Origin of the sequence: Streptomyces sp. NPDC006012, from assembly GCF_042871185.1 — a bacterium.
Lineage (GTDB): Bacteria > Actinomycetota > Actinomycetes > Streptomycetales > Streptomycetaceae > Streptomyces.
In genome coordinates, this window is sequence record NZ_JBIAIE010000012.1 from 1 (window position 1) to 57671 (window position 57671).

The 57671-nt window shown below is 69.8% G+C and carries 44 protein-coding genes, 1 tRNA gene and 7 pseudogenes (1 of these 52 running past the window's edge); 20 read left to right on the forward strand and 32 right to left on the reverse strand.

From position 1 onward, the window contains the following. Window positions 1-149: 149 nt before the first annotated feature. Window positions 150-599: pseudogene (locus ACFYPJ_RS21125) on the reverse strand (ATP-binding protein); the annotation flags it as partial. A 162-nt stretch (window positions 600-761) separates the two neighbouring features. Between ACFYPJ_RS21125 and ACFYPJ_RS21130 the strand changes: the two are divergent. Genes ACFYPJ_RS21130 through ACFYPJ_RS21140 form a run of 3 tightly spaced genes read left to right on the forward strand, consistent with a single transcriptional unit; the run spans window position 762 to window position 4490 of the window. After that, the gene (locus ACFYPJ_RS21130) at window positions 762-1898 is read left to right on the forward strand and encodes a tyrosine-type recombinase/integrase (protein ID WP_389019193.1); all 1137 of its coding nucleotides are present in this window, start codon (window positions 762-764) and stop codon (window positions 1896-1898) included. After that, window positions 1888-4044 (forward strand): tyrosine-type recombinase/integrase, encoded by a 2157-nt coding sequence (locus ACFYPJ_RS21135; RefSeq protein ID WP_389019196.1) that lies wholly within the window; start codon window positions 1888-1890, stop codon window positions 4042-4044. Before ACFYPJ_RS21130 ends, ACFYPJ_RS21135 begins: the two co-directional genes overlap by 11 nt. After that, window positions 4041-4490: a DUF6262 family protein gene (locus ACFYPJ_RS21140; protein ID WP_389019198.1), complete on the forward strand. Its 450-nt coding sequence runs from the start codon at window positions 4041-4043 to the stop codon at window positions 4488-4490. Before ACFYPJ_RS21135 ends, ACFYPJ_RS21140 begins: the two co-directional genes overlap by 4 nt. 76 nt (window positions 4491-4566) lie before the next feature. Here the strand turns inward: ACFYPJ_RS21140 and ACFYPJ_RS21145 are convergent. The 3 genes and pseudogenes from ACFYPJ_RS21145 to ACFYPJ_RS21155 all read right to left on the reverse strand — a co-directional run. After that, a pseudogene (locus tag ACFYPJ_RS21145) lies at window positions 4567-4896 on the reverse strand (ATP-binding protein); the annotation flags it as partial. Then, window positions 4893-6311 carry an IS21 family transposase gene (istA, locus tag ACFYPJ_RS21150; RefSeq protein WP_389019200.1) on the reverse strand — a complete coding sequence of 473 codons (1419 nt, stop codon included), beginning with the start codon at window positions 6309-6311 and terminating at the stop codon, window positions 4893-4895. The gene istA and the pseudogene ACFYPJ_RS21145, both read right to left, overlap by 4 nt. Window positions 6312-6581: 270 nt before the next feature. After that, window positions 6582-7064, reverse strand: a complete 483-nt coding sequence (locus ACFYPJ_RS21155; RefSeq protein WP_389019203.1) for a hypothetical protein — start codon at window positions 7062-7064, stop codon at window positions 6582-6584. A gap of 328 nt (window positions 7065-7392) precedes the next feature. Here ACFYPJ_RS21155 and ACFYPJ_RS21160 point away from each other — a divergent pair. After that, window positions 7393-7695, forward strand: a pseudogene (locus tag ACFYPJ_RS21160) (ISKra4 family transposase); the annotation flags it as partial. 94 nt (window positions 7696-7789) lie between these two features. Further along, a complete protein-coding gene (locus tag ACFYPJ_RS21165; protein ID WP_389019205.1) occupies window positions 7790-8323 on the forward strand; it encodes a putative immunity protein in 534 nt (177 codons plus the stop codon). Between the two features lie 256 nt (window positions 8324-8579). Here the strand turns inward: ACFYPJ_RS21165 and ACFYPJ_RS21170 are convergent. The 3 genes and pseudogenes from ACFYPJ_RS21170 to ACFYPJ_RS21180 form a co-directional block, all read right to left on the reverse strand. Then, window positions 8580-9124 (reverse strand): annotated as a pseudogene (locus tag ACFYPJ_RS21170) (transposase); the annotation flags it as partial. Window positions 9125-9473: 349 nt separating this feature from the next. Continuing rightward, entirely contained in the window at window positions 9474-9758 is a 285-nt protein-coding gene (locus ACFYPJ_RS21175) for a hypothetical protein (RefSeq protein ID WP_389019208.1), read from the reverse strand. Between the two features lie 83 nt (window positions 9759-9841). Then, the gene (locus ACFYPJ_RS21180; protein ID WP_389019211.1) at window positions 9842-11251 is read right to left on the reverse strand and encodes a tetratricopeptide repeat protein; all 1410 of its coding nucleotides are present in this window, start codon (window positions 11249-11251) and stop codon (window positions 9842-9844) included. On the opposite strand from ACFYPJ_RS21180, the gene ACFYPJ_RS21185 reads away from it, so the two are divergent. Further along, the gene (locus tag ACFYPJ_RS21185) at window positions 11250-11642 is read left to right on the forward strand and encodes a hypothetical protein (protein WP_389019213.1); all 393 of its coding nucleotides are present in this window, start codon (window positions 11250-11252) and stop codon (window positions 11640-11642) included. The genes ACFYPJ_RS21180 and ACFYPJ_RS21185 overlap by 2 nt on opposite strands. Here ACFYPJ_RS21185 and ACFYPJ_RS21190 read toward each other — a convergent pair whose 3' ends face one another. Together ACFYPJ_RS21190 and ACFYPJ_RS21195 are read right to left on the reverse strand one after the other, a co-directional pair. Further along, window positions 11643-11768 (reverse strand): hypothetical protein, encoded by a 126-nt coding sequence (locus ACFYPJ_RS21190; RefSeq protein ID WP_389019215.1) that lies wholly within the window; start codon window positions 11766-11768, stop codon window positions 11643-11645. Then, on the reverse strand, window positions 11765-12397 hold the full coding sequence (locus ACFYPJ_RS21195) for a hypothetical protein (RefSeq protein ID WP_389019217.1): 633 nt from the start codon (window positions 12395-12397) through the stop codon (window positions 11765-11767). The genes ACFYPJ_RS21190 and ACFYPJ_RS21195 overlap by 4 nt, the downstream gene beginning before the upstream one ends. Window positions 12398-12660: 263 nt before the next feature. Here ACFYPJ_RS21195 and ACFYPJ_RS21200 point away from each other — a divergent pair, with 263 nt between their 5' ends. From ACFYPJ_RS21200 to ACFYPJ_RS21235, 8 genes and pseudogenes are all read left to right on the forward strand, one after another. Beyond that, a complete protein-coding gene (locus ACFYPJ_RS21200) occupies window positions 12661-13116 on the forward strand; it encodes a hypothetical protein (RefSeq protein WP_389019220.1) in 456 nt (151 codons plus the stop codon). Window positions 13117-13441: 325 nt separating this feature from the next. Next, window positions 13442-14461 (forward strand): DUF2599 domain-containing protein, encoded by a 1020-nt coding sequence (locus ACFYPJ_RS21205; protein WP_389019223.1) that lies wholly within the window; start codon window positions 13442-13444, stop codon window positions 14459-14461. Window positions 14462-14825: 364 nt separating this feature from the next. Continuing rightward, a pseudogene (locus ACFYPJ_RS21210) lies at window positions 14826-15059 on the forward strand (transposase family protein); the annotation flags it as partial. A 36-nt stretch (window positions 15060-15095) separates the two neighbouring features. After that, a complete protein-coding gene (locus tag ACFYPJ_RS21215; protein WP_389019689.1) occupies window positions 15096-16556 on the forward strand; it encodes a site-specific integrase in 1461 nt (486 codons plus the stop codon). Between the two features lie 501 nt (window positions 16557-17057). After that, on the forward strand, window positions 17058-18815 hold the full coding sequence (locus tag ACFYPJ_RS21220) for a tyrosine-type recombinase/integrase (RefSeq protein ID WP_389019226.1): 1758 nt from the start codon (window positions 17058-17060) through the stop codon (window positions 18813-18815). Then, on the forward strand, window positions 18805-19248 hold the full coding sequence (locus ACFYPJ_RS21225; protein WP_389019229.1) for a DUF6262 family protein: 444 nt from the start codon (window positions 18805-18807) through the stop codon (window positions 19246-19248). The genes ACFYPJ_RS21220 and ACFYPJ_RS21225 overlap by 11 nt, the downstream gene beginning before the upstream one ends. Window positions 19249-19280: 32 nt before the next feature. After that, on the forward strand, window positions 19281-20090 hold the full coding sequence (locus tag ACFYPJ_RS21230) for a transposase (RefSeq protein ID WP_389019232.1): 810 nt from the start codon (window positions 19281-19283) through the stop codon (window positions 20088-20090). Beyond that, a pseudogene (locus ACFYPJ_RS21235) lies at window positions 20087-20383 on the forward strand (transposase); the annotation flags it as partial. The gene ACFYPJ_RS21230 and the pseudogene ACFYPJ_RS21235, both read left to right, overlap by 4 nt. A 26-nt stretch (window positions 20384-20409) precedes the next feature. Here the strand turns inward: ACFYPJ_RS21235 and ACFYPJ_RS21240 are convergent. The 3 genes and pseudogenes from ACFYPJ_RS21240 to ACFYPJ_RS21250 form a co-directional block, all read right to left on the reverse strand. Next, window positions 20410-22743, reverse strand: coding sequence for a tyrosine-type recombinase/integrase (locus ACFYPJ_RS21240; RefSeq protein ID WP_389019233.1), 2334 nt, complete (start codon window positions 22741-22743; stop codon window positions 20410-20412). Then, window positions 22740-23810 (reverse strand): tyrosine-type recombinase/integrase, encoded by a 1071-nt coding sequence (locus tag ACFYPJ_RS21245; protein ID WP_389019236.1) that lies wholly within the window; start codon window positions 23808-23810, stop codon window positions 22740-22742. Before ACFYPJ_RS21245 ends, ACFYPJ_RS21240 begins: the two co-directional genes overlap by 4 nt. A gap of 156 nt (window positions 23811-23966) precedes the next feature. Then, window positions 23967-24275, reverse strand: a pseudogene (locus tag ACFYPJ_RS21250) (GNAT family N-acetyltransferase); the annotation flags it as partial. 123 nt (window positions 24276-24398) lie between these two features. Here ACFYPJ_RS21250 and ACFYPJ_RS21255 point away from each other — a divergent pair. Beyond that, entirely contained in the window at window positions 24399-24524 is a 126-nt protein-coding gene (locus ACFYPJ_RS21255; RefSeq protein WP_389019730.1) for a hypothetical protein, read from the forward strand. Window positions 24525-24751: 227 nt separating this feature from the next. On the opposite strand, the gene ACFYPJ_RS21260 is transcribed toward ACFYPJ_RS21255, so the two are convergent. Then, window positions 24752-25360, reverse strand: a complete 609-nt coding sequence (locus ACFYPJ_RS21260) for a hypothetical protein (protein WP_389019237.1) — start codon at window positions 25358-25360, stop codon at window positions 24752-24754. Between the two features lie 1962 nt (window positions 25361-27322). On the opposite strand from ACFYPJ_RS21260, the gene ACFYPJ_RS21265 reads away from it, so the two are divergent. Further along, the gene (locus ACFYPJ_RS21265; protein ID WP_389019240.1) at window positions 27323-27583 is read left to right on the forward strand and encodes a hypothetical protein; all 261 of its coding nucleotides are present in this window, start codon (window positions 27323-27325) and stop codon (window positions 27581-27583) included. A gap of 336 nt (window positions 27584-27919) precedes the next feature. Further along, a complete protein-coding gene (locus ACFYPJ_RS21270) occupies window positions 27920-29143 on the forward strand; it encodes a recombinase family protein (protein WP_389019242.1) in 1224 nt (407 codons plus the stop codon). Here ACFYPJ_RS21270 and ACFYPJ_RS21275 read toward each other — a convergent pair. The 4 genes from ACFYPJ_RS21275 to sucC all read right to left on the reverse strand — a co-directional run bounded on the left by ACFYPJ_RS21275 (window position 29108) and on the right by sucC (window position 33171). Continuing rightward, window positions 29108-29192: transfer RNA gene (locus ACFYPJ_RS21275), tRNA-Leu, on the reverse strand. The two genes, ACFYPJ_RS21270 and ACFYPJ_RS21275, sit on opposite strands and share 36 nt — an antisense overlap. Before the next feature lie 194 nt (window positions 29193-29386). Continuing rightward, window positions 29387-30949, reverse strand: coding sequence for an aldehyde dehydrogenase family protein (locus tag ACFYPJ_RS21280; RefSeq protein WP_389019245.1), 1563 nt, complete (start codon window positions 30947-30949; stop codon window positions 29387-29389). 176 nt (window positions 30950-31125) lie between these two features. Beyond that, window positions 31126-32025: a succinate--CoA ligase subunit alpha gene (sucD, locus tag ACFYPJ_RS21285; RefSeq protein WP_389019248.1), complete on the reverse strand. Its 900-nt coding sequence runs from the start codon at window positions 32023-32025 to the stop codon at window positions 31126-31128. Between the two features lie 15 nt (window positions 32026-32040). Then, window positions 32041-33171: an ADP-forming succinate--CoA ligase subunit beta gene (sucC, locus tag ACFYPJ_RS21290; protein ID WP_389019251.1), complete on the reverse strand. Its 1131-nt coding sequence runs from the start codon at window positions 33169-33171 to the stop codon at window positions 32041-32043. Window positions 33172-33797: 626 nt separating this feature from the next. Between sucC and frc the strand changes: the two genes are divergently transcribed. The 3 genes from frc to ACFYPJ_RS21305 all read left to right on the forward strand — a co-directional run bounded on the left by frc (window position 33798) and on the right by ACFYPJ_RS21305 (window position 38683). Next, window positions 33798-35030 carry a formyl-CoA transferase gene (gene frc, locus ACFYPJ_RS21295; protein ID WP_389019253.1) on the forward strand — a complete coding sequence of 411 codons (1233 nt, stop codon included), beginning with the start codon at window positions 33798-33800 and terminating at the stop codon, window positions 35028-35030. A 4-nt stretch (window positions 35031-35034) separates the two neighbouring features. After that, entirely contained in the window at window positions 35035-37179 is a 2145-nt protein-coding gene (locus tag ACFYPJ_RS21300) for an acetate--CoA ligase family protein (RefSeq protein WP_389019255.1), read from the forward strand. 115 nt (window positions 37180-37294) lie between these two features. Next, the gene (locus tag ACFYPJ_RS21305) at window positions 37295-38683 is read left to right on the forward strand and encodes an OFA family MFS transporter (protein ID WP_389019257.1); all 1389 of its coding nucleotides are present in this window, start codon (window positions 37295-37297) and stop codon (window positions 38681-38683) included. A gap of 57 nt (window positions 38684-38740) precedes the next feature. Here ACFYPJ_RS21305 and ACFYPJ_RS21310 read toward each other — a convergent pair whose 3' ends face one another. The 15 genes from ACFYPJ_RS21310 to ACFYPJ_RS21380 form a co-directional block, all read right to left on the reverse strand. Beyond that, complete coding sequence (locus tag ACFYPJ_RS21310; protein ID WP_389019259.1) at window positions 38741-39910, reverse strand: sugar phosphate isomerase/epimerase family protein; 1170 nt, start codon at window positions 39908-39910, stop codon at window positions 38741-38743. Beyond that, window positions 39907-41331, reverse strand: coding sequence for an alkaline phosphatase family protein (locus tag ACFYPJ_RS21315; protein ID WP_389019261.1), 1425 nt, complete (start codon window positions 41329-41331; stop codon window positions 39907-39909). The genes ACFYPJ_RS21310 and ACFYPJ_RS21315 overlap by 4 nt, the downstream gene beginning before the upstream one ends. Next, window positions 41328-42497, reverse strand: coding sequence for a metabolite traffic protein EboE (eboE, locus tag ACFYPJ_RS21320; RefSeq protein WP_389019264.1), 1170 nt, complete (start codon window positions 42495-42497; stop codon window positions 41328-41330). The genes ACFYPJ_RS21315 and eboE overlap by 4 nt, the downstream gene beginning before the upstream one ends. A 3-nt stretch (window positions 42498-42500) precedes the next feature. Beyond that, window positions 42501-43349 (reverse strand): TatD family hydrolase, encoded by an 849-nt coding sequence (locus tag ACFYPJ_RS21325; RefSeq protein WP_389019267.1) that lies wholly within the window; start codon window positions 43347-43349, stop codon window positions 42501-42503. After that, complete coding sequence (locus tag ACFYPJ_RS21330) at window positions 43349-44047, reverse strand: EboA domain-containing protein (protein WP_389019270.1); 699 nt, start codon at window positions 44045-44047, stop codon at window positions 43349-43351. Before ACFYPJ_RS21330 ends, ACFYPJ_RS21325 begins: the two co-directional genes overlap by 1 nt. Further along, window positions 44044-45156: a sugar phosphate isomerase/epimerase family protein gene (locus ACFYPJ_RS21335; RefSeq protein ID WP_389019273.1), complete on the reverse strand. Its 1113-nt coding sequence runs from the start codon at window positions 45154-45156 to the stop codon at window positions 44044-44046. The genes ACFYPJ_RS21330 and ACFYPJ_RS21335 overlap by 4 nt, the downstream gene beginning before the upstream one ends. Further along, complete coding sequence (locus tag ACFYPJ_RS21340) at window positions 45153-46301, reverse strand: SCO3242 family prenyltransferase (RefSeq protein ID WP_389019692.1); 1149 nt, start codon at window positions 46299-46301, stop codon at window positions 45153-45155. The genes ACFYPJ_RS21335 and ACFYPJ_RS21340 overlap by 4 nt, the downstream gene beginning before the upstream one ends. A 251-nt stretch (window positions 46302-46552) precedes the next feature. Next, on the reverse strand, window positions 46553-47806 hold the full coding sequence (locus ACFYPJ_RS21345) for an inositol-3-phosphate synthase (RefSeq protein WP_389019276.1): 1254 nt from the start codon (window positions 47804-47806) through the stop codon (window positions 46553-46555). Between the two features lie 86 nt (window positions 47807-47892). Next, the gene (locus tag ACFYPJ_RS21350) at window positions 47893-49221 is read right to left on the reverse strand and encodes a ThuA domain-containing protein (RefSeq protein WP_389019279.1); all 1329 of its coding nucleotides are present in this window, start codon (window positions 49219-49221) and stop codon (window positions 47893-47895) included. Between the two features lie 12 nt (window positions 49222-49233). Continuing rightward, window positions 49234-51735, reverse strand: coding sequence for a PQQ-dependent sugar dehydrogenase (locus tag ACFYPJ_RS21355; RefSeq protein ID WP_389019282.1), 2502 nt, complete (start codon window positions 51733-51735; stop codon window positions 49234-49236). Between the two features lie 106 nt (window positions 51736-51841). Further along, window positions 51842-52840, reverse strand: a complete 999-nt coding sequence (locus tag ACFYPJ_RS21360; RefSeq protein WP_389019285.1) for a sugar phosphate isomerase/epimerase family protein — start codon at window positions 52838-52840, stop codon at window positions 51842-51844. Between the two features lie 13 nt (window positions 52841-52853). Continuing rightward, window positions 52854-54062, reverse strand: a complete 1209-nt coding sequence (locus ACFYPJ_RS21365) for a Gfo/Idh/MocA family protein (protein ID WP_389019288.1) — start codon at window positions 54060-54062, stop codon at window positions 52854-52856. 60 nt (window positions 54063-54122) lie between these two features. After that, complete coding sequence (locus ACFYPJ_RS21370; RefSeq protein WP_389019291.1) at window positions 54123-55163, reverse strand: substrate-binding domain-containing protein; 1041 nt, start codon at window positions 55161-55163, stop codon at window positions 54123-54125. A gap of 17 nt (window positions 55164-55180) precedes the next feature. Next, window positions 55181-56200, reverse strand: a complete 1020-nt coding sequence (locus ACFYPJ_RS21375; protein ID WP_389019294.1) for an ABC transporter permease — start codon at window positions 56198-56200, stop codon at window positions 55181-55183. Further along, window positions 56197-57671: the 3' portion of a sugar ABC transporter ATP-binding protein gene (locus ACFYPJ_RS21380; protein WP_389019297.1), read on the reverse strand. 43 nt of this gene lie beyond the right edge of the window; the window shows 1475 of its 1518 coding nt (coding positions 44-1518); its start codon lies beyond the right edge, outside the window; its stop codon occupies window positions 56197-56199. Before ACFYPJ_RS21380 ends, ACFYPJ_RS21375 begins: the two co-directional genes overlap by 4 nt.

The window sequence follows — 57671 nt, forward strand, 5'->3', positions numbered from 1 at the left end:
CTGGGCCGCCGAGAAACTCAAGCTCACCCTTGAGATCGTCAAACGCTCCGACGACACCACAGGGTTCGTGGTGCTCCCGAGACGCTGGGTGGTGGTTGTCGGCGTACGGACTTGATCCCCAGTCACGTACCTTTCTTTGTCCCCACCTGTCAGGCCACGTCCGTCTCGCGCTCGATGGCCTGGAGACGGTTCTTGAGTCGGTAGCTGGGGCCGTTGATCGGGACGACTTCGCAGTGGTGCAGGAGGCGGTCGAGGATCGCGGTGGCGAGGACTTCGTCGCCGAAGACCTGGCCCCATTCGCTGAAGGTCTTGTTCGAGGTCAGGATGATCGAGCCCTTTTCGTAGCGCTTCGAGATCACCTGGAAGACCAGGTTTGCCTCGGCGCGTTCGAGAGGCTGGTAGCCCACCTCGTCGACGACCAGGACGCTCGGCCGCAAGTAGGAGCCGAGTTTGCTGGTCAGACGCCCTGCCGCCTCGGCAGCTTTGAGGTTGCAGACCATGTCGTCGAGGCTGGTGAAGTAGATCGAGTAACCGGCTCGGCAAGCCGCGACCGCCAGCGAGATCGCGATGTGGGTCTTGCCGACTCCGGGCGTTATCAGCGGGGCGTGAGCCCCTCGATTCTCTGTCTTCAACGAGCGTCACCGTGAGCGTTCTGCGTCGTTGATGCATTGCTATCAACGGGAGTTCTTCGACGAGACGGAACGGCATCAGTGGCGCATAGCTTGGCGGTCCGGCCCGCGAACGGTCGGCGGACGTGGACCGTGATCGACGAGAAGTACCGAACCGTCGCACCGGTCGAGGACTGGCTGGAGGCCCATCGGCAGTTGTGGTCGCCGAACACGGTCCGCGGCTATGCGACCTCGCTGGCCCAGTGGTGGACATTCCTCGAACAGCGCGACGAGACCGGAAGGTGGGGCGATCTCGGGGTCCCGGCGGTCGCGGGGTTCCTGTCCTGGTTGCGCAATGGCCGCACCGTCGAGCACACCCTGGTCGAGCCCGAACAGGCCCCGGAGGCCGGGACGTTGGAGGCGAGACTGGCGGCGCTGATCTCCTTCTACCGCTGGCAGGAGGCGGTCTTCTCAGTGCCGGTCGCGGGCCGGCTCATGCGCGGGACGCCGCGACGGGCCCCGGCCCGGGGCCTGCTCGCGCACCTGGACGCCCGCACCTCTCCCGCGCCGTCCTCGCTAGTCAGGGTTCGGCGCCAGCGGCATCATGGGCGCCCTCCGCTGCTGCTGCCGACCGAGATCCAGGCGATCCTGGACGGCTGCGCGATGCCGGACGCCACGGTCAGCGACTGGAGAGGGAACCTGCGCGACCGGCTGCTGTTCGCCCTGCTCGCGGAGACCGGCATGCGCCTGGGAGAGGCCCTCGGCCTGCGGATCTGCGACTTCGTCATGGGCCGTGGCTCCACTCCCTATGTCGAGATCGTGCCTCGCGAGGACAACACGAACGGGGCCAGGGTGAAGATGATGCGCCCGCGACGCGTCTATGTCGGCAGCGACCTGGAGCGACTATTCGCCGACTACCTCACCCACCTCGCCTGCCGGGCCGCCGAGTTCGGCATCGAGATCGATACCGGATCGCCGCTGCTGGTGAACCTGGAGCGGCCGCCGCTGCTGGCCGCCCTGCGCGAGAGCACGGTGCGGGACAAGGTGTCCGCCCTGCGCAAGAAGGGCGTCGGCCCCGCATCCTGGACGCCGCACTGGTTCCGGCACAGCCACGCGACCGCGCTGTTGCTGGCCGGGACGCCGGAGTGGGTGGTCTCCCGCCGACTCGGTCACGCACACGTGCAGACCACGCTCGACCTTTATGGCTGGGTCCGCGAGGACGAGGCCCTGCGGGTCGCGGCGAACTGGAAGTCGTACATCTCCGCCTGGCAGGTCGACGATGGCCGGTGAACAGCGTCATCTCCATGCGGCCGGCGACGAGGATCCGTTCTGGCAGCTCTGGACCGAGCTGCCAGAGCCCTGGAAGGGGCCGGTGATCAGGGACGGCATCGACGACTGGGAGAAGATCACAGAGAACGGTGACCGGAGCATCGACCTGACCGGTCTGCCCAACCTGATCGCCGCCGAACTGGCCTGGATGGCGCACTGGCAGGCCATGGACGGGACCCGCTCCTCGGTGCTGGGCACCAACCAGTTCGCGAACATCCTGCGCCGCGCGATCCGCGACCAGCACCCTTTCCCGGCCTCGATCCGGGACATGGACTGGGAGACCGCGGCCGCGTTGCAGCGGTGGTTCTATGCAACCCGCTGGGGCCGCCTCATTCCCCGCGGCAGCGTCGCCCGGCTGCGGGTGATCTTCCGCTTCTCCCGTCTGGCCCTCCTCGCCCGCTGTTCGGACGGGCCCTGGTGGTCTCTGGACGAGTGGCATCCGCGCTGCGACCCGCGGATTCCGCTGGCCGAGCACGAACCCCAGGCCCACTACGGCTGTTCCCCCTCGAAGATCACTCAGCCGTGGCTGCGGGAGGCCGTGAAGTGGTGCCTGGGCACCCAGTTGGAGGCCGGCACGTTGCGCTGGTCGACCGTGAGCCAGGAAAGGATGCGGTGCTTCGCCCGCTTCGACCGGTGGCTGCAGACCTTCACCGACCCCCTCGACGTTCTGGGCGACCCGGCCCACGCGGTCCAGTTGGCCGCCGCCTTCCGCCGCTGGGACACCGATCCCGCCAACCGGCTCCTGCGACAGAATGAGCAACGGTTCGCCGGGCAGCCCGTCCATCCCCGCCTGGTCAACGACGACCTGCGGGCCGTCGCCGAACTCTTCGCGTTCGTCGCCGCAAACCCCATCGAGGCCCGCCAGGTCCTCGGGCCGAACCCGTGGTCGCGGGTCACCGACGCGCACGCGGCCGGCTGGTTCCGGCAGGTCTCCCGCATCCCTGACCGGCGCGAACTCAACGACGAGCACTACGTCGACGACCACGCGCTCGCGCAGATCCCCGCCGCACTGCCCCTGCTCGGGCTCGCCCGCCACGAAGAGATGGCCCTCACCCGCGGTGACGGACAGCAGGTCACCGCCCACGGCTTCGACGACCCGCAGGCCATGCGCATGATCCTGCTGCAGATCCTCACCGGGCGACGGGCCAGCGAGATCCGCACCAGCCGCTTCGACTGCCTCTCCCCGGTCCCCGACCGGGCCGTCGACGCCGCCGAAGGCGAACAGATCGCCCGCTTCCACTACGCACAGAGCAAGATCGACATCGCGCCGGACAACATCCTCGTCGACGCCGAGGTCGTCGCGGTCATCGAGGAACAACGACGGTGGGTCCGTGAGCACTTCCCCGGCATCACCCCGCGTCACCTGTTCCTGCAGCGGACCGGGAACCGGCAGGGCGACAAGCCCTACCCCTCGGGCACCTACAGCTGGATGCTCCGCGAGTTCAGCAAGATCGTGAAGATCACCGACAGCAAGGGCAAGTCCGTCGGGCTCAGCCACACCCACCGCTTCCGTCACACCAAGCTGACCCGGCTCGCCGAACTCGGCCTGCCCGTCCACGTGTTGATGCGCTATGCCGGACACGCGACCCCGTCGATGACGATGCACTACGTCGCCGCCCGCCAGGAACACGCCGAGCAGGCGTTCCTGGCCACCGCGAAACTCCGCGCAGACGGCACCCACGTCACCTTCTCCCACGACGACCACGACAGCCTCCACCTGTTCAACCGCGCCGACCGATTCCTGCCCCACGGCTGGTGCCTGCTGCCGCCCCTGCAGACCTGCGACAAGGGAAATGCCTGTCTGACCTGCTCGGTCTTCGTCACCGACGCCTCCCACCAAAGTGCTCTGGAACGGCAGTTGGACGAGACCGAGGCCCTGATCAACCGCAGCACCACCTCGTTCCAACAGCGGCACGGACGCCCGATGCCCGAGGACAACGTCTGGCTGCTGCAACGACGAGCCGAACACGCGGCCCTCACCAAGCTCCTGGACACCCTCCGCTCCAAGCCCGGACGCGCCATCCAGGGCGCCGGCTGCGGCGCCGCCCCCGCCGGCCCCGTCCCGCTCACCCTCGACTTCGACCGCCACCGAAGGACCCGGCCATGACCGACGACGCTCGCACCAAGCGCACCCAGACACTCGCCACCGCCGCGAAGGCCAAGTCACAGGCCAAGACCACCGCGGCAGAGAAGGCGATCCGCACCCTGGTCAAACGCGGTGAGCCGATCACCTTTCAGGCCGTCCAGAGGGAAGCGGGCGTCTCCCATGCGTTCCTCTATAACCACCCCGACCTGCGAGGACGCATCGAACGGCTCCGGGCCCAGGCCCGGCCCGTTCCCGCACCGACGCCTCCGGCGGACGAGCACAGCACCCTCGTCCTCGCACTAACCGGCCAGATCACCCGCCTGAAGAAGCAGCACCGAGAAGAAGTACAGGCCCTGCGGGACGCGCTCGAACGAGCCCACGGCGAGAACCTCGACCTTCGACGCGAACTCGCCCGCCGAGGCGGCGACACCTCCGTTCCGCGGACGCGAACCATCGGCCCCTGCTGACCACGTCACATCGATCGAAGAACCATCCTGAGCTGCAAAAACATGCTCAGATCGCGAACGAACCGGCGATAACGGACGGCCCGAGCAGGGCCACGTTGGCCTTGGCCTCGACGAAGGAGAGGGTAGCGAGGTCCTTGACCTTGCGCGGGTCGAGGTCGGGCTGGAAGGAAAAGTCATACTCGTCCAGCGTCTTGTGGTGCGGCAACCGCGAAAGCCGCAGGCCCTGGCGGAAGCGGCGGTCGTCCCGGACGGCGAGTTCCTCGGAGAGGACCAGGTCGAGGAAGTCCAGGTAGCCGAGCTTGCCCTCGTCCGCGCCTCGGTTGAACTCGTTGATGGTTTCCGCCAGATGGGGCAGGCCGAGCTTCGCGGCCGTGGTGCGGATGCGGTTGCCGGTCAGCTCGCTCAAGACGATTCCTTCGGGGTGCGGTGGGTGGTGAAGGGACGGGTGCCCGTCAGTTCGTCATAGACCGACAACGGCCGGCGGCCGACCTCGACCTGGGTAGCGGCGGCCCGGTTCAGCAGGGCCTGCAACGGTCCGGCTTCCTCGCCCAGGGGCTGGTGGTGACGGGGCTGGACGGGGACTTCGCCGGTGGTTGTCCGGCGTCCCTTGCCGGTGGGCAGGCCGTCCCAATGCGTTTCCTCGACCACGCGGACCCCACGACCGACCGCCCGAGGGTGCATGGCCAGCAGCGTCTCGCCGCCAGGGTAGGGGACCGTGGAATGCAGCATGACCTGGGATTTCGTGGCCCGGATCTCGACAAGCTGGCGAGGGCGGACCTTGCGGGCGGGCACCGAGTAGAGGTTGCCGCCGAACGCGATCAGACAGTCCTTGCCGACCGGCCGCAGATGCCGCTCGGCCACCAGATACGGGGCCGGAGGCAGTGTTTTGAGAGCCGCGTGGTCCCGAGCGGCACGATGCCCGATCACCTCGCGGTGGGTCTTGTGGATCTGTGCTCTCCGCCTGGGCACCCAGGTGGCGAACGCGGCGTCCATCTCCTCGATCGAGGAAAAGGCCCGCCCGGACAGCACATGGTCGCGGACGATCAGCACCTGGCGCTCGCCCCGGCCCTTGCCGGTGGGCCGGTAAGCCGCCAGCACGTCGATGTCGAAGTCGTAGTGCCCGGCGAACCCGACCGCTTCGGGATGCAGCGGAACCGCCTCACCAGGAGCGACGTGCCGTCGCACGACGGTCTTGGTGCGGTCGTAAACGATCGTCATCGGCACCCCACCGAAGTGCGCGAACGCCCGCCGGTGACAGTCGAAGAAGGTCTCCAGATCCTGGCTCGTGGTGAAGCAACAGAACGGATCACGGGAGTACGAGAGGGTCATGTGGAACGAATAGACCTTCCCGATGCCCATATGGGCGAGGACCTTCCCCTCGTCACCCCAGTCGACTTGCGCCTGGGCGCCGGGAATCACCTCGAACCGGCGGTGCAGGCCCGCCAGTTCCTTCGGCGTGATCCCGAGCTCCTCGGCGACCCTGGGGCGGGCTTCCTGAACGTAGAGCTTGACCCGCTGGTAATTGCCGGTGAACCCGTACTCCGCGACCAGCCGCTCATGGATGACCGCGGCCTTCATCAGGACCTCGGCCCGCAGCATCGCATCGACCAGCGGCGCGAACTCGTCGATCACCCGCGCCCGGGACCGCCCGTTCGGCGACCGCCGCGGCGGCGTCGCCGGACCCGGTGCCGACAGGTACTTCCGGACCGTCTTGCGGTCCAGCCCCGTCTCCCGGGCGATCTCCGACAGGCTCAGCTTCCCTGACTCCAACAGCCCCCGAAAACACCGCAGTTCCAACCAACGCTCCGCGTCCAAGAGCATGCCAGGCCCCTCTCAGCTGCCACACCGACAACCAGCAGAGTGCCGAGCACCACGCCTCACCGCATCAACAACTGTCCCTATTCATCCGTACGAAGCTGGGGACGTAACCGTGTACGCCGACAGTGGAGCGCACGCTGAGCTGGCTGGTCCGATCGCGTCGTCTGGTGCGCGACGTCGAGACGCTGCCCGAAATGCACGAGGCCATGGTGCTGTGGTCCATGACCACGCTGATGAACGCCCGTCTGGCCGGACGCCGCCGGGACGCCTTCCTCACGCGGCCGCCGGCACCGGCTCCTTGCAGAGGGTGAACAGTCCCGGCTCCACCTCGGTGGCCCAGCCCCGCGCGGCCAGCCGCTTCAGCCGCGAGCGCATCCCCTCTACCCGGGCCGGAACGGCCTTCCCACCCAGTGCCAGGGTGATCGGCTTTGCCCGCATGCCGCCGTCGGCCTCCGGCGCCGCCAGGACCGCCAGGATCCGCTGGTACTCCGGAGCAAGCACCTCCGCACCGACACCCTCGACGCGGTGCGGAACCGTCGAGCCCGTCACCGCAGAGGCTTCAACCTGTCCCGTCGTCCCGGCGTCCGGCTCGGCCAGCACTTCGGTGACGGTCTCGCGAGCCTGCCCGAGCCGTTCCAGCCGCACTTCCGCCTCGCGGAGCGCGACCGTGATCCGCTCGGCCTCCTCGCGCAGCCGGGCCACCTCCGCGCGGACCTTCTTCTCCCGGGCCTCCAGCAGACCAAGCACCGACGGCATCAGCCACCTCCGCGAACGTGACGCGAGCAGACGAACGCCCGAACTCTCCCACCACCAGCCGAAGATCATGCCCGACCAGCAAAAACCCACCGATCACATTCGGAATGCGGATGGCTTCTGAGTTCGGGGCACTGGTCGGGAGGCCGGGGCAGACGGTCGCTGATATGAGGGCTGCGGCGACCCGGGTGGGCGGATGCCGGTGCGAGCGATGAGCCTCGACAGCGACCTGCAGGCGCTCCTCGAACCGGCCGCCCCCGAGCAGAGCCACCCCGCCCAAGCCAAGCAAACACAGCTAGCCGCCCCCTGGGGCCCGCAGAACCTCTACGACGCCGTCGACGCCTGCCATCGCTACCTAACCGGCCACCTCGACCAACTCCACTACGACACCGCCCTCGACAAAGGCTGGCCGATCGCCACCGGCGCCGTCGAGGGCGCCTGCCGCCACCTGATCGCCGACCGCCTCGACATCACCGGCGCCCGCTGGGGCCTGCCCGGAGCCGAAGCCGTCCTCCGACTCCGCACCGTCGTCTCCAACGGCCATCCGGACCCCTACTGGCGCTACCACGCAGCTCGCGAGCACGAGCGCCTCTACCCCACCCCCGACCAGCATGCCTACAGGCTCACTGCTTGACCGACGCCCGGGATGCGGCCGGCGTTCGACGGTGACGGAGATGAGCGCGTGAGAAGTCTCCGGATCGATTGGCGACCTGCGGCAAGATTGAGCCGTGCCAACTGAGTCAGACAAGATCGAGCTGAGCGAACACGAGCTGCGTGAGATCGCGGGCTACGCGGCCGACTGCGCCCGCAGGGCGCTGTCGATCTTCGAACGGGATCTCCCTGCTGACACGCGCCCTCGCGACGCCATCAAGGCAGCACACGCTTTCGCCAGGGGCGGCCGACGCACGGCCACTCTGCGGCAGAGCGCGTGGGCGGCGTTCAAAGCGGCACAAGAAGCCACTTCACCCGCTGCGGTCGACGCGGCCCGGGCGGCAAGCCATGCGGCTGGCGCCGCTTACCTTCATCCCTTGGCCAATGCACATCAGGTGAAACACATCCTCGGCGCAGCCGCGCATGCGGCACGAGCAGAAGAGTTGGTATCCGGAGAAGACCCTCGTGTCAGTGCGGGCACCCTGGAATGGGCGCGTCATAACGCACCACCAGCGGTCACCGCGGTGCTCGACCGTTTGCCCGCCGCACCTCCCGGAGGCGGGCGCACGGGAGAGTTCATGCGCGATCTTGACGCCGCTCTCCGCGCCTGAGCACCAGACACCAGAGGCTCGCAAAGGGATCCGTCAGCGGGACCCACTGACTGTCAACGGCTGCCTCACCAAAACGGTCAGCTTCGCTTCCGAACCGGCCCGCACGCCAACTTCCGCGTGACTGCGACAGCGCGGCGGCCCGATGCCTCCCCTCGAAACAAACTGCACGCAACGCAGCATGAGGTCGAGTAAGGGCTGTCCCGTAAATGATCTCTGAGTGGCCTCGGGCATGGTGGGCTGCTGTTCGGCTGGTGGTCTATCCGGCGAGAGCGAGGTTGTGCATCCGAGCGATGCCGAGCATGGCGTGGTGGACGCCGTCGCCTCTGAGGCGGCAGTCGCGGAGGATCTTCCAGGTCTTCATGCGGGCGAAGACATGCTCGACGCGGGCACGGACCTGCTTGTGGGACCTGTTGTGTGCCTGTTTCCAGCCCGGCAACTCCTCGTCTTGCGGCGCCGGTGGGGCATCACCAGCCCTGTGCCCGGGTAGCCACCGTCGGCGATGGTCATGGTCGTGCCGACGGCGTCCTTGGCGCCGGATTCTTCCCATGCTTTGCAGTCGTTGCGGTTGCCAGGCAGGGGCCGGCCGACGACTACAACGAGGCGGGTGTCGGCGTCGATGACGACCTGGTGGTTGGTGGAGTATCGGTAGTTCTTCGACTGCTCGGCGACGGTGTGATCGCGGGTGGGCACCAGGGTGCCGTCCACGATGAGCACGGTGTCCTTGGCGAACCGTTTGCGGGGCTGGAGGGCGAGCATCGGCCCGAGGCCATCGATGATCCGGTCCGCCGCTGACTTGGAAATGGTCAACGACCGTTTCGATGCCCTTGAGACGAAGATGGACCACAACCAGGCGCAGATCGTCGAGCTGCTGACGGCGCTGGTGGGCAAGAACCCGGACGCAGGCTGATTCACCCGGGGTGGCGGTGACCGCTGCCCTGCACAGCACCACTGAAGGCCCAGATCCCCGTGATCCGGGCCTTCAACATCGGGCGTCGGGGCGTTCAGGCCCGGGCTTGGAGAAGGGCCGAGTCAGTGCCGCCGGTCGGCCGCGCCGCGGATCAGCCGTCCTCAATGTCCGAGATGAGTCTGGTGCTCAGGTCGCTCTGCACCGCCAGCACGGTGTGCCCCGCGTCAGGGCCGGTGCCCCAGGTCAGCGTGACCTTGGTGAACAGCCACCCGAGTCGTGGTACCTCACTTCCCAGTGGGTGGATACGTCCTGGGCGCGCAGAACGCCGTCGGCGTGGTTGATCTCCCCCCATGCGGCCAGCCGCTGCTGGAGGTCCTTGGTGAGGAAATGGGACCGAAGCTGCGAGCTCAGGTCGTCCGTACCGTCAAAGACAGCGTCGGTGTAGGCGCCGTAGAAGTCGGCCATCCGGTCGGCCGCGGAGTCCGGGCTTCCGCCGCGGACCGCGTCCTGCGTCTGTGTTTCCGTCACTCGGTTTCCTTCTGACCAGGTTTTTTGCCAGGAACGCTCCGATGTTCCCGCGGCAGGACTGTGACGTCAGGAACTCGTCTGCGTCACCCGGCCGTGGGCCCGTTCAGATGGTGCCGGCGCGCGGTGACGAGGGTGTGCCAGCGGGTCCGGACGGTGTGTGCGTCGTCGAGCCACTGTATGGCGGGGCTGGTGGGCTGGGGCAGGCCGCCCATGGCTGCTGCGATGTGGAGGAGGTAGGTGTAGTCGCCGTTCGCGGTTGCTTCGCGCAGGCGGTCGATGGCAGCGGTGAGGCCGTCGTGGTCGGTTTGCACGGCGTGGTGGAAGGCGAGGGCGGTCTCCAGCAGCGGGGTGAGCCAGGCGAGTCCTGCGACGTCGATGTGGGTGCGCAGGAGGGTGGCGCGGTCGGGGACGTCGCGGTTGGTGCCGGCGTCGCGTACGAGGCCGGCGACCTGGGCGAGCAGTGTGGTGGCGCGCTGGTCGAGCGGTTCCAGGAGCTGGCGGGCGAGAGCGAGTTCGTTGTCGGCGCGCTCGGGGTCGGCGAACGCGGTGGCGAGGGCGAGGCGGGTCTGAGCGATGGCCCGTTCACCTGCGGCATTGTGCTGTTCGGCTTCGGCCCGGGCGTGCTCGAAGGCGGTGATTGCGTTGTCGAAGTCGGCCTGGGGCCAGTGGACGTCGCCCAGGACGCGGTAGTGGCGGCCCCTCCAGCCCAGGCCAGGGACGGCGGCGAGGGCGGCTGGGAAGTCGCCGCGGATACGGGCGAGGTTGGCCATGCCGCGGCGAGCGCGGGGAGCGAGCCGGCCGTCCTTTTCGGCGACCTGGCGCATGCCGTCGAGGGCGTCGGCACTGCGGCCGAGGTCCTTGTGGGCTTTGGCCCGGTAGTACAGGGCGAGTCCGGTGAGCCGGCCGGACAGCAGGCCGGTCGCCAGGACGGTGGTGAGGCGCTCTGCGGTGCGTGCGCGGTGTTCGTGCTGGCGGCGGGCGATGGCGTCGAGGAGTTCGGCCAGGGCGTCGGCGGGCGTGTCCTGCTCCGGCTGCTGTCCGGCGCCGGGCGTGGCCGGCGGGGTGGGCGGGGCGAGGGGTTCCCAGACGGAGTCGTCGGTGTAGGCGAAGGCGGCGTCGGTGAGCCAGGCGAGGTCGTCGAGGTGGTGGTCGCGGGCCAGACTCAGGCCCTGGCGCAGGCACGCGACCAGCAGGGGCCGGGCGGGAACGGGAGCGCCGGCGTCCTGCCACTGCCGGCCGAGAGCGGCCAGGGCGCGTTTGGCGGCCTCGTTGCCAGTCGGCGGGTGTCCAGCGGTCCTCGGTGTGGTCGTCGTCGGTGCGCAGCGCGGTGCGGATGGCGCCGTGCAGGTGGTACGGCCAGATCGCGCCGGGATGCTCGGTGACCATGGGCCGTTCGACGAGCCGGCGGGCGGCCGCCTGGTGGGTGAGGCCGGCGGCGTGGGTGGCCAGGTCCAGGTCGAAGGCGTCCAGCAGGCTGGCGCTGCGCAGGACATGCCGTTCGTCGGCGGTGAGGTCGGACAGGATGCGGGCGATGAGAGCGGGAAAGGTGTGGTCGAAGTCGGCGGGCGCGGGTGTGCGGCCGGTGCGGCGGATCTCCAGGAAGCGGGCGACGGCCAGGTCCAGGTGCAGCGGCAGGCCGTGCGAGCGTTCGGTGATGACCGTACGGATCTCTGGGCCGATCAGCGGCCGGCCGTCCTGGGTGAGGCGGCGGGCGAGGTAGGCGTCGCAGTCCTGCTCGGAGAAGTCGCCGATCAAGTGCTGGCGGGCCCCGCCCTGCTGTGGCGCCAGGGCCGGCTGTTCGGCCTGGGCGGCGAGGCCAGGCCAGGCGGCTGGGCCGGTGTAGTCCAGCTGTCCCTGCAGAGCCTCATCGGCGCCTGTTATTGATCAGGAACTCATGGGGTTCTCGTCCAGGACGTAGCGGACGTGCGGGCCGCCGCCCCCTCGCCGGGTGACCGGGTGACCGACCGGAGCGATCGTCCACGGTTCGCCGCCCGTGCCCATGAGCGTCACCAGACGAATTCGTCCGGTTCGAAGCCCACGACGGCGGCGGCGAACCAGAGGAACATGATGAAGACCGCGCAGATGATCTGCCAGACGAGGTCGGCGACGTCTGTGCCGGGCCTCGGGCCGAGGGCAGGGCGCACTTTGCTCTGCGGGTCGATGGTCATCAGGTACTCCTTGCCGACCTCCAACTCCCTTGCCGTGACGGACAGATCACGCTGTCGGGGGTTTCCCGGGGAGGAGACGGCGTAGGTGTACACGCCGGGGCTGCCATCGCTCGGGTTGGGCATGGTGTAGCCGGTCTCCTTCTGTATGAGGCCGTAGACCTCCCGGCCCCGGTCGTGCAGGGCGTTGGAAGCGAGGTACTCCATGTGCATCGCGCAGAAGAACATGGCCGCGATCGCGGCCAGCAGTCCCCACGAGGCCCCGATCTCGGCGCCCCTGCGCGCGAACGCGACGGCACAGCCCACGACGATGCCAGCCCCCGCGATCAGGAGGAACCCCCACGCGCCGCTCCTGGTGTAGAGAGCGCGCCCGAGGAGCATGAGCAGCCACAGCGTCAGCAGCCCCACAGCGACTCCGACCACGACGCCCGCGCACAGCCGGCCACTCGGAATCCGTATGCGACGCCTGGACATGGACGGCCTCCTCCGCTTTCCCGACAAGCCGATCCGACCCGCGCGGATCCCATGGACTCATGGTTTCCCGCCACGAGTCCAGGCTTTATGAGCTGTGCCCGGACAGGACAAGAACCCCATGGGTTTCTGATCAATATAAAGCAATCCTGAGCCGAAGCACGGTACTTGTCACGAAGGCAGAGTTGTTGTTACTGGCTCCAACTGCGGGCGTGGTGCCGTGCATGATCGGGATAAATGAACGAAGTCTTGGCTTCAGGTAGAGCATGATCTACCGGGTGAAGAGGGAAGCGGATACGGGCGTCGAGGGTGCGGACGTGTGGCACAAGCGGCTGGGGTGGGCGTTCGGGCTGACAGCGAGCGATCCGGCTGAACCTGCTGCGGCGCTTGTTCGCCTGGCTGACGCCGAGAGGAACACCCAGGACGCTCGGGATCGGTACAACAAGACGTGGCGACGAAGGTATTCGCTGGGGCGGCAGGCGGCGCGCCGACCCTACCCGGAAGCTCGGAGGTGTTCGCTGCCCGGTGGGTTGTGGGACCGGCCGGCCTGTTCAGACATCGGCACGTGGCCGGGTCTCCCCTACGTGCTGCTCTTCCTCGAGTGGGAGGCGAGATATCCGCAGGAGTGGACACGGCACGCCAAGGCGTGGGGCACGAAGGAGCACCTCATTCGAGACGTGGCTGCCGCTCACCACGATGAGACGGTCAGAACCTGGAACTGATCGAGACCGTCGTCCAGCGGCCCTACCGCTGCAAGGACCGCGAGTACGTGCGCGTGGCCCGGGCCGTGGACAGTGACGACCTGCGCAGCAGGCTTGAGATAGCCTCCCGTTCGGACAATCCATGGGCGCGCCGCCATGCCGGATACGTTCTCTGGCTCCTGGACCGTCCCGAGGTACCGAATACGCGTCACGTCTGGCGAATCTGGCTGGCGGCGGCATCCGGTGAGTGAGCACCCCGGGAAGACGCGAGGAAAGAGGGAAATTCCGGTGCAGCCCGGCCGGATTTCCTCTCCTCGCGCACCTCTTTTCCCGGTACCTTTCCGGGGTGAAAACACTTCGGAAACTCGCCCTGTTCGCGACAGCCTGCCTGGCCGCCCCCTTCCTCACGTCGTCCCCGGCAGCCGCAGCCGACCGCGACTTCTGCGGGAAGACCGTCTCCGGCGCCATCCTCGACAAGTACATCGCGATGGGTGACGTGTCCTCGCCGCTGAAATGCCCGGTGACGGACGAGATGACCACTCCCGACGGGCGCGGCCGGTACACCCAATTCCAGGACGGCTCGATCTACTGGTCGGCGGCGACCGGTGCCCACCCGGTATGGGGGGCGGTGCGCGACAAGTGGCAGGCGATGGGCTGGGAGACGTCCGCGCTCGGCTACCCGAAGTCGGACGAGCTGAAGAACGCGGACGGCAAGGGGGTGCGCCAGGAGTTCGAGGGCGGCACCGTGTACTGGTCGGCGGCGACCGGCGCCCACCCGGTATGGGGGAAGATCGGCGCGACGTGGGGCGAGTACGGCTGGGAGAACAGCGCGTTCGGCTACCCGGCGTCCGACGAGACGGACGGTACCGGCTCGTGGACGGATGTCGACACCGGGCAGGTCCACACGTACCGGCTGGTGACGCAGAGGTTCGCCTCGGGTGCGACGCTGTTCTGGATTCCGGGCGGCGCGACGGAGGGCTGCGGCGGCGAGTGCACCGGCTACGAGGTGGAGGCACCGGGCAGCCTCGTCAAGCGGGTGCGAGTGAACCTGCCGACGGATTCGGACAAGTTCGTGCTGATGGTCTTCCCGACGGATGCCGGGTTCCGGGGCGGCATCGACAAGGCCGCCGACGGATGGCAGGAGGTGTGGACGAACACGCCGAATCCGCTGCGCCTGGACACGACCGACGAGGCGGAATCTCTGCGTGAGCAGTATGCGTGTCACGCCGCGTACGCGCGCCAGGAGTCCGACGGCAGCTGGAACACCGGCAATTCGTGGGATCTGGAGTCGGACAGGCCGAACGTGAGCTGGACGTACGCCACGGACGCCCTGTTTGTGGCGATCCACCACTGCAACTGGACTTGATCACGGGCTGAACGAAAACGCCCGGACAGGTGCAGGGAGGTCTGGTCGACGCGTGAGGCGAGGTGAACGGCACCCCTTCCGGCAGCCCGCTGGAGGGGGCCTTTTCGTGCCCCAGAAGGAGGCGAAGGGAGGCTTTTTATGGGCGCCCGTGTTTTCGCCGGGCAGTTTTGGCCCCACTTTTGAGCCGTGTGGGGGAACGGTGCAGGAGGGCTGCGGGAAGAACGGATTGTTCTGGGGTCTGGCACAAGTTCCGCGAGTCGGTTACTCCATGTAGTTGTTGATCTCCCTGCGGAGGTCTCGTAACTCGCCTCGAAATCGCTGCTCGTGCGGGTGGTGCGGCTGACATTCGGTGGCCGTGAACGAGATGTTGTCCAAACTGTGCGAGCTGCTGTTCCCGTCGGTCCCCGGCATCGCGGTCGTGGCCGTGGGTACAGATGGCGAGGCGATACGGATCGAGGCGCGATGCACACAGGTTGGAGCCGCCTGCCCTGACTGCGCCCAGTGGACAGAACGGGTCCACAGCTCTTACCTGCGGTTTCCGGCTGATCTGCCCGCTGCCGGGCGGAGAGCGCAACTTGCCTTGCGGGTTCGGCGGTTCTTCTGCCCGGCCACCGCATGCGGTCGGCGGACGTTCGTGGAACAGGCGCCGGGGCTGACCCGCCGCCACGGCCGGGTCACCGAGCGGCTGCGGCAGACGATGAGCGCGATCGGGCTGGCCCTGGCGGGCCGGGCCGGTGCCCGCCTCTCCCAGGTCATGGGCATCACCACCAGCCGCACCACGCTGCTGCGCCGGGTGATGGACCTGCCCGACCCGGCCGCAACGCAGCCCCGCGCCGTCGGCGTGGACGACTTCGCGCTGCGGCGCGTTATCTGGAGCCGCCCCGAGGGCGTCCTTCATGTTGTTCAAGGGGCTGTCAGGGTCGGTGATCTGTGTGGTGGAGGTGGTTATCTACCGCCGTCCATGACGCAGATTCACGGAGGGTTCATGCTTGTTCAGCGGGTCGTGTCGCCAGTGACACAACAGGAATCGTGGACGGTTCTCGGCGACGACGACGTGCCGGTCGGTCCGATCGAGCGGTACCTGTCCTATCTCACCGACATCGAACGATCGCCGAACACCATCAAGGCGTACGCGCACGACCTCAAGGACTACTTCGGCTTCCTCATGCAGCACGGCCTGGACTGGCGCGAGGTGCGGCTGGAAGATCTCGGCGAGTTCGTAGCGTGGTTACGTCGGCCGCCGCGGATGCGCGACGGCGACGTCGCTGTCTTGCCCTCGGTCGAAGCACACTGCACGGAATCGACGGTGAACCGGAAGCTGTCCGCGCTCCTAGCGTTCTACGAGCACGCCGCCCGACACGGCGTCGACCTGGGCGAGCTGCTGATCACCTGGCAGCCGGCGGGGCGGCGTCGCGGTTCGTGGAAGCCGTTCTTGCACCACGTCGGCGCGGGCCGACCCGTCGCACGCCGGACGATCAGCTTGAAGGCTCCCAAGAAGCTGCCCCGCGTCCTGACGGCGGCCGAGACCCAGAGCGTCCTGGACGCCTGCGGCCGGCTGCGCGACCGGTTCCTGTTCGCGCTGCTGCACGAAAGCGGGGTGCGGATCGGCGAGGCCCTCGGGCTGCGGCACGAGGACATCGCCCCGGCGGAACGCGAGCTGTCCGTCGTCCCGCGGCTGAACGACAACGGAGCCCGCACCAAGTCCCGTCAGATGCGCCAGATCCCCGTCAGCGCCGAGCTGGTAAGGCTGTATGCCGACTACCTGCACGGCGAGTACGACGATCTCGACTCCGACTACGTCTTCGTGAACCTGTGGGGCCGCCCGCACGGACGCCCTCTGACCTATGCCGCCGTCTATGACCTGGTACGACGCATCCGCCGCACCACGGGAATGGACTTCGATCCACACTGGTTCCGGCACGGGGCGGCCACCAGGATGCTGCGCGACGGCGTCCCCATCGAGGTGGTCTCCAAGGTCCTGGGACATGCCGACATCAGCACCACGATCGACACGTATGGGCACCTCACCGCCGAGGACGCCCGCCGGGTCCTGGAGGACGCGGGCTGGTTCGCCGGCCGGGAGGTGACGCTGTGACACAGCGCATCTCGGAGCCCGTTCCGTTCCACACGACGCCACCAGCTGACTACCCGGCCGGATTGCGCGAGAAGCTGATGGCCGCGGTCCGACCCGAATTCCGTCCTGCGGTCCTGGTCTTCGAACCCGACGACCCCGTCTTCGGCAGCGGCCCCTGCCTGGTCGGCTCCTGCCGACGGGCTGCTCGCCTGCACGGGATGTGCTGCGCACACCATCAGCGGTGGAGAACCGAAGGGCGCCCGGACAAGGAGGAGTTCGCCGCGAGCACGGCAGCTCAGATCCGCGGGGACGGAACCCTGCCGTCCTGCTCGGTGGCCGGATGCGGATACGGCAGAAACAGCACAGGGCTGTGCATCGCCCATGTCCGACAGTGGCACCGGGCCGACTGCCCTGACCTTGACGCCTGGATGGGTACACGTCCTGCGGTCACCACCCCCGCACCGCACGGACAGTGCCGTGTCACCTCCTGCACGTTGTGGGCGACCGCCCGGATTCCGCTGTGTGTCTCGCACGCCCAGCGGTGGCGCAAGGCAGGACGTCCCGATTGTCGAGGCGTTCGCTGACGCCCACGAGCAGACCCCGCACCACAGCGAGTCGATCGACCTGCTCCTGCTGCCGCCGAGACTACGGTTGGAGATCCAGTACGCCCTCCAGCGGCGCAGTGACCAGCAGCTGGCCCGGCTCATCCCCAAGCAGGTCCGTCACGCCATCAACGTGCTCGCCCGCAGCGGTATGGACTCCCTTCTGGAGTGGCCCGAGCCCGTCTGGCGTGAGCGCATCCAGTCAGCTCTCACGGGCCGCAAGGCATCCGGGCCGTTCCTGGCCTACGCCCGAACCCAGGTGGAGAACCTGTGCTACGGCACCGGCTGGGAGATCGAGTACCCCCGCGACGAATGGCGGCTGCGCAACCTCGGCATCCACGACACGCGCACCAGGGTCTGCTTCGGCGGGATCGATCAGCCTTGGCTGAAGGACCTGGTCAAACGCTGGGCACGATGGCGCCTGGCCAGCGGGATCAGCGTCGAGCAGGTCAGCAATGCCATTCGCGCTCTCAACCGGTTCGGCGCCTTCCTCGCCCGGCCCGACCTCAACATCGAGGGCCTGGCCGACGTCCACCGGAACGTGCTGGAGCGTTACCTTGCCGAACTTCAGACGCTGGGCCGCGGTGAGTACCACCGCCGCATGATCGGCCAGCTGGGCATCTTCCTGACCGATATCCGTCGGCACAACTGGGACGCCTCGCTGCCCGCCGACGCCGTCCTGTTCACCGAGGACGTCCCGCGTCAGGCCAAACGCCTCCCCAGGGCTCTCGCCGAACACGTCATGGCCCAGGTCGAAGACCCCGCCAACCTCGACAAGTGGCAGGACCCCGTCTACCGACTGATCACCGTCATCCTGATGCGCTGCGGACTCCGCCTCAAGGACGCCTGCCAGCTGCCGTTCGACTGTCTCGTCCATGACGCCGACGGCGCCCCCTACCTGCGCTACCTCAACCACAAGATGAAACGCGAAGCGCTCGTTCCCATCGACGAAGAACTCGAACAAGACATCCGGGACCAACAGCAACGACTCCTCGAACGATGGCCCGCGGGCGTCCCGGTGCTCTTCCCCAGGAAGCTGAAGAACCTCCACGGGCAGGTGCCGATGCGCGGTGACACCTACCGCCAAGTGCTCAACCCCTGGCTGGAACGCTGCGACATTCGCGACGTCAACGGACAACCCGTCCACCTGACACCGCACCAATGGCGGCACACCCTGGGCACGAGACTCATCAACCGCGACGTCCCTCAGGAAGTCGTACGCAAAATCCTCGATCACGACTCCCACGAGATGACCGCCCACTACGCCCGTCTTCACGACACCACCGTCCGCCGACACTGGGAGAAAGCCCGCAAGGTCAACATCAGCGGCGAGAAGGTCACCCTCGACCCGGACGGACCGCTCGCCGAAGCTGCCTGGGCCAAACAACGCGTCGGACGCGCCACCCAGGCCCTGCCCAACGGCTACTGCAGCCTGCCGGTGATCAAGACCTGTCCGCATGCAAATGCCTGCCTGACCTGCCCGATGTTCATCACCACGCCGGACTTCCTGCCCCAGCACCGCCAGCAGCGCCAGGAAGTCCTGCAGATCATCTCCGCGGCCGAAGCGCGCGGACAACAGCGGCTCGTCGAGATGAACCAACAGGTCCTGGGCAACCTCGACCGCATGATCACCGCCCTCGACGAGCACGACGACACGGAGACGGCCGATGCGGGCTGACAACAGCGCACACCTCGTGACCTCAGCCCAACGACGCCACGAGTTGACCCGCGCCAAGACCATCAAGACCCTGCGCGAACTCGACACCGCGGGCACCCCAGTTACCTTCGGGACCGTCGCCGGCCACGCGGGCGTCTCCCGTTCATGGCTCTACACCCAGCCCGACATCCGAGCCGAGATCGAACGACTCCGGTCACTGGGCCGCCGAGCCCTGCCATCGACAACACCCGTACGCCAACGGGGAACGGAAGCCTCCCTCACCCGACGCCTCGAAATCGCCCTCGCCCGCAACCGCGACCTCACCAACGACAACCAGAGGCTCCGCCGCCAACTCGCTCAGGTCCTCGGTCAACTCCGCGCAGCCGGCTTACCTGTCACAGACGAAGTCGCTGCCGTTCCGCAACACTCTTCGATCACGATCGGACCCTGCTGACACCGCCCCACAACCACCTCATCGTCTCGTCGATGACAGCGTCTCTGACGAGACGATGCAGGTCACAGCCCTACATCAACGATCAACTCAAGATAAGACGCGGACATGTCTACGGAACGGTCGTGATCGACGCCGAGACCCACCAGGTTCTCAACCTGCTGCCCGAACGCGACGCCGCCACCCTCGCCCCGTGGCTCGCGGCGCATCCCGGAATCGAGGTCGTCTGCCGAGACCGCGCCGGCGCCTACGCCGAAGCGGCAGACACCGCTGCGCCCCAGGCCCTCCAGGTCGCCGACCGTTTCCATCTCTGGCAGAACCTCGCCTCCGCGGTAGAGAAGTCCGTCGCCGCCCACCGCTCGTGCCTGCGCGACCTGCCGCTACCCGCCCCGGAACCCGAGCCCGCGTGGGAGACGCCCGCAACGGCGGCATCCGGCGAAGACACCGAACCGGACGATCCGACCAGCAAGTTCGCCGAACGGGCCCGCGCCCACCACGCCCTCGTCCAGGATCTCCTCGCCCAGGGCATGGGCCTGCGCCACATCGCCCGCCGCCTGGGCTGGGGGCGGCACACCGTCCAGCGATACGCCCGAGCCGCCCGCTGGCAGGACATGGTCAAGGGGCGCAAACGCCAACTCCCCAGCAAACTCGACCCGTTCAAGCCCTACCTGGCCGACCGCTGGACTGAGACCGACGGGAACGTGACCATCCTGGACCTCCACCGGGAGATCACCGCACGTGGTTTCCGCGGCCACTACTCCCTCGTCCGCGACTGGATCCGGCGCGAGCTGCCCCAGCGAGGAGGTTTCACCCCGCTCCACCACCGCCATCGATACGGCAGGTGACCGGCTGGCTCACCCGGCACCCCGCCACCCTGACCGAGGAAGAGAAGCTGCACCGCAAGGCCGTACTCGACCGCTGCCCGGAACTGGCCTCCGCCGCAGAGCTGACCAGTTCGTTCGCGGAGATGCTTACCACTCTCAGCGGCGACCGCCTGCCCGAGTGGATCACCGAGGCCACCGACGTCAGCTTGCCCGGGATCAGCAGCTTCGCCGCTGGCCTGAACAGCGACTTCGACGCGGTGACCGCCGGACTGACCACCGACTGGAACTCCGGGCCGGTCGAAGGGGCAGTTAACCGGATCATTCTGTGGAATCAGATTTGTCAAGCTTGTGATGCCTTGCCCTGCCGGACGTCGACGATCGGTAGGAGGGTCGCGTTCGGCGGAACATCGATCTGGCGGGGTGTTGGTCCGGCCGGGGTGGGGGTGTCGGCGAGGCGCCCGAGGAGGCGGTCAAGGGCTGCCTGGCCGTCGTCGACGACGGCCTGCTCGTCCTCGGTCAGAGGGATCAGTGCCCGCATCTTCTGCAAGTTGGCTTTCGCCTCTAGGAGTTGGGCCTTGCTGGAGTCCTTCGGGGTGTAGAAGTCGCAGCGCGCGCAGGCCATGCGGTGTGGGCACTGCTCGAAGAAGGTATAGGTGCAGTAGCCGTGCCCGAGGTCGTAGTGCTGCCAGGGTTCGCCGGCCGCGGCGGCGCCGGAGGTGACCGCGTCGCGGTCGACCAGGACCTCGATCGTGCGGACGTTGCGGGAGAAGTACCCCGCGTCGTCGTAGGCACGGGTCAGCGTCGTCGGGCTGATCTTCGCGTAAAACTGCGTGGACTGCGGCGAGCGATGGCCGAGCCAGGCTTGCAGCTCGAACAGCGTCATCGGCTCCTTCGCGTTGTAGAGCTGGGTGGCGATCGTGGACCGGGCCCGGTGGCTGGTGATGTTCCCGCGCACGTCGGCGGCTGGGACGCCGGCCTTGCGGCAGAGCATCGGGATGATGGTGTTGTTGATGTAGGCGGAGGAGACCTTCCGGGCCCGGGTGGCGAACAGCAGGTCCACCAGCTCGCCGGTGCGGCGGTCGGTGAACTTCGGCTGGTCGGGGCGAATCGCCTGCCATGTGTCGAGGGCCTGGCCGAGGACCGGATCGACCGGCTTGGTGAACGCGGTGCCGGTCTTGTGCGTTGGCACGTCCAGCAGGCAGACGGCATCGCGGGCCAGGATCTGCTTCGAGTCGCCGGCGATCGTGGTTCCGTCGTGCTGCCAGCGGATGCAGCCCGCCCGCAGCCGGGCGATCTCATCGCTTCTCTGCCCGGAGAACAGCCAGGTCAGTGTGACCGCCCGGACCAGTTCGAGGGGGTAGAAGTTCCCGGCCCGGGTCTGGGGCAGGTCGTCCTCCTGGAGGTTCAGGCCCGCCCACATGAGCCTTGCCCATACCTCATCGGCGATCACGCGTGGGTCCGGACCGAGCAAGGCGGCGATGCTCCGCGGGGTGGCCAGTGCGCGCTGAGGGTCGAAGCGCCTGGGGATCCATTCCCACTCCTGGCAGTCCCGGAAGAACGTCCGCACCGCGCTGAGCTGGGTCGCCTTCGTGGGCGCCTCCAGCGGCTTGCCGATGCGGTCCTTCAGGCCGACGGTCCGCTGGACGTAGTCGCCGACCTTCATCCGGTCCAGCGCGGCGATCCAGGCCGCGCAGGTCTGGCGCGTCCAGCTCGCCGGATCCGCAGCCTCGGGGTGTTCGGCCTCCAGCCAGCGGCCGACCTTGAACAAGTTCGAGCGGACGCTGCCGCGGACGCGGGGCGTGAGCGTGGAGGTGTCGTGCCAGCGGTCCACCCACCGAGCCCACTCCTGTACTCCGCCGGTCGCCCGCGCCGAATGACGCCCGGTCATCCGCTGGGGCGGCTCGCAGTAGCCCAGCTCGGCAACGGCCCGTTGCAGCGCGTGCAGGGTGTTCAGCCTCAGGTCGGGAAGGAGCCGTTCGCCGCGTATTCGCTCGAACAGCTCGGTGCCCAGCTCCTCGATGTGCGGGCTTCGGTTGAGCAGGAACAACTGGCAGGCGACCATCGGCAGCAGCGTGTCGTTGTCGCGGCCGAGTTGGTAGCCCCATCCGTCGAGCACCGCGCGGATGCGGCGGATCTCACCGTCCACGCGGTCGCGGCCGAAGACGCGCCAGGCCAGGGTGAGACGGCTGAAGCTGCCGAGCCGGTAGAACGCGGTGAAGCCTCCGAGGAGGAAGGCGTGTGCGGCCAGGTAGGGACGTACGGCGTCATCTGCCCAGCCGGGGGGGGACTTGCAGAAGTCCTGCTGGTCGCGGCCAAGGAGGTCGACCCACTCCGTCTCCGTCCATGACCAGTACGACCGGCCGGTCTCCGCGCATCGCAGCAGCACCGCGGCGCCGGCGTCCAGCATCGCCCGGCGGCGGTGCGGAGTGGGCGGCGAGTCCAGCGCGGCAGCCGCGTCGTCCAGTGGCCGCAGCAGCCGGCGGATCTGACGCCACTGCGGGGCGCCCGCGTTATGGCGGGCAAGCCGCCGCAGGTTGACCACGCCGAGGTCGATGATGGCCTGCTTCTCAGCAGCCCGGACTGTCCGCCTGGTGTCGTAACGGCCCAAGTCTATCGGCCACTGCCAGCGTGGCGAGTGCTCTCCGGGAGCCGGGGTCGGGGATTGCGTGGTCACCGGGACACCTCCGCGTCGTCGCCGGCCGCGGTGAGGGCCTGGATGCGCCACGCGTGGATGTGTTCCATGCCGCGGCTGAGCTTGTCGGCCAGATCGCGGCCGGACAGGTGGATGTACTGCAGCGTGGAGTCGGTGTGCCGGTGCCCGGCGAACGAGGCGATGGCATGCACCTCCCAGCCCATCCGGGCCAGATCCGTCAAGCACAGATGCCGGGTGGTGTGCGTGGAAAATCGCTCGACGCCCGAGGTCAGCGCGATTCTGCGGACCACTTTCGACCAGGTCCACAGGCTCAGCGGCTGGGCGTGATTGCGGCGCGACTCCGACAGGAACAACGGTCCACGGGCCCGGCTGACGGTGGCCCGGTGGGCGAGGTAGCCCGACAGCAGCACCCCGGTCGATGCCGAGTACGGCACCACCCGCTCCAGCCGGTTCTTGGTCGTCTCCGCCCGTATTCGCAGCGTGCGGTGGGCCGGATCGACGTCGTCGGTCCGCAGCGAGCACAGCTCCTCGCGCCGCAGCGCGGCGTCGTAGGCCAGGGCGAGCATCACCCGGTTGCGGACTGGCTCGCGCCGGGCCACCTCCAGGATGCGCAGCCACTGCTGTTCAGCGGGGATCCATGGCAGCTTGGTCAGGCGCGGCACCAGTCCCCGTTGATGGCCGGCCTGGGCCCGGCGGCCGGGGGTGTAGCGGCCCCGGCCGACCGGATTCGACTCCCGCAGGCCCTCCTCCATGAGGAAGTCGTAGAACAGGCGGACCGGAACCAGACGCTGCTGGATGGTGGCGTTGGCCAGCCCCGAGCCCGAGTCGATCGAGACCACGTTGGCCCCTCGGCCGTGAGGCCGTGAAGTCAACTCCCTTACATAGATGGCAATATGCGCGCGGGTTGCGGTGACCGGGTCGACATCCTCCCGTTCGCACATCAGCAGGTACTCGGCCAGCCCGCGGGCGTAGGCATCGATCGTGCGGGGCGCACGTCCGAGATCCGTCCAGATCGTCAGCCAGGTCGCCGCCTGCTCGTGCCGGCCGAGCACCGGCCACTTCTCCGTCAGCACCATCGTGCCGTTCAACACATCTCCCAAGTCCGTGGTTGCACCGGAGAGACATGATCACCCCGGCAGATTCCACGTAACTTTTAAAATGCTCAAACGACAGATGTTCGGCCGCGCCGGCTTCGCACTCCTGCGGAAGCGAGTCCTCCTCGCTCCGTGACGGGAAACTGCGGATCAGGCAGCGACTTTGGCCGCGACGCGGGCGAGGAGCTTGGCACGCATGGACGGCCACTCGTCCGCAAGCACGCTGTAATACAGCGAATCACGGCGCGTGCCGTCCTGGCGAACCATGTGACTGCGCAGCGTCCCCTCATAGACCAGCCCCAGCCGCGTCAGGGCCTGCTGGGACCGCACGTTCAGGTTGTCGGTCCGCAAGGCGACCCGGCCGAGACCCAGACCGTGGAAGGCGTATCCGAACAGCAGAAGTTTGGACTCGGCATTGTAGGGGCCACCCCAACATGAACGATCGAACCAGGTCGCACCGACCTCGGCCCGGCTCGCGGCGAGGTCGAGCTCGGATCCGGCTGCGAGGAGTGCGGCACGCGCTGGCCGTCGTCCTCGACCTGACCGCGTCCGCGGTGGCGGACCGACAGCGCACCCCGCGCTATGGCGACCTGGCGCAACCTCGCGGTCGGCGCCCTGCGACTGAACGGCGTGAAGAACATCGCCTCCGGCCGTCGCCGCAATGCGCGTGACGCCCGCCGACCCCTCACGCTTCTCGGCCTCGCCTGAGCACGAAGTGGACGTCACTCGACTACGCCGAAGCCTTGAGGGCTGTCGCAGAATAACTTCAGGCTTTGATCTTGGTCAGGCGGGCTGTCTCGCGAGGTCATCGAGTGGAACGGCGCTTCGGCGTTCGTGAGATATTTTCCGACGGCTCCCTGGGCCGCTCAGGGGTCGACCGGGTCCGGCGCATGCGTTCTCGGCGTTCTCTCAGGCTGAGACCGAGAGTAACCGCCTCAGATGGTCGGGGTGTCGTCAACAATCGGCCTGTGAATCTCAACGACCGGCTTCCACCCCGCGGAGAACTCGATGAAGTCCGCACGGGTGGGGTAGGTGTCGATCGCGCGACGGTCACGCTTGGGGCTGTCGCTCCCCTTGCGCCCCCGGGGAATCTGCTCCTCGAAGATGTCGACCTTCACGTCGGGAACCTCCTTGAGGCCCTGGCGCCAGATCTGCACGATGTCGGCGCCGAACGCCTGCCGGGCCGCAGCGTAAAGGGCCGTGAGGGCCCCCTTGTCCCCACCAGGGACGAAAAGTGCCAGGTCCAGCACGACACCGGCGGACTGGAGGACCTCGATGGTCACCGAGCCGTTCTCGTCGGCCAAGTAGATTCCGGCTTCATTCTCGTCGTCGGGAAGGCAGGATACCTCTTCCTGGAATACGGTTCTCGCCGTGATCGAGCCGCCCTCGAAATCCTCACCGGACTTGGTCAGGAAAGCAGGGACATAGCAGTCGGGAAGCTTGAGTTCTGCCGTGTCGCCGGAAACGAAGAGCCTGTCCTTCACGCCGAGCTTCGTCACCTCTTCCAGCGAGAGGCGGCGAGCGGCGATCTTCTCCGTGTTCACGATTTCCCTTTCAGGTTGCACTATCCCTCCGAACAAGGACGCTACCACGAAACCCTGAGGTCAACTGCCCAGTAGTCTTTGGGTAAATAGCCTCCGATGACCTGTACGGGAGGATGCCGAAGCGAGTGCCGCTCGGTCGGGAACACGCATCCGCCAGGTAGTGTCCCTCGTTATGGTGTTGGGGATCAACTGCAGTTGCATTACGGCGCTTTGGGTAGCACGGAGGAACTAAAAGTGAGTTTACGATAGATATCACCCATATCGCCTTCGGGGAGGTGGGCGAGGTAAGGCAATCCATTCGTCGTGCATCTCGAAGAGCGCAGCGGAAACAAACTGGATGGTCCGACAACGCAACAACGGAGACCCCCACCGGCCCCATCTGGATGGAGCGCGAACCGGAGTTGCGCACTACCGCGCCCTCTTCGGTCAGGACTTCGGCGGGCCCGTCGCGACAGGCGCGCGTCCGACGACCACGGCTCTGGGGAGAGGGCTCAGCCGCCCGCCCGAGACAACAGCCGTAATGACGGCCCTGCCGCCGGTGAGTGACTGACGGGCCTGGGCCTCGTGCCGGCAGAGCAAGGTGCCCAAGCATGTCGCTTCGGCCGGCGCGCTGAGCGTCCTTTCCCCCTCCGCGAGGGGGAAAGGACGCTCAGGTCAAGGTTCCCCCGTCCCGTACGACTTCCTCGTGCACCATCACGTACGGACTTATGTGCTCAGCCATTCGACGTCCCCTGGCTGAACCACCGGGAGTGCCTTATCCCGGTGCGGGCGTTCTACCTGGACCTCGCCCAATGGGCCGTCGACGACCCCAGCAGCTGGGCCCAATGGGCGCGTGGTCGCGTGCCAGTCGGTGGTCGAGGGGCCACAGTCCCACTGCCAAGCGTGCCGAGCCGTCAGCCAGCGTCGCGGGCACCCCAGCGACTTCGACACGACACACCTTCCCGGACGGCGGCTTAGGAAGCGTTGTGGCACGGATAGAAGTAGCCGCACTCGATGTCTGCGGGAGGACGGGCGTTGCGGCTCCGGCCGCTGCCGGAGTTAACAAGGCGGTGGCGGCAGCCGCCGCAATAACGGCGGCACGCCACCAGGATTTCTTGACCATGCGAGACCCATGGCCAGCAGAAACGGTCCCGCATGCGGAAAGCCACTCGAACGAGGACGCTGCAGTCTTCGCTGTCCGTGGAAACCTACGCCCGTCGTACGTACTTCAGCCTCCGTGCCAGGCTCCACCGCCGCCTTCCTCCACCCGCATCAGGTGGCGGGAAGGCGGCGGCGACGGTATGGCCTGAGGCGTGCCGTCTGCCGCAGGGACAGCCGTCGGGCGCTCCGGCCACCACCCCGCTCGTCGCGGAGCCGACGGACCGACGTCGGCTGCTTCTTGCGACGAAGTACGTCGCCGACGACAGTTCGAGGACCCGGCGGGCTGGGGACGCTCCCGCTGGGAGGAGAACGCCCCGGAGACCTCTGTCACGAAGGCGCCCGAAGGCCCACCGTGAACGAGTGATCGGCACGCTCCGTCGAGCGGCATCTGCCATGTCCTCATCTCAGCGAGGGCCACGCACACCATGTCTTGACAGAGTAGGAGCGTCATTGCAGGGACGTAGCCCCGGCTGACACTGTGTCGCCTGCGCTGAATGGGCACCGCGACCGGAGAGTTCCGCCGGACGATCACCGCCGCGCATGCCGGTGGATAGTGCCGACGCGTCACCCTGCGAGCCTCCGCTGTAATGGGATGCCACCGGTCAGCTGGCCCGCGCTTGACTTCATGCCCGTCTCCGAGCGTCCATGGTCGCGGCCGATCCGCCTACCGGGATCACGGACTACCGCGGTCCCTGCACGTCGGCCTTGTCCGCCCGGAAACCGGCGATGCGCACGCGCCGGGCGACACCAGCGGCCCGCTCCGGACCGCACCCCGGCCGGGGATCTCACTCCGTACGCCCTTCGGGAAGCGAGGTCCTCTTCATGTCCAACACCACGATCAGCGACCAGTTGGCGGGACTGTCCCCCGCTATTATCAACGTCTACACCCACCTGGTGGCCTTCACTGAACCGGCCTCAGTCGACGACATCGCCCAGGCCGCCGAAACGACCCGCTCCAGCACCTTCAAAGCCCTCGTCGCCCTCGAAAAGCGGCATCTCGCCCACCGCGACCGAGGCATCCAGAACGGCCCCAACCGCTGCCCCGACCTCTGGCGCGCCCCCCGACCCCCAGGACATGCATGATGGGGCGTCCATCCGGAGGAAGCAGCCCGCCCCGCAATGATCACTGCGGCCCTCGGCGAACCGGGTGCCGATATTCGCGGTCCCGCTCATGTCTGCAGGCGAGCCCACGGCACGCGAGCGCGAGAAGCAGACCGGCACCGGGGAAGGGGAACAGCTGCCTCTTCCGTCCCTTTGCCCGTCCAACACACCGAGTCTGCCGAACGGACGGGCCCGATCCCAGTGGCCGCTCTGCCGGGCGGAGACAAGCGCCTTGGCCCCGGGTGCCTTCGCGGTCTTGTCCTCGACTACCTCAACGCCCACCCCGGTGAGGCCTTCACCGCTACCAGGATCAGCCGCTTGATCGACCGCTCGTCGGGTGCCATCGCCAACGCCCACCCCAACCCCTCGAAAGCCGCAGCCGGCCAACGCATCCACAAACTCGAACCCGACCCCACCGCCGAACCCATCGTGCAGCGGATCTTCACCATGTACATCGACGGCATGAGCGACAAAGCCATCGCCGCCCAGCTCACCCGCGAAAGCATCCCCTGCCCCTCAGCCCACGACGCCACCCGCAACCCCCACCGCAAAAAGACCGCATGGCAGCAAGGCGCCGTACGCGCCATCCTCATCAACCCCCGCTACACCGGCTACGAGATCTGGAACAAACAACGCAAGGAAGAACGCCTCCTCGACGTCGACGACGTCACCCTCGGCCACCGCACCAGCATGACCCACAACCCCACCGAGGAATGGATCCGCTCCAACGAACCGGCCCACGAAGCAATCATCAGCCTGGGCCGGTTCGACACCGTCCAAACCCTCCGCACACAACGCGCCCGCAACCAAGGCCGACAGGAACGAGCCGGAAAGCAAGGCGGACGCCCCTACGCCCTGCGCGGACGGATCCGATGCACCCTGTGCGGACGCAAAATGCAACCCGCCACCATCCGCAACCACGTCTACTACCGCTGCGAATTCAAGGACCAGGAAGCCGCCCTCTACCCCCACCTCACCCACCCGCGCACCGTCAACCTGCGCGAAGACATCGTCTGCCAGGCCCTGGACCAGTGGATCGCCCGCGCCTTCACCCCCGACCGGCTCACCGCCACCCTCACCGCCCTCACCCACGCCAGCGCCGCAGCAAGCACCGCAGAGACCCACACACCTGAACAGGCCCAAGCACGCCAGACGATCAAGGACTGCGAGCGACGCCTCGCCCGCTACCAAGCCGCCCTCGAAGCTGGAGCCGACCCAGCCGTCGTCACCCAGTGGATCAACGCAGTACAGCAAGACAAAGAGGCAGCACAGAAGAAACTCGACGCGCTCCCCGCCCTCAACCGGAAGAAAGAATCCCCACTCGACGCCGAGCAGATCCGAAAGATCACTGAAAGTCTTGGAGACATTGCACAGCGCATCCACACAGCCGACCCCGACCAGAAAGGCCCACTCTACGAAGCCCTCGGGATCACCATCACCTACGAACACACAACAAGGGCCGCGACCGTAAGGTCGAGACCCTCATCCGCGTATCGTCAGTGGTTGTGTCCGAGGGGGGACTTGAACCCCCACGCCCGATAAAGGGCACTAGCACCTCAAGCTAGCGCGTCTGCCATTCCGCCACCCGGACCAGGTGTCTGTCGCCTTGCCGGGGGTGTTTTCCCGGGCGACATGGACAACAATACCAAGGTTTCGCAGTGGCTTTCACCTGCGTTTCCGTGACCTGAGACGGGGGTGCCGCCCCGTCGGCGGAGGGCGCCGGGCTCACAGGGTGTGTCCGGGCCGACGCGTGGAGTGTGTGCGCGGGCCCGGACACCTCGGGGGTCACGGCATGAGTTGGTAGTCCGGGAAGTTGCCGGGCAGCCGCTCGCCGGCCGGGCCTTGGGTCACCGCTCTGACCAGCAGTTCACCGCCCACGAACGCACCGCGCCACGACGCTCCGAAGCCGCCGAACAGTTCGTCGCGGTCGCCTCGGGAGCGCGGCTTGCCGTGGCCGGTCTTGAAGGCGCGGATCTGCGGTGCGAGCCGGTCGTAGGTGGCCCGGTCGTCGGTCGCCAGGGTGGCGACCAGGGCGCCGTTCGACGCGTTCATGGCCGCGAGAAGTTCCGCCTCCGTGTCGACCAGCACGATGGTGTCGACCGGTCCGAACGGTTCCGCGTGGTGCAGCGGGGACGAGGGCGGGGGGCCGAGGAGGGTGACCGGCTGGACGTATGCGGAGGTGTCCTGGCCGGGCAGGAAGCGGGCGTCGGACGGCTTTCCGCGGTGCAGCGGAACGGCGCCGCGGTCGATGGCCTCGTTGACCTGGTCCTGGAGTTCCTTGGCCTTGGCCGCGTTGATCAGCGGACCGAAGTCCAACTGCGGGTAGGCATCCTCGGGGTGCTCGACCGCCAGGGGGTGGCCGACCTTGACGGTGCGGACCGCCGGGAGGTACGCCGCGAGGAAGTCGTCGAACCGTGAGCGCTGCACGACGAAGCGGGGGTAGGCGGTGCAGCGCTGCTTGCCGTAGTCGAAAAGCTTGGGGATGACGGCGGTGAGGGCGTCCCAGTCGGTGTAGTTCCAGATGCCCCAGGTGTTCAGACCTTCTTGTTCCAGCACGTGTCGCTTGCCGAGGTCGGCCACCGCGGTGGCGACGGCGGCGCCGGTGTCGCGGCCGCCGACGAAGGAGACACAGCCGATCTCGGGCGCCCGTACCAGCGCCTCCGACAGTTCGCCGCCGCTGCCGCTGACGAGGGTGACGGGGATGCCCTCGCGGGCGGCGAGCGCGGCGGCCAGGGTGAGGCAGGCGACCCCGCCGTCGGTCGGTGTCTTGGCGATGACCGCGTTGCCCGCGAGCGCCTGGACCAGCATGGCGTGGACGAGCACGCTCATCGGGTAGTTCCAGCTGGCGATGTTGGACACCGGGCCGTCCAGCGGGGCCCGGCCGGCGACCATCGGTTCGATGCCGTCGACGTACCAGCGCACGCCGTCGATCGCCCGGTCGACGTCGGCCTGGGCGAGCCGCCAGGGCTTGCCGATCTCCCAGACGAGCAGCAGGGCGAGCAGTTCGCGGTGCTCGGTGAGTGCGTCCAGGGTGGCGGAGACCCGGGCGCGGCGCTCGGGGAGCGGGACGTGGCGCCAGGCGCGGTGCTGGTCGAGGGAGGCGCGTACGGCCTGGTGGGCGGTGGTCCGGTCGAGGCGCGGTGCGCCGGCGATCGGGCTGTCGTCGACCGGGCTGGTCGCGGGCAGTGCGCGGCCGTCCGGCTGCCAGGCGGCGGCCCACAGGTTGCGGACGCCGTCCTCGTGGAAGGCTTCGGGGGCGACGGCCAGGCAGCGCTGCCAGGCGTCGTTCCAGGACGTGCCGGACTTCAGGGTGAGGGTTGGTTGCTTCGGGGTGGGGCTGGTTGCCATGGGCTTGGCTCCGCTCTCGGTGCACAGTCGGGCGGGGTGGGAAAGGGTCGTTCCCGCGCTGGAGCCGGTCGCACCGCCGGCTCGGGCGGGAGGAGGACGCGGGCGGCGGGGACACGGCCTCGGGGCGGGGCCGGGAACGCCGGACGCGTCGAAGGGTGCAGGATGCTCGGCCGGGTTCAGCCGCGGACGGGCCCGCCGTGTGCTGTCAGCGTTTCCAGCACCAGCCGGGCTGTTTCGGTGGGTGTGCCGCCGACCCGGACACCGGCCGCCTCAAGGGCTTCCTGTTTGGCCCGCGCGGTGCCCGAGGAGCCGGAGACGATCGCACCCGCGTGACCCATCGTACGGCCCTCGGGGGCGGTGAATCCGGCGACGTAGCCCACGACGGGCTTGGTGACGTGCTCACGGATGTACGCGGCGGCGCGTTCCTCCGCGTCGCCCCCGATCTCGCCGATGAGGATGATCAGCTCGGTGTCGGGGTCGTCCTGGAAGGCGGCCAGGCAGTCGATGTGGCTGGTGCCGACGACGGGGTCGCCGCCGATGCCGACACAGGTGGAGAAGCCGATCTCCCGCAGTTCGTACATGAGCTGGTAGGTCAGCGTGCCGGACTTGGAAACCAGTCCGATGCGGCCGGGCTTGGTGATGTCGGCGGGGATGATGCCGGCGTTCGACTGGCCGGGCGTGATCAGCCCCGGACAGTTGGGGCCGATGATCCGGGTGCCCTTCGTCCTGGCACGGGTGGTGAAGACGACGGAGTCGTGGACCGGGATGCCCTCGGTGATGACGACGGCGAGTCCGACTCCGGCGTCGACGGCCTCCAGCACGGCGGCCTTGGCGAAGGCGGGCGGCACGAAGACGACGGTGACGTCGGCGCCGGTCGCCTCGATGCCCTCGCGGACCGTGCCGAAGACGGGGACGGCCCGGTCGGCGAAGTCGACGGTCCGGCCGGCCTTGCGCGGGTTGACGCCGCCGACGACGTCGGTGCCCGCGGCGAGCATCCGGCGGGTGTGCTTCATGCCCTCGCCCCCGGTCATGCCCTGGACGAGGACCTTGCTCTCCTTGGTCAGGTAGATGGCCATGGTGTCCCTGTCTCCTCAGGCTGCGGCGGCGAGCCGGGCGGCATGGGCGGCGGCGCCGTCCATGGTGGTGGCCTGCTGGACCAGCGGGTGGCCGCGGTCGTCGAGGATCGACCGGCCGCGGGCCGCGTTGTTGCCGTCGATCCGGACGACGAGTGGTTTGGTCAGCCGGACGGTCTCCAGGGCCTGCACGATGCCGTCGGCGACCGCGTCGCAGGCGGTGATCCCGCCGAAGACGTTGACGAGGACCGACTTGACGGCCGGGTCGGACAGGATGACCGCCAGTCCGTCCGCCATAACCTGCGCGGACGCTCCGCCGCCGATGTCGAGGAAGTTGGCCGGCCGGGCGCCGCAGCCCGCCACCACGTCGAGGGTGGACATGACGAGGCCGGCGCCGTTGCCGATGATGCCCACCTCGCCGTCGAGCTTGACGTAGTTGAGGCCGCGGGTGGCGGCCGCGGCCTCCAGCGGGTCGTGGTGGTCGGCCTCGTCGGCGCCCCAACGGGCCTGCCGGAAACGGGCGTTGTCGTCCAGGGTGACCTTGCCGTCGAGGGCGAGGATCTGGCCCTGCCGGGTGCGCACGAGCGGGTTGACCTCGACGAGCAGGGCATCCTCGCGGACCAGTACCTGCCACAGCCGGACGAGGACGTCCACGGCCTGGGACGGCAGCCCGGCTGCCGCGGCGATCTCGGCGGCCTTCGCCGAGGTGACGCCCTCGGCCCGGTCGACGGGGATCCGGGCGACGGCTGTGGGGCGGCTCGCGGCCACTTCCTCGATCTCCATACCGCCCTCGGCGGAGGCGATGGCGAGGAAGCCGCCGGCCGTCCGGTCGAGGACGTAGGAGACGTAGAACTCGCTCTCGATGTCAACGGGTTGGGCCAGCATCACCTTGCCGACCGTGTGCCCCTTGATGTCCATGCCGAGGATCTGCCGTGCGGTCAGCTCGGCGGCGGCCGGGTCGGCGGCGAGCCTGACCCCGCCCGCCTTGCCGCGGCCACCGGTCTTCACCTGGGCCTTCACCACGGCCCTGCCGCCGAGCCTGCGGGCGATCTCGCGGGCTTCCTCGGGCGAATCGGTGACCTCCGCCCGCGGCACCACGATGCCGTGTTCCTCGAAGAGTTCCCTTGCCTGGTGTTCGTACAGGTCCAAAACCGGCTCCTGTCCTAAAAGTGCCGCACGCCCCCTGGACACCACCCACCGGATGCGGGATAACAATCTTCATACAGTATCCGTCGACTGTATGCAATGTACAGCGCCGGAGCTCCACCCCTCACGAAGGGACCGGACTTCGCCATGCCCGTCGACACCGACGAGGAGATATCCCCAGGTCATCCCGTCGTCCAGGCGCTGAAGGCCGAAGCCGTCGACCGCATCCGCACCCCGCGCCGCGGCCACGTCGCCGACCGCCACGACGGCAGCGCCGACGCGGGCACCGGGGCCGCCGACGCGGGGGGCCGCTGGTCCGCCGGGCGCACCGCCGACGGCCGCACGCGCCTCACCGGCGGGCCCGGCCGCCCGGCTGACGCCGCGGATCCGGGGACCACGCACGCCGCCAGTGCCGGCTGTACCGCCTGTGTCACCGGTGCCTTCCGTGTGGGGTCGCGTCCGACATGTCTGCGCAGCCGCCCGGGGGCCGCGACGGGGCCGGTGCCGGCCCCCTGCCGCGGTGGGCACCGGCCTCCCGGGAGAGCCGCCGCCGATCGACGTCCGGCCCCGCCCGGACGCGTACGCCCCCGGATCCATGCATCCCGACCCGTACAAGTGAGGTGAGCCCGGTGACCACCAAGGCACTCGACGGCATCCGCGTCCTGGACATGACGCACGTCCAGTCCGGGCCCTCCGCGACCCAGCTGCTCGCCTGGCTCGGCGCGGACGTCGTCAAGCTGGAGGCCCCGACCGGCGACATCACACGCAAACAGCTGCGTGACCTGCCGGACGTCGACTCCCTGTACTTCACGATGCTCAACTGCAACAAGCGGAGCATCACCCTGAACACCAAGACCGGGCGCGGCAAGGAGATCCTGGCCGAGCTGATCCGCCGCAGCGACGTCATGGTCGAGAACTTCGGTCCCGGCGCCGTCGACCGGATGGGGTTCACCTGGGACCGCATCAGGGAGATCAACCCGCGGATCGTCTACGCCTCCATCAAGGGCTTCGGCGAAGGCCCCTACACCGCGTTCAAGGCGTACGAGGTCGTCGCGCAGGCGATGGGCGGGTCGATGGCGACCACCGGCTTCGAGGACGGCCCGCCGCTCGCGACCGGCGCCCAGATCGGCGACTCCGGAACCGGCGTGCACGCCGTGGCGGCCATCCTCGCCGCCCTCCTGCAGCGCGAACGGACCGGCCGCGGCCAGCGGGTCAACGTCGCGATGCAGCACGCCGTGCTCAACCTCTGCCGGGTCAAACTCCGCGACCAGCAGCGCCTCACCCACGGCCCGCTCGCCGAATACCCCAACGAAGACTTCGGCGACGAGGTACCGCGCTCCGGCAACGCCTCCGGCGGCGGCCAGCCCGGCTGGGCCGTCAAGTGCGCGCCCGGCGGACCCAACGACTACGTCTACGTGATCGTGCAGCCCGTCGGCTGGCGCCCGCTCAGCGAACTGATCGGCCGGCCCGAACTGGCCGACGACCCCGGCTGGGCGACCCCGGCGGTCCGGCTGCCCAAGCTCAACAAGATGTTCCAGCTGATCGAGGAATGGTCCTCGACGCTTCCCAAGTGGGAGGTGCTGGAGAAGCTGAACGCGCACAACATCCCCTGCGGGCCGATCCTGTCGACGAAGGAGATCATCGAGGACGACTCGCTGGTCGCCAACGAGATGGTGGTCACCGTCCCGCACCCCGAGCGCGGCGAGTTCGTCACCGTGGGCAGCCCGCTCAAACTCTCCGACTCACCCGTCGACATCACCGCCTCCCCGCTGCTCGGCCAGCACAACGAGGAGATCTACATCGGTGAACTCGGCCTGGGTGACCAGGAGTTGCGCCTGCTCAAGTCGAACGGAGTGATCTGACGTGATGGCCGAGGACCGGACGGTGAAGGTGCGGGCGCTCCTCGACGCGGTACGCGCCGAGGGACGCACCGCGCTGACCGCCCCGGAGGGCAAGGTCATCGCCGACGCGTACGGCATCGCCGTACCGGGCGAGGAACTGGCGACGGACGTCGACGAGGCGGTCGCGTACGCGGCGCGGTTCGGCGGACCCGTCGTGATGAAGATCGTCTCGCCCGACATCCTGCACAAGACCGACGCGGGCGGGGTGATCGTCGGCGTCGAGGGCGCGGCGGACGTACGGGATGCCTTCCACCGGATCGTGCGGAACGCGCGCGCCCACGACGCCACCGCCCGGATCGAGGGCGTGCAGATCCAGGAGCTGCTGCCCCAGGAGCAGGAGGTCATCGTCGGCGCGGTCACCGATCCGACGTTCGGCAAGGTGGTGGCCTTCGGACTCGGCGGTGTGCTGGTCGAGGTGCTGAAGGACGTCACCTTCCGGCTCGCGCCGGTGGACGCCGACGAGGCGCTGTCCATGCTGGACTCGATCCGGTCGGCGGAGATCCTGCGCGGGGTGCGCGGCCAGGCGGGCGTGGACCGGTGGGCGGTCGCCGAGCAGATCCGCCGGGTCTCCCAGCTGGTCGCGGACTTCCCGGAGATCGCCGAGGTGGATCTGAACCCGGTGATCGCCACGGCCGAGGGAGCGGTCGCCGCGGACATCCGGGTGATCATGGCCGACAAGCAGCCGCAGCCGCGCCGCACCTACTCGCGTGCGGAGATCCTCACCTCCATGCGGCGGCTGATGCAGCCGTCGTCGGTCGCCGTGATCGGCGCCTCCAACGAGCAGGGCAAGATCGGGAATTCGGTCATGCGCAACCTCGTCGACGGCGGCTTCCGCGGGGAGATCCACCCGGTGAACCCCAAGGCCGACGACATCCTGGGCCGCAAGGCGTACAAGAGCGTCACGGACGTCCCCGGTGACGTGGATGTCGCGGTCTTCGCGATCCCGGCCAAGTTCGTGGCCGCCGCGCTGGAGGAGGTGGGGCGCAAGAAGATCCCCAACGCGGTGCTGATCCCCTCCGGGTTCGCGGAGACCGGCGAGCACGCGTTGCAGGCCGAGATCGTGGCGTTGGGCGAGCGGTACGGCGTCCGGCTGCTCGGGCCCAACATCTACGGCTACTACTCCACCTGGCAGGACCTGTGCGCGACGTTCTGCACGCCCTACGACGTCAAGGGCGGGGTGGCGCTGACCTCGCAGTCCGGCGGCATCGGGATGGCCATCCTGGGTTTCGCGCGCACCACCAGGACGGGTGTGTCGGCGATCGTCGGTCTCGGCAACAAGTCGGACCTGGACGAGGACGACCTGCTGACCTGGTTCGGCGAGGACCCGCACACCGAGTGCATCGCGATGCATCTGGAGGACCTGAAGGACGGCCGCGCGTTCGTCGAGGCGGCGCGCGCCACCGTGGTGAAGAAGCCCGTGGTGGTACTGAAGGCGGGCCGTACGGCGGCCGGCGCGAAGGCCGCCGGCTCGCACACCGGGGCGCTGGCCGGCGACGACGCCGTGTACGACGACATCCTCCGCCAGGCCGGTGTCATCCGGGCGCCGGGCCTGAACGACATGCTGGAGTACGCGCGCGGGCTGCCGGTGCTGCCCACGCCCAAGGGCGACAACGTGGTGATCATCACGGGGGCGGGCGGCAGCGGCGTGCTGCTGTCGGACGCGGTGACGGACAACGGCCTGTCCCTGATGGAGATCCCACCGGACCTGGACGCGGCCTTCCGGAAGTTCATCCCGCCCTTCGGGGCCGCGGGCAACCCGGTGGACATCACCGGGGGCGAGCCGCCGTCGACGTACGAGGCGACGATCCGGCTCGGGTTCGAGGACCCGCGTATCCACGCGCTGGTCCTCGGCTACTGGCACACGATCGTCACGCCGCCCATGGTGTTCGCCGAACTGACCGCGCGGGTGGTGGCGGAGTTCCGGGCGCGCGGTGTCGAGAAGCCCGTCGTCGCGTCGCTCGCGGGCGACGTCGAGGTCGAGGAGGCCTGCCAGTACCTGTACGAGCACGGCGTGGTGGCGTACCCGTACACGACGGAGAAACCGGTCGCCGTGCTGGGTGCGAAGTACCGCTGGGCGCAGGCCGCGGGGTTGTTGGGGGGCGGTTCATGAGATGAGCGAGGAGGGGCCGTCCGACGGTGCGCCGGCCGGCCCCGGTCCCGAGCGCGCACGAAACGCATTGGACAGGGGGCGCTGGCCAAGCTTTCGACGCAAGGGGAATCGAGATATGACAACCACCGAGCACTCCGCCGCCGTCCCCTACCGGGAGGTGGCGGACCGCAACGGCCGCGTGTACCGGATCGGCGAGTCCGATGTCGACATCATGGGGCGATCACGCAAGTGGATGGTCATCCTGCCCTGGGTGGGCATGATGGGCATCAGCTCCGCCGAGTACGCGTTCACCTCGGCGGAGGACACTCTCCACGAGGCGCATCTGTGGAGCAGCGGACACATCTTCTGGCTGATGGGCGTCTGGGTGTTCTTCCAGGCGGCCGTGGCCTTCCCGGCCGGCCAGCTACGGGAGAGCGGCAAGCTGCCCGCCCGTACGGCCATGCTGATCGGCGCGGTCGGCACCATGCTGGGCTATCTGTCGCTGGCGTACGCACCGAATGTGCTCGTCGCTTATCTCGGCTTCGGCATGTGCAGCGGTATCGGCGCCGGTCTGGTGTACGCGACCTGCATCAACATGGTCGGCAAGTGGTATCCGGAGCGCAAGGGCGGCAAGACCGGCTTCGTCAACGGCGGTTTCGCCTACGGGTCCGTGCCGTTCGTCTTCCTCTTCACCTCGTACATGGACCTGGGCAACTACCAGACGGTGCTGGCGGCGGTGGGCGTCGGCCTGTGTGTGATGGTGGCCGCCGCGGGCTGGTTCTTCCAGGACCCGCCGAAGAACTGGTGGCCCCGGCAGTTCGACCCGCTGAAGGCGACCGACGACCCGCGCATCCGCCGGGCGCTGGAGAAGAACCCGCCGGCCGTGAAGCAGTACACGCCGAAGGAGGCGGCGCGGACACCGGTTCTGTGGATGATGTGGTTCTGCCTGCTGTGCACGGCCGGCATCAACATCTTCGGCATCGCCTTCCAGGTCCCGTTCGGCAAGGACATGGGCTTCGCGGGCGGGATCGTGGCCACGGCGATGTCCCTGAAGGCGATCGTCAACGGCACCGGACGCGGCGTCATCGGCTGGATATCCGACCGCTACGGGCGTCGCAACACACTGATCATCGTGTGTCTGGTGCTCGGTACCGCGCAGTTCGGCGTGCTGGTCTCCGGCCAGATGGGCAGCATGCCGTTCTTCCTGTTCTGCTCGATGGTCTCCGGCTTCGGCGGCGGGGCGATCTTCCCGCTGTTCGCGGCGATGACGGCGGACTACTTCGGCGAGAACAACAACGCCAGCAACTACGGCATGGTCTACAGCTCCAAGCTGGTCTCCGGCCTCGTCGGCTCGGGCATGGGCTCGGTGGTCGTCAGCGCGTGGGACTACCACGGCGCGTTCGTCCTGGCCGGCTCCATCGGTCTGGCCTGTGCGGTGCTCGCGGTCTTCCTCAAGGCACCGGGCAGGCCCGGGGCCAGGCGCATCGCACCCAACCCGCAGCCGCTCGGCGAGGAGATGGCGTGACATGACGGCAGGCCCTCCCCCACCGGGGAGGGCCTCCTGGCGTCCGTGCGGTCGGGCCTACTTGTGGCGCAGCGCGGCGAGGTTCTGGTAGCCGATGCGCGCGTGGTTCATGGACTGGGCCGGGTCGGTGGAGCTGGGCGCGTTGTCCTGCTCGACCATCGGGTTGTGGTAATTGCGCCGGCCCACGCGGGAGAAGAACGTCGTGTAGTCGATGTCTCCGGTGCCGAACGGAACCATGTCGTAGCCCTCGCCGCTGGTGGTGTTGACGACACCGTCCTTGGCGTGGAACAGCGGGTAGCGCTTGTTGTGGCAGGCGACCAGGGCCGCCGGGTCGAAGACATTCTCACGGGTGGAGCCGTCGGGAGCGGTGTAGGTGCGGAACTTGTACTGGGCCACGTGCGCCCAGTAGATGTCCATCTCCAGCCAGATCAGCTTGGGGTCGGTGACGGACAGGAAGTACTCCAGCTTGCGGATGCCGGAGCTGCGGGTCGGGCGGCCCTGGGCGTCGAGCGGGCCGCTGTCGAGCAGGAAGCCGTAGGCGGCGTCGTGGTTGTGCGTGTACAGCTTGATCCCGGCCCGGCGGGCGATCTCGCCGAGGGCGTGCCACTTGTCGGCGGCCACGTCCCAGTCGGCCCGGTAGGAGCTGCCGGTGGGGTCGCCGCCGGTGCCCATGTGGTCCATGCCGAGGATGTTCGCGATCTCCAGGTGCTTCTTGAAGGTGTCCACGTCGGCGGTGGTCAGCGGCCAGGAGCCGGGGATGAAGCCGTGGTTGCCCTGGGCGCGCAGCCCGAACTCGTCCAGCCAGCGGCGCAGCAGCCGGGCGCCCTCGGCGGTCTCCAGGTTCGCGCCGCCGGGCGCGTTGGGGTGCTGGCCGTAGCCGGCGAACTCGACCTGCCGGTAGCCGAACCGGGCCAGCTGCTCGAACACGGCCCGGAACCCGGAGGGCAGGCTGGTGGAGAGCGGGTCACGGCCGGTGGCGTCGCGGACCGTGTACAAGATGAGGCCGCGCTTGTCGGCGGGCACGAGCAGTTGCCCTCTGCCGCCGTTCCCGGATGCCTGGGCGGCCGGCGCCGCCTGGACGGGGGCCGCGCCGAACACGGGAGCGGCGACGGCGCCCGCCGCGACGGCGGTACAGGTGCTGAGGAAGCCACGGCGGCCGATGCCCAGTGCGCGGCGCAGGGGTTCGTCGGTGCCGGTGCCGGTGCCGGTGGTGTCGGTGTCGTTCACGGGTGCCTCTCTCTGGACCGTTGGTCCGATAGGCCCGCCAGGGCGAGCAGCAGGGACTTCACGTCGGTGGCCGCGATGCGGTCTCCGACGGCGCGGGGGGTGGAGCACAGGAGGAGCGGACCGTCGTCGTCGCTCGCGGGAAGGCGGCCGTGGCTGCCGCGGACGGGTGAGGCGTCGAGGGGGACGACCGCCATGCGGTAGCGCATGCCGAGCTTCTTGCGGGCGAGCGCGGTGGCGGCCTTGACCTTGACGTAGGGGTCGAGCGGGTCCATGAACAGCTCGACCGGGTCGTATCCGGGCTTGCGGTGGATCTCGACGAGCTGCGCAAAGTCGGGTGCGCGGTCGTCGTCGAGCCAGTAGTAGTACGTGAACCAGGCGTCCGGCTCCGCCACGGCGACCAGTTCACCGGAGCGCGGGTGGTCGAGGTGGTGGGCCTTCTTGCCCTCGTCGTCGAGGAGCAGGTCGATGCCGGGCAGGCCGTCGAGCGCGGCCCGGGTGGCGTCGAGGTCCTCGGCCCGGCGCACGTACACGTGGGCGATCTGGTGGTCGGCGACCGCGAAGGCGCGGGAGGCCGTCGGGTCGAGGTATTCCATGCCGTCCTGGGTGTGCACTTCCAGCAGGCCTGCCCGGCGCAGCGCCCGGTTGATGTGCACCGGGCGGTCGGCGCGGGTGATGCCGTACTCGGACAGGGCCACGACGGTGCGGCCGGCGGCGCGGGCGTCGTCCAGGAGCGGGGCCACGGCGGTGTCCAGTTCCGCGGCGGCCCGGTGTGCGCGCGGGTCGTCGGGGCCGTAGCGCTGGAGGTCGTAGTCGAGGTGCGGGAGGTAGCCGAGGGCCAGGTCGGGGTTGCGGGTGCGCAGGATGTGCCGGGTCGCGTCGATGATCCACTGGCTGGAGGCGAGGCCGGCGCCGGGTCCCCAGTACTGGAAGAGGGGGAACGTGCCCAGTTTCCCGGTGAGTTCGTCGTGCAGGGCGGCGGGGCGGGTGTAGCAGTCGGGTTCCTTGCGTCCGTCGGCGTAGTAGACGGGGCGCGGGGTGACGGTGAAGTCGGTGTCGGCGCCCATGGCGTACCACCAGCCGATGTTGGCGACGGTGTAGCCGGGGTGGGCGCGGCGGGCGGCGTCCCACAGTTTGTCCCCGCCGACGAGGGCGTTGTGCTGGCGCCACAGCAGGACGTCGCCGAGTTCTCGGAAGTACCAGCCGTTGCCGACGATGCCGTGCTCGGACGGCGTGGTACCGGTCAGCAGGGTGGACTGGACGGAGCAGGTCACGGCGGGCAGGACGGTGCCGAGCGCGGCCCGGGAGCCGGACCGGCCGAGCCGTTTGAGGTGCGGCATGTGGTCGAGGAGGCGGGGGGTGAGGCCGACCACGTCCAGGACGAGCAGCGGGGTGGGACCCGCGGTGGCGGGCGCGGCGCTCATGGCAGCTCCTTCAGGCCGAGGTCGGTCAGCAGGTCGCGGGCCAGCATGAGTTCGGCGGCGATGCCGTCGGCGAGCCGGCTGCGGTCGCGGGGGCGCAGGGCGGGCGGCAGGGCCTGCCAGGTGTAGGTCTCGACCTCCAGGTGGCGGGTGAGCGGGTGCGGGCCGCCGACGAGCCGGGCCAGGGCGGTGCGCAGCACCGGGAGCGTGGCGGTCAGGGGTGCGGCGGGGGCCGCGTGCAGCGGGACGTGGAAGTGGGACCGCCAGGGCGCGGACTCGGGCAGCGCGTCGCCGTGGACGGCCTCGCCGAGGTCGTCGGTGCCGCGCAGGCCGGCGCCGGTGAGGGTGCGGGTCTGGTGCAGGAAGCGGGGTTCGGCGAAGGCCGCGAGCGCCTCGCGGACCTCGGGGAGCCGGGGGTCGGCGGCGTGCAGGGCGGCGGACAGCTGGGACTTGACGACGCGGACGCCGGCCCGGGTGAGCCCGTCCAGGGCGGTGTCCGGGTCCTCGAAGGAGGTGGCGAGATGGCAGGTGTCGATGCAGATGCCGATGCGGTCGTGGCCGATCGCGGTGAGCGGACCGACGGCGTCGGCGGTGGTCTCGACGATGCAGCCGGGTTCCGGTTCCAGTCCGACGCGGACGGAGCGGCCGGTCAGTTCCTGAAGGGCGTCGAGGCGTTCGGCGAGGGTGCGCAGGGCGGCACGCGCGGTCTTCGCCCGCTGCTCGTCCCAGTCGGTGCGCCAGGCGAGCGGCAGGGTGGAGATGCTGCCTTCGGTGACGTCGTCGGGGAGCAGCCCGGCGAGCACCCGGGCCAGGGAGGTGGTGTGCTCCAGGCGCTCGGGGTCGGCCCAGTCCGGTTTGTAGACGCGGTACTTGACCTCTTCGGCACCGAAGCCCTGGTACGGGAAGCCGTTGAGGGTGACGACCTCTAGGCCGCGCCGGTCCAGTTCGGAGCGGAGGGTGCGCAGGGCGGCGGGATCGGTGACGAGGGCGTGGGCCGCGTCCCTGGCGAGCCACAGGCCGATGCCGAGCCGGTCCCGGCCCAGCCTGCGGCGTACGGGTTCGCAGTGGTCGCGGAGCTGGGCGAGGACGCCCTCCAGGGTCTCGGCGGGGTGCACGTTGGTGCAGTAGGCGAGGTGGACGGTGGTGCCGTCGGGGTGCCTGAAGCGCATCGGTCACTCCCCGCCGCGCAGGATGCTGTTGCCCTCGTGGGTGGCGCCGGACTGGACGGTGTCCAGGCTCAGCCGGCCGCTGAGTCCGTAGAACGCGACCGGGTTGTGCCACAGGACCTGCTCGACCTCGTCCGCGGAGAAGCCCTCGGCGAGCATCAGGTCGCCCACCTTGCGGGTCTTGAGCGGGTCGCTCTTTCCCCAGTCGGCGGCGGAGTTCACCAACACCTTCTCGGGTCCGTAGGAGCGCAGGATGGCGACCATCCGCTCCTCGTCCATCTTGGTGTCCGGGTAGACGGAGAAGCCGAGCCAGCAGCCGCTGTCCTTGGCCTCCTTGACGGTGGTCTCGTTGAGGTGGTCGATCAGGACCCGGTCGAGGGGCAGCGCGGACTCCCGGACCACGTCGAGGGTGCGGCGGAGCCCGGCGAGCTTGTCGCGGTGCGGGGTGTGGACGAGCGCGGGCAGCGCGTGGTCGGCGGCGAGCTGCAGTTGCAGGGCGAGTGCGGTGTCCTCGGCCGGGGTCATCGAGTCGTAGCCGATCTCGCCGACCGCCACGACCCGGTCCTTGACGAGGTACCGGGGCAGTACGTCGAGGACGGGCACGCACCGCGGGTCGTTCGCCTCCTTGGGGTTGAGGGCGAGCGTGCAGTGGTGGGCGATGCCGTACTGCGCGGCGCGGAAGGGTTCCCAGCCCAGCAGCGAGTCGAAGTAGTCGAGGAAGGAGGCCGGTGAGGTACGGGGCTGGCCCAGCCAGAAGGCGGGCTCGACGACGGCGCGGACGCCCGCGGTGTGCATGGCCTCGTAGTCGTCGGTGGTCCGGGAGGTCATGTGGATGTGGGGGTCGAATATGCGCATCAGGACTCCTTGCCGTGGGGGTCGTCCGTGGTGTGCGGTGGGGTCTCGGCGCCGGTCAGGGTCAGCACCCGGTACAGGTCGTCGGGCACGGGACGGCCGGCGGCGGTGCGTTCCGCGGCGTAGTCGTCGAGCATGCGGGCGAGTTCCCCGTCACCGCGGGCACGCCGGGCGAGGTCGGTCACCTCGTCGACGGGCACGCCGGTGAACAGGCATTTGAGTACGGCGTGCCGCCAGGCGTGGGCGTCCAGGTGGCGGGCGGCGTAGGGGCCTACGGCGGCGGCCAGGAGCCGGGTGTCGTTGGTGCGCAGCGCGTCCTCGACGAGCGGGAGCGCACTGGTGTCCGCCACCAGGTGGGGCAAGGCGTGCAGGACCGCGCGGCGTTCGTCGGCGGTGCCCTGCCGGTAGACGCGGCCGAGGGTGTCGGTGTCGGGGCGGGTCGCGTGCAGGACGAGGACGCGGACGGCGTCGGCGTGGGCGGGTCCGCAGTGCCGGCCGGCCTCCGCCAGCCGCAGTTCCCAGGCCGGGACGGGGCCGTGGGCGTCGGGGGGTGCGGTCGCCGCCGCCTCGTCGAGGGCCTTCTCCAGCCAGGAACGGGCGGTGGTGTCGAGCCGGGCGCGCAGCAGGGTGTGCAGTTCGTCCGGCGGGGTGTGCGCGGGGTCGGCCACCGGGGTGTCCGGTGCGGGGTGCCGGGGGGTCATGCGGGGCTCCCTTCGGCGGGCCGGGCGGTGTGCGGGGAACCCGGGGTCGCCGGGCTGCCCGAAGAGGCGGTCGTGGCGGCGGTGGCCGCCCGGCGCAGGAACGGGAGGGCGAGGGCCGCCTGGTGGGGCCCGGCGTGGGAGTGGCGGGGCAGTTCGACGACGGTCAGGCCCCGGTAGCCGGTGGCGGCGAGGGCGGCGAGGACGGGCGGGAAGTCGATCTCGCCGTCCCCGAAGGGCAGGTGCTCGTGGACTCCGCGCCGCATGTCCTCGATCTGGACGTGGCGCAGCCAGGGGGCGGCGGCGCGTACGCAGTCGGCGGGCGGGAGGGGTTCGAGGCATTGGCAGTGGCCGATGTCGAGGGTGAGGCCGAGGGGCTCGGGATCGCCGAGTGTGCGGCGCAGCCGGTGAAAGTCGGCGAGGGTGGCGAGCAGATGGCCGGGTTCGGGTTCCACGGCGAGCGGGACGCCCGCGTCGGCGGCGGCCTCCAGGACCGGCGCCAGCGACTGGGCCAGCCGCTGCCAGGCCGTGTCCGGGTCGGTGCCGGCGGGGGTGATCCCGCTGAAGCAGTGCACGGCGTGCGCCCCGAGGTCGGCGGCGACCCGCACGGCACGCAGCAGCAGGTCCACGCGGCGGGCGCGGGCCGTGGGGTCGGGGTCGAGCAGGGAGGGGCCGTGCTTGTGCCGGGGGTCGAGGACGTAGCGGGCGCCGGTCTCCACGGTGACGTCCAGGCCGAGTTCCGCCAGGCGGTGCGCGACACGGCGGGTGCGGGCTCCGAGGTTCGGGGCGAGCGGGTCCAGGTGCATGTGGTCGAGGGTCAGGCCGAGGCCGTCGTAGCCGAGGTCGGCGAGGAGCGCGAGGGCGTCGTCGAGCCGGAGGTCGGTGAGGCCGTTGGTGCCGTATCCGAAACGGTGGGGCCGGCCGCCGGGGGGTTCGGTGGGGGGTGTGGTGCCACGAGCATCAGGGGCATGACAGGCCGGGGTGGGCGTGGATCGGGGTCCGGGGGCGGGGGCTGTGGATTCTTCGTCCGCGGGCACGTCGTGGCTGGGCGCGCAGTTCCCCGCGCCCCTGAGGGGGTGGAGGTCGCTCGGGCCGGTGGGCCGGTGGCTCATGTGACGCTCACCTTCTTGGCGAATCGGCGGGCGAGCGGTGCCAGGGCCGCGGTCAGCAGTGCGCCGGCCGGGGCACCGGCACGGGCGCACAGTGCGGCCTGGAGGGGGATGGTCGCGCGGATGCCTCCGCCGACGGCTCGCTGGGTGAGCTGGGGAGACGGATTGAGCGCGGCGTGGAAGTAGGGCCGGCCGGCCGTGACGGCGTAGGCGGTGCCCAGGGCGGCCCGCAGCACCTCGGTCACGGCGCCGGGGGCGCGGCCGGGCGCCGGCGGGAAGGTGCCCGGCGGGCCGGGGGTGGCTGCATCACCCCGGCCCGCCGGACGGCGGGGGGAGCCGGGTCCCCGGGCGTCGCCGAGAACCGCGGCGTCAGGCACCAGCGGTGGGGGCACCAGGGCGGCCGCCGCGCCCACGGCTGTTCGAAGGCGCGTGAGAGCAGGCTCGCGACCGCCGCCGGCGGACACGGCGTCGGCGGTGGACGGCGGGGACGCGGAGCGGGCCGGACCTGGCCGGGTCAGTGGCAGTGCGAGGGCGACGGTGGTGGCCAGGGCCGCCAGCGAGGCCAGCGGTGAACCGCCGGTCGTCTCGCGACGGGACACCGCCGTGACCGCCAGGGTGTGGCTGCTCAGCAGCGCGGCGGACGGCAGCGCACCACGGACCGCGTCCGGGGTGGCGCGGGTGGCCGCCGCGCCGAGCAGCAGGTCGAGGCCGCGGGCCGCCGCCATCGCCGCGGGGCCCGCCGGGGTGCGTTTGAGGACCAGGTCGTACGCCCACACGGTGGCCGCGAGCGAGGAGGCGACGGCGAGTGCGGGGCGCCCGGCGCGGGCGGCCAGGGCGAGGCCCGCCGCGGTGGCGGCGCCGGCCGCCGCCAGGGCCGCGGCCGGACTGATACGGCCGGACGGCAGGGGCCGGTGCGGGCGTTCGGCGGCGTCCTCGTCGCGGTCCGCCCAGTCGTTGAGGGCCATGCCCGCCTCGTACAGGCACAGCGAGGAGCCGATGGCCAGCAGGGTGCGGAGACCGGGGCGGGCCGACACCGCGGCGGCACCGGCCAGGGCGTCACCGGGCACGGTGAACAGCGCGGGCAGCCGCAGCAGTTCGGCCCAGGCCCGCAGAGGTGAGCCGGAGGGAGCGGGCCGGGCGGGCCGCACACCGGCCTGCCGCTGCGGGCGGTCCGGGCGGGGTTCGGCGGTGTCGATGCCGGGGTGCGGCCGGGAGCCGAGGGCCCGTCCGGTCCGCTCCGGGCCGCCCGCGTCGGCCCCGGTCGCCCGGGGTGTCCCGAACCGCCGCACGCCCGCGCCGCCCACGGAGCCCCCCGGCGGGCCACCGGCCACCCCGCCGGTCCGGCCGCGTACGGCCGACCGTCCCGTTCCGGCGAACCGGCGGAACAAGCGCACTCTTTTCAGCATCCCTGCGCCTCCGCGTCCGCCGCGTCCGCAGTGTTCGCCATAACCGCTGCGGCTGCCGTGTCCGACGTGGCCGCCGCGACCTCTGTGTCCGGCGCAGCAGCCACGGCCTCCGCGTCCTCCGCGTCCCGCGCGCCCTCCCGCAGCCGCTGCGCGAAGCCGGTCAGGGCCGTGTACTGGTCGCCGAGGGCCGACGGGGCGTCGCCCAGCGGGTCCTTGAAGTAGAAGGCGAGGTCGGTCAAGGGGCCGGAGTGGCCCCTCTCGTGGGCGCGGAGGGTCAGCCGGGCGAGGTCGAGGACCAGTGGCGCGGCCAGCGCCGAGTCGCAGCCCTGCCAGACGGTCTGCAGGATCATGCGGGTGCCGAGGAAGCCGTCGAAGGCGACGTGGTCCCAGGCGGTCTTCCAGTCGCCGAGGGCCGGTACGTCGTCGATGTGCACCTCGCCCTGCGGGGTGCCGCCGAGGGTGTCGGCGAGGACCCGTTCCTTGCCGGCGTTCTTGGCGGCGGCCGCCGCCGGGTCGGCCAGGGCGGCGCCGTCGCCACCGCCGAGCAGATTGGTGCCGGACCAGGCACGGACCGCCAGCGCCCGCTGCGCGAACATCGGGCCGAGGACCGAACGCAGCAGGGTCTGGCCGGTCTTGCCGTCCCGGCCCGCGTACGGCAGGCCGCTCTCCTCGGCCGCCTCGGCCAGGGCCGGGTGGTGCAGTCCGGTGGACGGGGTGAAGTTCACGTAGGGGCAGCCCGCCCGCAGGGCCGCCGCCGCATACAGCGAGCTGGGCGGCAGCGCGTCCCCGGTGGCGACGGGCTCGGTGGACGCCACGTTCACCACGACGGCTCGGGCCAGCCCGTTGCGTCGTACGAAGTCGGAGATGTCCGCGGTGAAGGCGGCGATCACCTCCGTGGCGTCCCGGGTGTCTCCCGGGGCCGGGCCGCCGGGCCTGATCTCGGCGTCGGCGGCGGCGAGTTCGCCCGGAACGGCGGCGGGCAGCCCGTGCGGCAGGACTCCGCCGGCCGCCAGTTGCTCGGCCCGCTTGGGCAGTGGGCAGCCGGTCACGTCGTGCCCGCCGAACACCAGCGAGGCGAGCGGTGGCAGGCCGCAGTCGGCGAACAGGGGTGTCTCGGTGACCATTCCGGTGGGCGGGTGCAGTCCGGCCGCCACTGCGGCGCAGCCCGCGACCACGGTGGTGGCGACGGAACCCCGGGCTCCGATCAGCCAGATTCCCATACGGTTTCGGGGAAGGGACGCGGACATGGGCAGCCTCCTTGTCATGCGCTGACCCCGGCTATGACGGGACAAAGACGGCGGGCGGGGGTCCGGCGTCCCCCGCCCGCCGCCGCTCACCTGCCCTTCGCGGGCAGTTCCTTGATCCGGATGTCGCGGAAGGACACCTGGTCGTCGGCACCGTGGTTCTGGATGCCGACATGTCCGTCGCGCAGGCTCCGGGCCGGATCGGTGTTGGTGTAATCGTTGATCTTCACGCCGTTGAGCCAGATGCGGAGGCGCTCGCCCTCCACCCGGATCTCGTACGTGTTCCACTCCCCCGGCGGGTTCAGCGCACGGTCGCGCTTCTTCAGGTCGGCGGACTGGAAGCCGTAGACGGACCCGGTGGTCTTCTCCGGCACGTCGGTGGCGTCGATCTGGATCTCGTACCCGTTGTTCACGGCCGACCACGGGTCGTCCGAGGGCGGGAAGCCCACGAACACGCCCGAGTTGTCGTCGCCGTCCATCTTCCAGTCGAGCTTCAGGGAGTACGACCCGAAGCTCTGCCCGGCATACCAGAGCATGCCCATGCCACCCGTGGAGGTCAGCGTGCCGTCCTCCGACAGGGCGAAGGAACCGGGACCGGCCTGGCTCCAGCCGTCCAGGCTGGTGCCGTCGAAGATCGGCCGGTAGCCGTTCTCCGGGCGGCAGTCGGCCTGGGCGTCGCCGACGGCCCAGCGGATCCCGCCCAGCAGATGCTGCCGGAAGGCGGGGTCGGCGTAGGACTCCTTGGTGTGGCCGCCCCCGGTGTAGAAGGCGCGGCCGCCCTGGTAGTCCTGGCACCAGGCGATCGGGTGATCGCCGTTCATGGTGCCGCCGGTGTACGACGCCTCGTCGAGCGAAGCGAGGACATGGGCGCGTTCGCGCGGGTTGGAGCGGTAGTTGTACCACTCGTCCGTACGGTCCCAGGTGCGCGCCAGGTGCGAGGTCGCCGGGTGGCCGCGGTCCTCCACGTTCACCGTGGCCGGCTGGATCGCCGGGTGCGACTGGAAGTAGGCGCCGGCCAGGCCGCCGTAGAACGCCCAGTCGTACTCGGTGTCGGCGGCGGCGTGCACGCCGACGTAGCCGCCCCCGCCCCGGATGTAGCCTTCGAAGGCCTGCTGCTGGGTGTCGTCGAGGACGTCTCCCGTCGTGGACAGGAAGACGACCGCGGCGTAACGCCGCAGGTTCTTCGCGGTGAAGGCACCGGCGTCCTCCGTGGCGTCGACGGCGAAGCCGCCGCTCGCGCCGAGTTCCTTGACCGTCGCGATCCCATCGGGGATCGAGTCGTGCCGGAATCCGGCCGTCTTGGAGAAGACCAGCACCCGTTTGCCCTCCGCCGGGTGCGACGAGGCGGGTCCCGCCACGGAGCCGAGGAGCAGGGCCGCTCCGAGGGCGGCGGTCGTCAGTCTGCCGGTCGCGCGCATCACGGCCTCCTCTCAGCTCGTGGTGAAGACGAAGTCGTCGACGTCGAACAGGGCACCGTTGCCGGTGCTGCCCTTGAAGACCAGGTAGAGCGTGGTGGTGGCCCTCGGTGCGCGCGCCAGGTCGGCGCTGACGTCCTGGAAGGTCTCCCAGCCGCCGGTCACCGGCACGGTGGCCTTGCCGAGGAGCTTGCCCTTCGGGGAGCCCGCGCGGACCTCCAGGGTGCCGCCCGCGCCGCCGGAGGACACCCGAGCGGTGATCTGCTGGGCGTTGCCGAGCGCGTACGGCGTGAAGGCGATCCAGTCGCCGTTGTCGATGTCACCGACCGTCTTGCCGCCGTGGGCGCTCTCCTTGCTGATCTGCGAGATGCCCGAGGAGTCGCTGTAGTGCTCGGCCTGGCGGTGCCGCGGCTGGGCGACGTTGCGGTCGTGCGTGGTGAGCGCGGCCTGACCGCCGCCCCCGTTGTCCGTGTACTGGGCGTCGAACACGCCGAAGATGTTGGCGTTCTCGTCGTGGCCGCCGTCCGCGCTGGTCTGGATGGTGCCGGAGCAGCCCTTCGCGGAGGTCAGCGGGTGCCCGTGGGTGTCGTGGCCGAGGACGAAGTTGACCGTGACCTTGGAGCAGTCGATGGCCGTGCCGTCCTCGGGGTCGGTGACCTTCACCTTGAACGGGACGGCGTCACCGAAGCTGAACAGCTGGCCGTCCTGCGGGAGTTCCAGGGTGACGGAGGGCGCGGTGTTGCCGACGACGACCTGCGCGCTCGCGCTGCCGGTGCGCCCGCCGGGGTCCTTCGCCGTGAGCGTGGCGGTGTAGGTGCCGTTCTTCTTGTACGTGTGGCTGGGGTTGGCGCCGGTCGCGGAAGTGCCGTCGCCGAAGTCCCAGTTGTAGGTGAGCGCGTCGCCGTCCTGGTCGCTGGTGCCGGCCGAGGAGAAGGCGACCCGCAGCGGTGCCTGTCCCGAGGTGCGGTCGGCCGCGGCCTGGGCGACCGGTGAGTGGCCGCCGGTGGCGTTCTCGATGCGGTACAGGGCCGAGTTTTCGTCGCCGCCGAACCAGGACAGGCCGTAGTCGAGGACGTACAGCGCTCCGTCGGGGCCGAAGGCCATGTCCATCACCTGGGTGCCGGTCCACGGCACGGGGTTGATGGACTGCACGGCGCCGTTCGCGTCGCTGGTGATGCGCTTGATCCAGCGGCGGCCGAACTCACCGGCGAAGAAGTCGCCGTCGTAGGCCTCAGGGAACTTCACGGGCGAGTCCAGCGCCGGGTCGTAGTGGTAGACCGGTCCGCCCATGGGGGATTCGGAGCCGTCGCCGAACTCGGGCACGGACGGGCCGTCGTACGGGATCCAGGCGGGCTGGGCCGGCGGCAGGTCGGTCAGGCCGGTGTTGTGCGGTGAGGTGTTCTTGGGTGCGGCGCAGTCGAAGGCGGCACCGGACGTCTTGGTGGCGAAGTCGTAGTCCTTGTACGCCTGGTTGTCGCCGACGCACAGCGGCCAGCCGAAGTTGCCGGGGCCGGTGACACGGTTGAACTCGACCTGTCCCGAGGGGCCGCGGTCCGGGTTGGCGGCACCGGCGTCGGGTCCGTAGTCACCGACGTAGAGGATGCCGGTTTCCTTGTCGACGCTGAAGCGGAACGGGTTGCGGAAGCCCATGGCGTAGATCTCGGGCCGCGTCTTGGCCGTGCCCGGCGCGAAGAGGTTGCCGTCGGGTATGGCGTACGAGCCGTCGGCGTTCACCTTGATCCGCAGGATCTTGCCGCGCAGGTCGTTGGTGTTGCCGGCGGAGCGGCGGGCGTCGAAGGCCGGGTTGCGGTCCGACCGCTCGTCGATGGGCGAGTAGCCGTCCGACTGGAAGGGGTTGGTGTCGTCGCCCGTCGACAGGTAGAGGTTGCCGTCCTTGTCGAAGTCGATGTCACCACCGACGTGGCAGCAGATGCCGCGGGAGGTCTTGACGTCGAGGATCTGCTTCTCGCTGGCCTTGTCGAGCGTGCCGTCCGTGCCCAGGACGAACCGGGAGAGCCGGTTGACGCCGTCGAAGGGGGCGAAGTCGGCGGCGGTGCCGGTCTCCGGGGCGTCGCCCGCCGGCGTGTCCAGCGGGGGCGCGTAGTAGAGGTAGACGAAGTGGTTGTCGGTGAAGCCGGGGTCGACTCCGACGCCCTGGAGGCCCTCCTCGTCGTGCGAGTAGACGTCCAGCTTGCCCGCGACCTTGGTGTTGCCCGCGGCGTCGGTGAGCCGCAGCGTGCCGTCGCGCGAGGTGTGCAGGACAGAGCGGTCCGGCAGGACGGCGAGCGACATGGGCTCGCCGACCTCCGCCGCCCCCTTGGCGAGGGTGACCTGCTGGAAGTCCTCGGCCGCCGCGGTTTTCGACTCGGCGACGGCTGCACCGGCCTGGGGGGCGGTGAGACTCAGGGTGGCGCCCGCGAGCAGGGCCCCGCCGAGCAGGGCCACCGCCTTGCGGAATCGGCGTCGTCCGGGGGTCTCGTATCTGCGGGTGGGGGTGGTGCGGTCGTTCCCGTGCACGAATGCCTCCAAGAAGGGGCGGGTTGTACGGGGCGGGTGCGGTGCGCCGGGATGCGCCGTCATCCCGGAGTACGGAAGGAGGGTCGGTGGGTGGCCGCGTCGGACCTCAGTTGCCGAACGCGGCGTCGAAGGAAGCCGTCGGCGGTTCGAAGTCGAACGCCTTGAGCCGGGTCAGTGCCTCGGGGGCGCCCTGGAGCCGGTCCATGCCGGCGTCCTCCCATTCGACGGAGACGGGGCCCTGGTAGTCGATGGAGCGCAGCATCCTGAAGACGTCCTCCCAGGGCACGTCGCCGTGCCCGGCGGAGACGAAGTCCCAGCCGCGGCGCGGGTCGCCCCAGGGCAGGTGGGAGCCGAGGCGGCCGTTGCGGCCGTCGAGGCGCTTGCGGGCTTCCTTGCAGTCGACGTGGTAGATCCGGTCGCGGAAGTCCCACAGGAAGCCGACCGGGTCGAGGTCCTGCCAGACGAAGTGGGAGGGGTCGAAGTTGAGGCCGAAGGCGGCCCGGTGGTCGACGGCCGCGAGGGCGCGCTGGGTGGTCCAGTAGTCGTAGGCGATCTCGCTGGGGTGGACCTCGTGGGCGAAACGGACGCCCTCCGCGTCGAAGACGTCGAGGATGGGGTTCCAGCGGTCGGCGAAGTCCTGGTAGCCGCGTTCGATCATGGCCTCGGGTGCGGGCGGGAACATGGCGACCAGGTGCCAGATGGCGGAGCCGGTGAAGCCGATGACGGTGTTCACGCCGAGGGCCGCGGCGGCGCGCGCGGTGTCGGCGATCTCGGTGGCGGCCCGGCGGCGTACGCCCTCCGGCTCGCCGTCGCCCCAGATCCGGGCGGGCAGGATCGCCTCGTGCCGCTCGTCGATGATGGCGTCGCAGACGGCCTGTCCGACCAGGTGGTTGGAGACAGCCCAGCACTTGAGGCCGTACTTGTCCAGGAGCTGGTGGCGGGAGGCGACGTAGGCGGGGTCGGCGAGCGCCTTGTCGACCTCGAAGTGGTCCCCCCAGCAGGCGAGTTCGAGGCCGTCGTAGCCGAAGTCGCGGGCGAGGCGGCAGACCTCTTCCAGGGGGAGGTCGGCCCACTGTCCGGTGAAGAGGGTGAAGTTGCGGGGCATGGGCGGGGCCTCCTCAGACCGCGACGGGGGTGTAGACGGCGTTCTTCTCGGCGCTCTCCTCCACGGCGGCGAGCACGCGCTGGACCTGCAGTCCGTCGGCGAAGGAGGGGGCGGGGGCGCTGCCCTCGGCGATGGCGTGCAGCAGGTCGCGGGCCTGGTGGACGAAGCTGTGCTCGTAGCCGAGGCCGTGGCCGGGGGGCCACCAGCCCTCCAGGTAGGGGTGGTCGGGTTCGGTGACGAGGATGCGGCGGAAGCCGGCGTGGGTGCCGGCTTCGGTGCCGTCGAAGTACGACAGTTCGTTGAGCCGTTCCAGGTCGAAGGCGAGCGAGCCGCGCGTGCCGTTGAGTTCGATGCGCAGGGCGTTCTTGCGTCCGGTGGCGTAGCGGGTGGCTTCGAAGGAGGCCAGGGCGCCGGAGGCGAAGCGGCCGGTGAACACGGCGGCGTCGTCGACGGTGACCTCTCCGGTGCCGGTGGCCGACACGGCGGTCAGGCCGCTCGCGCCGCCGCCGGACAGCGGCCGCTGCTGTACGAAGGTCTCGGTGAGCGCGGAGACGCCGGCGAGGCGTTCGCCCGCCAGGTGCTGGGCGAGGTCGATGATGTGCGCGCCGAGGTCGCCGAGCGAGCCGGAGCCCGCCGCTTCCTTGCGCAGCCGCCAGGTGAGCGGGAACTCGGGGTCGACCAGCCAGTCCTGGAGGTAGACGACCCGGACGTGCCGCAGGGTGCCGATCCGGTCCTCGGCGACCATCTGCCGGGCGAGCGCCGTGGCGGGCAGCCGGCGGTAGTTGAAGCCGACCATCGACACCTGGCCGCGCGCCGCGGCCTCCTCGGCCGCGCGGGTCATGGCGGTGGCCTCTTCGACGGTGTTGGCGAGGGGCTTCTCGCACAGTACGTGCTTGCCGGCGGCCAGGGCGGCGAGCGCGATCTCGGCGTGGCTGTCACCCGGGGTGCAGATGTCGACGAGGTCGACGTCGTCCCGGGCGATCAGCGCACGCCAGTCGGTCTCGGCCGCTGCCCAGCCGTGCCGGTCGGCCGCCGCCCGGACCGCGGCGCCGTCCCGGCCGCAGATCGCGGCCAGGACCGGCCGTCGGGGCAGGTCGAAGACACGGCCCGCGGTGCGCCAGCCCTGGGAGTGGGCGGCGCCCATGAAGGCGTATCCGACCATGCCGACGCGGATCGGTGGCTGCTGTGCCTCCGGCCCGTCCGTCTGCTGCGGCTGTCCCATACGGAAGTCCTCCTCGTCCTGGTTCGTGATGGTGCCGTGGGGGGTGCGGGGCGGAACCCGTCAGCGGAAGCCGGTGGGCATGTACTGGTCGACGTTGTCCTTGTCGACGACGGCCGAGTACAGGGTGATCGACGACGGTATCTCGTACTCGGCGAGACCGCCGATGCCCTTGCTCTGGCCGAGGGCGCGCGCCAGGTCGATCGCCGAGGCGGCCATGGTCGGCGGGTAGAGGACGGTGGCCTTCAGCACGCCCTTGTCCTGCTTGATGGCCTGGAAGGCGGAGAGCGCCCCGGCCCCGCCGACCATCAGGAACTCGTCGCGTCCGGCCTGCTCGATGGCGCGCAGCGCGCCCACACCCTGGTCGTCGTCGTGGTTCCACACGGCGTCGATCCTGGACTGTGCCTGGAGCAGCTGGGACATCTTGGCCTGTCCCGACTCGACGGTGAAGTCGGCCGCCTGCCGGGCGACCTTCTTCAGGTTCGGGAAGTTCTTGAGCGCGTCGTCGAAGCCCTGGGTGCGCTGCTTGGTCAGCTCCAGGTTGTCGATCCCGGCCAGTTCGACGACGCGCGCGTCCGACTTGCCCTTGAGCTTTTCGCCGATGTATGTGCCGGCGTTGAAGCCCATGCCGTAGTTGTCGCCGCCGACCCAGCAGCGGTACGCCTGCGGGGTGTTGAAGATCCGGTCCAGGTTGATCACCGGGATGCCCGCGCGCATCGCCTTCAGGCCGACCTGGGTGAGGGCCTTGCCGTCGGCGGGCAGGATCACCAGGACGTCGACCTTCTTGTTGATCAGGGTCTCGATCTGGCCGATCTGCGCGGCGGTGTCGTTGGAGCCCTCGGTGATCTCCAGGGTGACGTCCGAGTACTTCTTGGCGCGGCTCTTGGCGTTGTCATTGATCGCGTTGAGCCAGCCGTGGTCGGCCTGCGGGCCCGCGAACCCGATGGTGACCGGCTTGCCGGGCTTGTCGTCGGCGGCCGGCTGGGAGCTGGCGGCCGGCTGTTCGTCCTGGCTCTCGTTGCTCGTGCAAGCGGTGAGCAGAGCACCGGCGGAGACCGCAGCGGTCCCGAACAGCAGTCCTCTGCGACTGGTGAGGTGTGACATGGCGGGGTTCCCCTTCGTCAGGTCGTGCTCGCGGTACGGCGCTGGACCAGCACGGCGGCGACGATGATCGCGCCCTTGGCGATCTGCTGGACGTCGCTCTGCAGGTTGTTCAGGGCGAAGATGTTGGTGATCGTGGTGAAGATCAGGACGCCGAGGACGGAGCCGACGATGGTGCCGCGCCCCCCGCTGAGCAGGGTTCCACCGATGATCGCGGCGGCGATGGCGTCGAGTTCGTACAGGTTGCCGTTGGTGTTCTGGCCCGAGCCGGACAGGATGATCAGCAGGAAGGCGGCGATGCCACAGCACAGCCCGGACAGCAGGTAGAGGTACAGCCGCTGGCGGCGTACGTCGATGCCGGCGAGCCGGGCGGCCTCCGGGTTGCCGCCGACGGCGACCGTACGGCGGCCGAAGGTGGTGCGGTTGAGCACGAACCAGCCGATGATCGTCACGACCGCGAAGACCAGGACGAGCGGCGGGATGCCGAGCACATAGGAGTCGCGCTCGCCGAGCTTGAGGATGCCGTCGACGGTGACGATCTGCGTCTTGCCGTCGGTGATCTGCAGGGCGAGGCCGCGGGCCGAGGCCAGCATGGCGAGGGTGGCGATGAACGGAACCAGGCTGCCGTAGGCGACGAGCACGCCGTTGACGAGTCCGCAGCCCACGCCGACGAGCACCGCGGTGAACAGGATGCCCGCGAAACCGAAGCCCTGGGTGGCGACCGTGGTCGCCCAGACCGAGGCGAGGGCGACGACCGCGCCGACCGACAGGTCGATGCCGCCGGAGATGATGACGAAGGTCATGCCGACGGCGACGACACCGATCACCGACGCCTGGGTGAGGACGAGTTGCAGGTTGCGGGTGTCGAGGAACTCGTCCGGCTTGGTGATGCCGCCGACCACGACGAGCGCGAGCAGCACACCGAGCAGCGAGAGGGTGCGGACGTCGGCGCGGGCCACGAGGGAGCGCCAGGCGGGGCGGGGGCCGGCCGGCTGCACCTTGCCGGTGCTGCTGCGCGGCGGAGAGGCGTGCTGCGTCATGACGCCGGGCTTCCTTCCATGACGAGGTCGAGTACGCGGTGTTCGTCCAGTTCGCGGGCGGGTGCCTCGTGTACGACGCGGCCCTCGCGCAGCACCAGCACGCGGTCGGCGAGGCCCAGCACTTCGGGAACCTCGCTGGACACGAGCAGTACCGCAAGCCCTTCGCCGGCCAGCCGCCGCACGACCGCGTACAACTCGGCGCGGGCGCCGACGTCGACGCCGCGGGTCGGCTCGTCGAGCAGCAGCACGCGGCAGCCGCGCAGCAGCCAGCGGGCCAGGACGGCCTTCTGCTGGTTTCCGCCGGAGAGGGTGCGGACGGGTACGGAGGGGTTGTCGGGACGCAGCGACAGCTCGCGGGTCACCGCGCGGGCCGCGCCGAGTTCGGCACGCCGGTCGAGCCAGCCGCCGCGGGAGAAGCGGGACAGGGTGGAGACGGACACGTTCCGGGTGACGGACTCCAGCATGAGCAGGGCCTGCGCCTTGCGTTCCTCCGGGGCGAGACCGAGACCGGCACGGACCGCCGCGGGCACGCTGCCGGGCCGCAGCGCCTTGCCGTCCACCAGGACCTGGCCGGAGCCGGGTTTGCGGGCGCCGTAGATCGTCTCCAGTACCTCGGAGCGGCCGGAGCCGACGAGTCCGGCGAGGCCGACGATCTCGCCGGCCCGGACGGTGAGGTCGAGCGGTGCGAACTCGCCCGGCCGGGACAGGCCCCGGACCTCCAGGACGGGGGCGCCGTCGGGCGCCGCGGCCGGCCGCTCGGGGAAGACGTACTCGACGTTGCGCCCCGTCATCAGCGCCACGACGTCCCGGGTGGGCGTGGTCTTCGCGGGCAGTCCGCCGGCGACCGCGCGCCCGTCCTTGAGGACCGTCACCCGGTCGCCGATGCGCCGGATCTCCTCCAGGCGGTGCGAGATGTAGACGACGGCCACGCCGTCCGCGGTGAGGGAGGCGACGATGCGGAACAGGTTGTCGACCTCGTCCGGGTCGAGCGCGGCGGACGGTTCGTCCATGACGATGAGCCGTACGTCGTGGGAGAGCGCCCGGGCCATGGAGACGATCTGCTGCTGGGCCGCGGACAGTTCCCCGACGAGCCGGCCGGGGTCGACCTCCGGATGGCCGAGGCGCGCGAGGAGTTCGGCGGTCGACGCCCGCGCGGCCCTGCCCTGCACGACGAAGCCCGCGGTCGTGGGCTCATGGCCGAGGTGGACGTTCTCGGCCACCGACAGGTGCTCCACCAGGTCGAGTTCCTGGTAGATGGTGGCGATGCCGCGGCGTACGGCGGCACTGGGCGAGCGGAGCGTGACGTCCTCCCCGCGCCAGGTGATGGTGCCGCTGTCCGGTTGGTGGGCGCCCGCGAGGACCTTGATCAGGGTGGACTTGCCGGCCCCGTTCTGGCCGAGCAGGCAGTGCACTTCACCGGCCTGGACATCGAGGTCGACGCCGTCGAGGGCCCGGACGCCGGGGAACGACT

Bases quoted from the DNA above. Each gene is read 5' to 3' on its own strand.
- ACFYPJ_RS21135 (WP_389019196.1), top strand. From the start codon at position 1,888: ATGGCCGGTGAACAGCGTCATCTCCATGCGGCCGGCGACGAGGATCCG.
- ACFYPJ_RS21140 (WP_389019198.1), top strand. From the start codon at position 4,041: ATGACCGACGACGCTCGCACCAAGCGCACCCAGACACTCGCCACCGCC.
- istA (WP_389019200.1), bottom strand. From the start codon at position 6,311: ATGCTCTTGGACGCGGAGCGTTGGTTGGAACTGCGGTGTTTTCGGGGG.
- ACFYPJ_RS21155 (WP_389019203.1), bottom strand. From the start codon at position 7,064: ATGCCGTCGGTGCTTGGTCTGCTGGAGGCCCGGGAGAAGAAGGTCCGC.
- ACFYPJ_RS21185 (WP_389019213.1), top strand. From the start codon at position 11,250: ATGCCGTTCGTCGGCGGTGAGGTCGGACAGGATGCGGGCGATGAGAGC.
- ACFYPJ_RS21180 (WP_389019211.1), bottom strand. From the start codon at position 11,251: ATGTCCTGCGCAGCGCCAGCCTGCTGGACGCCTTCGACCTGGACCTGG.
- ACFYPJ_RS21195 (WP_389019217.1), bottom strand. From the start codon at position 12,397: ATGTCCAGGCGTCGCATACGGATTCCGAGTGGCCGGCTGTGCGCGGGC.
- ACFYPJ_RS21200 (WP_389019220.1), top strand. From the start codon at position 12,661: ATGATCTACCGGGTGAAGAGGGAAGCGGATACGGGCGTCGAGGGTGCG.
- ACFYPJ_RS21225 (WP_389019229.1), top strand. From the start codon at position 18,805: ATGCGGGCTGACAACAGCGCACACCTCGTGACCTCAGCCCAACGACGC.
- ACFYPJ_RS21230 (WP_389019232.1), top strand. From the start codon at position 19,281: ATGACAGCGTCTCTGACGAGACGATGCAGGTCACAGCCCTACATCAAC.
- ACFYPJ_RS21255 (WP_389019730.1), top strand. From the start codon at position 24,399: ATGGCGACCTGGCGCAACCTCGCGGTCGGCGCCCTGCGACTGAACGGC.
- ACFYPJ_RS21265 (WP_389019240.1), top strand. From the start codon at position 27,323: ATGTCCAACACCACGATCAGCGACCAGTTGGCGGGACTGTCCCCCGCT.
- ACFYPJ_RS21280 (WP_389019245.1), bottom strand. From the start codon at position 30,949: ATGGCAACCAGCCCCACCCCGAAGCAACCAACCCTCACCCTGAAGTCC.
- sucD (WP_389019248.1), bottom strand. From the start codon at position 32,025: ATGGCCATCTACCTGACCAAGGAGAGCAAGGTCCTCGTCCAGGGCATG.
- ACFYPJ_RS21300 (WP_389019255.1), top strand. From the start codon at position 35,035: ATGGCCGAGGACCGGACGGTGAAGGTGCGGGCGCTCCTCGACGCGGTA.
- ACFYPJ_RS21305 (WP_389019257.1), top strand. From the start codon at position 37,295: ATGACAACCACCGAGCACTCCGCCGCCGTCCCCTACCGGGAGGTGGCG.
- ACFYPJ_RS21315 (WP_389019261.1), bottom strand. From the start codon at position 41,331: ATGAGCGCCGCGCCCGCCACCGCGGGTCCCACCCCGCTGCTCGTCCTG.
- eboE (WP_389019264.1), bottom strand. From the start codon at position 42,497: ATGCGCTTCAGGCACCCCGACGGCACCACCGTCCACCTCGCCTACTGC.
- ACFYPJ_RS21325 (WP_389019267.1), bottom strand. From the start codon at position 43,349: ATGCGCATATTCGACCCCCACATCCACATGACCTCCCGGACCACCGAC.
- ACFYPJ_RS21330 (WP_389019270.1), bottom strand. From the start codon at position 44,047: ATGACCCCCCGGCACCCCGCACCGGACACCCCGGTGGCCGACCCCGCG.
- ACFYPJ_RS21335 (WP_389019273.1), bottom strand. From the start codon at position 45,156: ATGAGCCACCGGCCCACCGGCCCGAGCGACCTCCACCCCCTCAGGGGC.
- ACFYPJ_RS21345 (WP_389019276.1), bottom strand. From the start codon at position 47,806: ATGTCCGCGTCCCTTCCCCGAAACCGTATGGGAATCTGGCTGATCGGA.
- ACFYPJ_RS21350 (WP_389019279.1), bottom strand. From the start codon at position 49,221: ATGCGCGCGACCGGCAGACTGACGACCGCCGCCCTCGGAGCGGCCCTG.
- ACFYPJ_RS21360 (WP_389019285.1), bottom strand. From the start codon at position 52,840: ATGCCCCGCAACTTCACCCTCTTCACCGGACAGTGGGCCGACCTCCCC.
- ACFYPJ_RS21365 (WP_389019288.1), bottom strand. From the start codon at position 54,062: ATGGGACAGCCGCAGCAGACGGACGGGCCGGAGGCACAGCAGCCACCG.
- ACFYPJ_RS21370 (WP_389019291.1), bottom strand. From the start codon at position 55,163: ATGTCACACCTCACCAGTCGCAGAGGACTGCTGTTCGGGACCGCTGCG.
- ACFYPJ_RS21375 (WP_389019294.1), bottom strand. From the start codon at position 56,200: ATGACGCAGCACGCCTCTCCGCCGCGCAGCAGCACCGGCAAGGTGCAG.